We start from the raw sequence: 57,671 nt of genomic DNA, 5'->3' as shown, positions 1-57,671 counted from the left end.
CGACGATCTCGACCCCGCCCTCGACAGTGCGGTTGGACAGCACCACGGCATCCGGGCCCATGGCTTCGCGCACCTGGCGCATGGCTTCACGGCCGTTGGCCGCAACAAACTTGGCTACGCTCATCGTTGACTCCTCACGCGCCGATCATGGCGGTGATGCGGATATTGCGGTTGTCCGGCACCTCGGCGTGCGACAGCACCCGCAGCTGCGGCATGGTCCGGCGCAGGAAGCGCGCCATCAGCGGACGCAGCTGCGACGGCACCAGCAGCACCGGGTCCATGCCCAGCTGCTCCTGGCGCGTAACCGCGCCCTGGGTCTGCTGCAGCAGCGCGTCGGCCAGGCCCGGCTCGATGCCGCCGCCGTTGGTCAGCGCCTGCGAGAGCACGCGCTCCAGGCCGGCGTCGAGGCCGATCACCTGCAGGTCGGCATTGTTCGGGAACAGCTGCTGCGTGATGGCGCGGCCCAGGGCCACGCGGACCATCGCGGTCAGCTCGTTGGGGTCGCTGATCTTGGGCGCGTGCTCGGCCACCACATCCAGGATGGTGCGCATGTCGCGGATCGGCACGCCTTCGTCCAGCAGGTTCTGCAGGATCTTCTGCAGCGCGGTGAGCGAGATCGTCTTCGGCACCAGGTCTTCGGTCAGCTTGGGCGATTCCTTGGCGATGCGGTCCAGCAGCGCCTGCACTTCCTGGCGGCCCAGCAGCTCGGCCGCGTGCATGTGGATCAGGTGGTTCAGGTGCGTGGCCACCACGGTGCTGGCATCGACCACGGTATAGCCGTACGCCTGCGCCTGTTCCTTGATGCCGGCATCGATCCACACCGCCGGCAGGCCGAAGGCCGGGTCGCGCGTGGCCGCGCCCGGCAGCGTGCCGCTGACCTGGCCCGGGTTGATCGCCATCCACTGGCCCGGCATGGCCTCGCCGCGGCCGATTTCCACGCCCTTGAGCGTGATGCGGTAGGCGTTGGGCTTCAGTTCCAGGTTGTCGCGGATATGCACCACCGGGACCAGGAAGCCGATCTCCTGCGCCACCTTCTTGCGGATGCTCTTGATACGGCCCAGCAACTCGCCGTCCTGCGCGCGATCGACCAGCGTGATCAGGCGGTAGCCCACTTCCATGCCGAGCGGGTCCACCAGCGTGACATCGTCCCAGCTGGCTTCGGTCGATTCCTGTGCTACTGCCGGGGTGCGCTCTTCGCGCTGTTTGGTCTGCGCCTGCGTGGCCGCGCGTCGCGCGATATAGCGGCCCATCCACACCAACGCGCCCGCCAGCAGCAGGAAGGCAAAATGCGGCATGCCCGGGATGACCCCCATCAGGCCGATGATGCCCGCGGTCAGGTACAGCACGCGCGGGTTGGCAAAGAGCTGGCCGGTCAGCTGCTCGCCCACGTCCTGCTCGTTCGACACGCGCGACACGATCACGCCGGCCGCGGTGGAAATCACCAGTGCCGGAATCTGCGCCACCAGGCCATCGCCGATGGTCAGCAGCGTGTAGTTGTGCACGGCGGTGCCGAAGTCCAGGTCATGCTGGACCATGCCCACCACCATGCCCGCGGCCACGTTGATAAACATGATTAGCAGGCCCGCCACCGCATCGCCGCGCACGAACTTGCTGGCACCGTCCATGGCGCCGTAGAAATCGGATTCCTGCGCCACCTCGGCGCGGCGCTTCTTGGCGGCGGCTTCGTCGATCAGGCCGGCGTTCAGGTCGGCATCGATCGACATCTGCTTGCCCGGCATCGAATCCAGCATGAAGCGCGCGCCGACTTCCGCAATCCGCCCCGCGCCCTTGGTGATCACCATGAAGTTGATCACCACCAGGATGGCGAACACCACGATACCCACGGCAAAGTTGCCGCCCACCAGGAAGTGGCCGAAGGCCTCCACCACCTTGCCGGCCGCGTCCGGGCCGGTATGGCCTTCCAGCAGCACCACGCGCGTCGAGGCCACGTTCAGCGACAGCCGCAGCAGCGTGGTGAACAGCAGCACCGCCGGAAACGCCGCGAAATCCAGCGGCTTCTGCGTGTACATGCTGACCAGCAGCACCATGATCGCCAGCGCGATATTGAAGGTGAACAGCAGGTCCAGCACAAAGGCCGGCAGCGGCAGGATCATCATCCCCAGGATCATGATGATCAGCAGCGGCCCGGTCATGGCCTTGAACTGGCCCGCCGAGCGCAGGCCGGGCAGGTTGAAGAGATTGCTCAGAGCGTTCATTCGCGCATTTCCGGTACGGCGAGTTCATCGGGCACGTGCAGGTCCGCCGGCGCCTGCGGCTGCGGGCCCTGCGAGTAGTGCCAGTGCTTCAGTTGATAGACCCAGGCCAGCACTTCGGCCACGGCGGTATAGAGGCCGGCCGGGATTTCCTGGCCCAGCTCCACATGGCGGTGCAGCGCGCGCGCCAGCGGCGGCGCCGACATCAGCGGCACGCGGTGCTCCGCCGCCAGCGCGCGGATGCGCGCGGCGACCTCGCCGGTGCCCTTGGCCACTACGCGCGGCGCGCCCATGCGCCCTTCCTCATAGCGCAGCGCCACCGCAAAGTGGGTCGGGTTGGTCACCACCACATCGGCCTTGGGCACCTCCGTCATCATCCGGCGGCGTGCCATGGCACGCTGCTGCTGGCGGATGCGGTTCTTGATATGGGGGTCGCCCTCGCTCTCCTTGAATTCCTGCTTGACCTCTTCCTTGGTCATGCGCAGCTTCTTGAAGAACTCCCAGTACTGCCACGGCACGTCGATGGCCGCCACCACCAGCAGCGACAGCGACACCACCAGGCAGCAAAACATCACCAGGTCCACCATGTGCAGCAGTGCCTCCTGCACCGGCGCATTCATCAGCGCGATGGCCTCGGGCAGACGGCGCCACAGCACCCAGGCACCGACCGCGCCCACCAGCAGCGACTTGGCCACGGCCTTGAGCAGCTCCACCAGCGAATGCGCCGAGAACATCCGCCCCAGCCCCGCAATCGGCGACAGGCGCGAGAACTGCGGCGCGAACGACTTGCCCGAGAACACCCAGCCGCCCAGCAGCAGCGGCGCGGCCAGCGCGGCCACGCCGAACAGCAGCAGCAACGGCAGGAAGGCCAGCAGGCTGTCCCACACCATCAGCGCAAAGCGCGACAGCATGCGCGCCGGATCGAACGCCGTGGCCGGCTCAAAGCGCAACGCGCCCTGCATCACCTGGTTCAGACTGCGACCCAGGTGGCCGCCCAGCGTCCACAGGCCGGTCACGCCGGCAATCAGCATCACGAACGTCGCCAACTCGCGCGAACGCACCACCTGCCCCTCCTCGCGCGCCTTTTCCAGGCGCCGGGGTGAGGCGGGTTCGGTTTTCTCGAGATCGCTTTCTTCGGACATCCACGCTCCGTGCGAAGCGGCAGGCCGCTATTCGTCAGCGGGGATTATCGAAGCGGGGTGGGATTCCCATTCGCACGAAAAGGCGGGGGAATTGGGTGCTGTTTGGGAAATGAGGGACTGTTGGGGTTAACGGCGCAGGGGTCAGCAGTCTTTAGTGGAAAAGTGACGGAGGCGCTGTCCCGCAGTGCGCTGAAGCGGCCTTTGCCCGCTCACTGAAAGCGCGTTTCACATCGTGGAATTTTGATGTTGCGCTGCGCCGCGCTCGCTTTCGTTCTGCGAAAAAACGTTCCGTATCGTGAAAATTGACATCTATCCCTTTGAAAAATAAGGGGAAACAAAGTCTTATGTCTTATATAAGACATAACCGCAACGGACCCGGATCCCCCTACAATGAGTTCACGCTGTTTGCTTCGACCCACGGTCGGCACGCCAAACGATTTTTCTCAAACGCGCCTTATCTTAGGAAACTGACATGGCCCAGTATCAAGACGACATCAAGGCAGTGGCTGCTTTGAAAGAAACCCAGGGCAGCGCCTGGAATGCCATCAACCCCGAGTACGCTGCCCGCATGCGCGCGCAGAACAAGTTCAAGACGGGCCTGGACATCGCCAAGTACACCGCCAAGATCATGCGCGCCGACATGGCGGCCTATGACGCGGACCCGTCCAAGTACACCCAGTCGCTGGGCTGCTGGCATGGCTTTATCGCCCAGCAGAAGATGATTTCCATCAAGAAGCACTTCAACAGCACCGAACGCCGCTACCTGTACCTGTCCGGCTGGATGGTCGCCGCGCTGCGCTCCGAGTTCGGCCCGCTGCCCGACCAGTCGATGCACGAGAAGACCTCGGTCAGCGCGCTGATCCGCGAGCTGTACACCTTCCTGCGCCAGGCCGACGCCCGTGAACTGGGCGGCCTGTTCCGCCAGCTCGACGCCGCCACCGGCGCCGAAAAGGCTGCGATCCAGCAGAAGATCGACAACCACGTCACCCACGTGGTGCCCATCATCGCCGACATCGACGCCGGTTTCGGCAACGCCGAAGCGACCTACCTGCTGGCCAAGCAATTCATCGAAGCCGGCGCCTGCTGCATCCAGATCGAAAACCAGGTCTCCGACGAGAAGCAATGCGGCCACCAGGACGGCAAGGTCACCGTGCCGCACGAAGACTTCCTGGCCAAGATCCGCGCCATCCGCTACGCCTTCCTGGAACTGGGCGTGGACGACGGCATCATCGTCGCCCGCACCGACTCGCTGGGCGCCGGCCTGACCAAGCAGATCGCCGTGACCGCCAAGCCGGGCGACCTGGGCGACCAGTACAACTCGTTCTTGGATTGCGAAGAACTGTCGGCCGACCAGCTGGGCAATGGCGACGTCATCATCAAGCGCGACGGCAAGCTGCTGCGCCCGAAGCGCCTGCCCAGCAACCTGTTCCAGTTCCGCGCCGGCACGGGCGAAGCACGCTGCGTGCTGGACTGCGTGACCGCGCTGCAGAACGGCGCCGACCTGCTGTGGATCGAAACCGAAAAGCCGCACATCGCCCAGATCGCCGGCATGGTCAACGAAATCCGCAAGGTCATCCCGAACGCCAAGCTGGTGTACAACAACAGCCCGTCGTTCAACTGGACGCTGAATTTCCGCCAGCAGGCGTATGACGCGATGAAGGAAGCGGGCAAGGACGTGTCGGCATATGACCGCGCCCAGCTGATGAGCGTGGAATATGATGACAGTGAGCTGGCGAAGCTGGCGGACGAGAAGATCCGGACGTTCCAGGCTGATGCGTCGCGGGAGGCGGGGATCTTCCATCATCTGATTACGCTGCCGACGTATCACACTGCTGCGCTGTCGACGGACAATCTGGCTAAGGAATACTTCGGCGATCAAGGCATGCTGGGCTACGTCGCTGGCGTGCAGCGGAAGGAAATTCGGCAGGGCATCGCCTGCGTCAAGCACCAGAACATGTCGGGCTCGGATATCGGTGATGACCACAAGGAGTATTTCAGCGGCGAAGCGGCGCTGAAGGCGGCGGGGAAGGACAATACTATGAATCAGTTTTGATTCTGGTAGTAGCCCCCAAGCAAAACGCCAACCCATGGGTTGGCGTTTTTCTTTTCGCCTGGCCGCCCTGCTGACTATTCGACGGGCAGGCCGTGTAGTTTTAGGAAGGATAGTTTGTCCCAGTAGCCTCTTTGGAAGGCTATGCGGCTATCACGGACGGTGAAGAAGCCGCAGCCGCGCAGGCCTATGGGGTCACGCCACTCGAGTGCTGCGACTTCTCCTGCTTCATGGATTGCTTCGACGATGCAGGTCATCTTGGCAAGCGCGAATTCACGTTCGAACATGGCGTGGATCGCGTCGCGTCCCTTGATTGGGTCCTGAGTGACCTGGTGATTGACAGCGTCGGGGTGGTAGAGATCGGCTAAGCCTGCAGCGTCGGCGGTGTTGAAAAGGGCTACCCAGCGCTCTATGACTTCGCGTGGTGTCATCGCTTTTCTCCATATGGTGGATTTGCTTGGGAGGATAGCAGGATGGTATGTCGAGCGTCTGTTGTGAGTAGGTTGCAGGTTTCGCAGGTTATCTGTCCGAGGTCGGCCAGTAGCTGCCCTCCGAGCATGCCAGTAAGTAGACATTTGGACGACCGCTTCAACTTGATACCGGCCAGCCATCGCGCCTGCTCAATGTGTCCAGTCCATACCCTGATGGCGAGCACCCCTCAGACCAATTTTCCCCTCTTCAGGTCCCCTGGAGTGGCCTTCGGTAGCTTTGCCACGAGATCGCCAAGAAACAGCGTGCAAGCGAAGGCGATCTCTTGAAACTCGTCAGCGGTAAATGTAATACGCTCGCCTAAACGATAGGCGCGCGTTCGGGTTACGCGCTGCGAATAGATTTCGACATCCTTCCTCTCGTCGCCAGGATCGACGGTGCATCCCGGCTCCAACTCGATCTCCTCTGTCCCCCTCATGTAGGAGAGCTTAATACGGGGCATGCTGAGGATCAGCACTCCGTCGGCATCGGCATCTTGAGCGCCCACAGTTCCCCCACGGTGCTCAAGGCAGTTGCGTACTTTTTGCAACGAGTGGAACTCGGCTGCGAATACCAAGGCTTCCGTAAGCCCTTGGTTAACTTTCGCAATCAGGTCTGGAAACTTGGCGCGTTGCGCCTCCTTCCGGGACTCACGCATCAACGCATTAAAGGCGTCGGCTTTCATCGGCCCGTCATGAATCTTGGCAATCTTCAAGAAGAAATATGCCTCCTCTAACGATTCACGAATGCCTCGCGCCACCTCGGAGAACGCCTGGGACAGAATCCAGTTCGCGTATATAGTGCGGCGCTCATCAGCGTTGTTCGCGCTGGTTCCCATGTCATAGGCAATAGGATGGCCCGCAACAGGCGGCGCGATGCTAAGGTCGGAGTTATCGAACGAGTGCAACGCGAATCTAACGATCTCACTTGCATCCCGTGCGGCCTTCATTCCTGGGCTCGCAACGCCGTCGGAATTCAATGTCAAAACAAGCTGATTCATACAGTCAGATCCGATAAATATCTTGGCACCGTGCTGAGGCCGGGACAGATGATCCATGCACGACAAGCGAGCCCCAATTCTCTTCACTATACAAATCCTGGCTAGGGCTCGCTTCGAGTTATCGTTACTGCATCTTTTCGGCGTCGAAGCGTTTCGCGATAATCTGCCACTCTGATTCCAATGCTTCCAGCCCAAACCTTTCTCTTGTTTCGCGAATCACGCCAAACAGACACGAAATGGAGGCCAAGAGGACAAAATCGAGGCCTCGATCAGATGGCTCCATCTGCAACTCGGCAATGTCATCGTCGCCCCCTACGAGATGGTGCTCCAGAGTACCGGCCGTTATATGGGCACCCTCACCAGAAAGCTGGCGGTAGTACATCGTGTAAACGTCCAGCAGCCCAGCCTTCCCAGCGATCTGCTCTAGCTTTAGGTCGTCAAGCCGCTGATCGCGGAGAGACGAGACTCGTGCGTGCAAAGTGGAAATAATCTCGGGGTTAAACAATTCCAGAAGACTTTTCGATTCCAAGATTGCGTTGCCTATCTTCTTTTTGTGCAGTTCGTGTGCGCTTACGATGCGCTGGGGCAGTGTTGCGTCCGCCCGTAGTCCGCCAACGACAATCAGGGCCTCACAAAGATGCCGAGCGCTTCCGCTGGCCTCGGGGACCATCCCTCGCTCCAACAGAAGCATTGCAGCTTGGAACGCTTGCAAAGCGCGCCCCAAAAGCGCGAGGGAGATCCATTCAGCGGACTTTGTTTTGTCGGCAGCGGTCTGATACAAGATCTTCATGCCGAGCCGATTCAGTTCTCGGGCGAATCGAAAGCGACCTGCATACTCGCGGTTGTTGAGGGCGATTACGCCGGAAAGGTCCGATAAAAATCCATCAACTTCAAATGAGGACGTCATTGTCTCGTGAGGAAGCGTAGTCTGAAACTGCTATTGCATCTGTGAGCAAATCAAGGCCCTCCGCTCTGTTTCGCCCACAGCAACTCGGACCGAGCCTGCCAGCGCGCTCGCTGCTGTTGGCTGATCAGCGGCACAGCGGCAGTGTTCTGCTCCGGCGATGGAGGGATATCCGAGAAACTGGATGCGCTATTGACTCCAAGTGCGAATGTTTGTCTGATTCCTGCCGATCAACGGCCACCGAGGTCGGCGAAGTTGAAAGGCAGCGAAGGGTCGGTCTGAGACGGCCGCGGCTTCGCGGCGGGTAAGCTTGAGATACGCTGAGAAGGAACGGCGCCGATCGCTCGCGAAAATACGGAACAAAGCCGGGCTCGGCCGCCGCAAGCGCTTCCGCATAGTAGGAATCCAAGACCGCTTGGACTTCGTGCTTGAGCATGATTCGACCGGATACTATGCCGTGGCGGTGGCCTGGCTGATCGCGCTCAGCTCGAACCTCAACTGGTACTCAAAAAGAGTAATATTGGTCGTCATCACGATGGCCTCTCTCATTCGCTCACTAATATCGCGCGCGACGATTACCCCAGTGACCTGCTTATCCTTGGCCAAGTTGAGCTTCACCCACCCCATGTAGTTGAGAAGTTGCCCGATCGCGCTATCTGGGGCCTGGCCCCGCTTGAGCTCGAAGACAATGAAGTTGTCGTCCTCATCCCGGGCAAGGATGTCTATCCGGCGGTTGCTCGAGGTTGGATATTCCACCCCGTCGCTGGTCTCATCAACATGAAGTCGCAGCCGTTTCCCGTTGACGGGAATTGCACGTAGGTTAGAGACCATGAAGTCCTGAAGCTGTCGCTCCAGGGCGAAAGCCGTCTCTTCGCTCGATTCCCCTTCGTCCTCGAGAGGTTCGCTTTCAGCATCCAACACGGCAGCGGCTTGCACGGCCGCTTCCTTGCTTGGACTGATACGGACTTCAGTCGCCGTCAACTCTACAGACCATCCCGCATAGCCGAACGCCCTAGCAAGCTTCTGGGAATTACCCCGGTCGGGATCCGTATTTGGAGGTCGCCGATCCGGGTTCTGGCGACACCAACGCTTCATCTCCGTGACGCTCACCGCCCCGTCAGCGCCGGGTTCGACCACTAGGTATTTCCTAGGTGCTTGGCGTTCCATTGTTTTTCTCGGTTGTAGCAACGCCAAGACTTTACTCGATATCGACACAGAAGCCGTGCATCCGGGAGTCCGTCGATCATTTTCGCGTGTAGCCGTAGCGCTCTCCCAATGCACAACGAAAATTGCAGAACCAGAACGCCAGTTCGCGGCCAGTAGCGGTCATCGGACAGACTTAAGTTGTCTGGCCGCTTTGGGGCCGGCAATTACGAAACATGCGCCATCCTGGATGTCGACGACGATCCGAGGTCGTTAGCTGTGTCCAACAACGAAACCCGGAGAACGTAGAGCTGCGGCTAAAGCAGCCTCCCCTCATTCGGGGTATGCATCGCGGCACTTACGCCGTCGATAATGCTATTTCGCCCACTCCGCACTGGCCCCCAAGTCCGCTTGGTAAGGGCCGCAAGAAGCATGGAAGTCGCGCCCGCTAAGTCGGGAGGTTAGCTACTTCCTCGTTTGAAGTCAGCTCGTTGTTTGTCGGCCATAGCGGCTGACCGTGACAAGCCGGCAGGATCCAAAGCTTGCCCTCCTAGGAGTTTGACTGACTGACCCATTACTACCAGGGATGCACTGAGAAAGGCATCACCAAGGAACATATCCCACCGCCTGTCCGGACGGTGAAAAGGAGTAGCTCTTCACTGTCAAATCTGGCGCATCAGGAGCGAAGCCTGAGGTAGACTCGTCACATTGACTTGCAATATTCGCTCGACGGGCTGATTCTGCGCGTAGCGAGACAAAAGGAAGCATCGTGGACATCGAATTTTGGGACGGCGGCCTGGAAGAACAAGAGATTAGGGCCATCAACAAAATCAAGGCGACCTTCACCGATACCGCGCCTGATCGAAAGCTCGAGAATCGCGGGACTTCACTGCGAGATCAACTTCAAGACAAGGTCGCACGGAATGGCATGTTTCCGTGGAAGGGGTATGCGGGTTTCCGATTCGTCGATTCGAAGGGCAAGGAAGGTGAGTTTGACCTGGTCATCGTGACTCACTGCAATGTCATCATTGTTGAATTGAAGGACTGGAACCATTTTCCAGTAACTGCCAACGGAGAAACTTGGTTCAAGGGCGACAAGAACATGGGACGGTCGCCGGTTAGTGTCACGAGAAACAAGAAATTCTTGCTGGATAACAAGCTGAAGAAGCTTACGCCTCGCTTTACCAATAAAAAATACGCCCCGCGGGTTCATTTCTTTGTCGTCATGACGGGGAACTCTGATCTTAGTCAGATCCCGGAAGTTGAGCGTCAACACACACTGTCCCTGAAAGAGTTCCTCACTTTTTCCGAGAAAGTCAAATTTAATGAATACTTCCGCCCCCATCCGGACTCGCAAGTTCTGAATCGAGATTTTCCTGTTTTCGATGAACTGTTCTCGAACGGCAACACGGCGCCGAAAGCTCTGAGAATCGGTGGCTATACGGCCGTAGAGGAGATTTTCGAGCACCCCAAGCATGTCTATAAGGAGTACTTGGCGAGCTCGGAGATCTCGAAAAATACCGACGCACTACTGCGCGTATGGAACTTCAAGAAGATTGATGGGGAGAAATCCTTTACCCCGCAGGGCCGGGCGGAGATCGTCTCTCGCGAACGTGAGGTTCTTCAGTTCATCAATCATCATGATCGGGACCTGTATAACCACTGCCTCCGCTCCCTTACGAGCTTTGAAAAGGACGAAGTCACCTCGCAGTACAGCGAAGTCTATGAGTTGCCCCCTGGACATGTGAGATTCAATGAGTTCGTGGGCAAGTATGGCCAATCGCTGAATCAAACTGACAGGCTCAACCTCACCAAACTACTGATTGCGAAGTTTGGTGATCTGCATGACATCAAGATCGCCCATCGCGATATCGCCGATCACAGCCTTTGGTTGTCACCCTCAAAGGAAATTGCGCTTTCCAACTTCATCTCCGCATACCACCAGCCAATCGGAACGGTTGGGGATTACCGAGAGAGTCTTTCAGTAGGCGCCGCTGAGGTAAAGGAGATGCTCGACGGCTCGTCACTGACGCCGTTCCAGGAGGATATCCATGCTCTTGGAGTTGTGTCCTGGCATCTGCTGTCCGGCCAAAGAATGTCTCCAAAGAGCCTGGAGACCGTCCAGGACGACATGCTGTCAAGCGACGAATGGTATGCGGGCATTCTTCTCGATGCAGTTACCGCGAAATTCAACAACGCGTCAGCTTTCTTTGACTCGTTGATGCGGGCAGAGCCGAAGCGGGAAGATATCCCGACTTTCGATGAAAGCGAGTTGGACACATACCGGCACCCGATCAATCACTCTCGCCAGTACCGGGAGGATCACGATCTGATGGTCGAGACCTCCGACAAGGAGGTCTACCTTTCGGATGGAAGGCTCGTCAAAGCCTGGCTGAACGTCGGCGGCGAAGAATCCGATCCATCAAGTAACTTTCATGTCTTGTCGTTTCTGAAACGGCTCGACAAGCTCGCCGCGGTCAATCCGACTTATCTGCCGCGAATCCATGACTACGGGCTTGCGTCGAAATCCAATAGCATGTATCTGGTGACCGATCTCATCGATGGCATGACATGGACTGACGCAGTCATTGAAGACGCCCACAAGATCAAAATCATCGAGAAGCTGATTGCTGCTGTCGAGCATCTTCATGATCTTGGCGTGTCCCATGGTGACATCCACCCTGGCAACGTCATGCTTGGGAATAGGGACGGAAACGTCTTCCTGATCGACATCCCTGACTTCTCGCAGAACGTAGGAGAGGTTAAGAACCATCGATACAGCCCTGAGAACATCGATGGCAGCTCGCCGGTCCAACGAGACATCTTTGCAGTACTACGGATGTCTAGCGAGATGCTTGGCATTGGATGGGGTGAAGCATCCAGCGAGTACCCCGAAATCGCGCAGGCAATCAGCGCCGAGCTTGACGACATCGAGTTCGGCTTCAGGGAACTGGGACGATTCAAGAAGGCGCTGACATCTCGTCCTGACACGCGAGAACAGCAACTTGTCGAAGTTTTCCTGAACAATCTCCCAGAGCAGTTGAAGATTCTGCCGGATAACGGACATCTCTACGTCAAGGTTACCGCCTCAAAGAAGGGGGAAAACATTGTCATGGTGACGTTCTCTGGCATCGGGGGGACGTTCTCGGCCTTTTACAACAAGGAGCAGCGGTGCTTTACTGGCGGACTGCCTCCGCGTGTCCGCTCCCACATCCATTTCAGGGATGTTGAGGAAAGCCAGTTCGAGATCTCCTCGCCGATCCGAATCAGCCCGGGGCGCCCGCAGCAGTTCGCGGCGCTGTCGGATCTTCTTCGTGATGACGATGCTTTCAACCGTGCCGTTGAGGCGCTCGTAGACTCGCCGCCGGAGATCGATGAATCGGGATTGAGCCTGCAACTGCGCGAGGTCTTCGAAAGATCTGAGGATGGTGACAGTGGAGACCGAGCCGACACGCCGCTCGAGATCTCCACCGAAGCGCTGTGGAGGGCAATCCTTGACACGGAGACCGAATCAAGCCCCCATATCGAACTGAATGGGGCGGCAATGTCTGCGTCAGATGCAGATTCGGAGCTGATCCTTCCCTATGACGCCGACGTTGATCCGCTCGGGGCATTTGGCAGCACGGATGAGATCGAGGTTCTCCTGATGGACCCGGACGGCGCAGAACGAATCATCGGGGAAGTCTCGCTCAAGAAATCCGCCTTGAACGAGGTTCGATTGACAAGAATCCGCTCGGCTGCCTACGGCCTGAAGGATGGCGACACTGTTTTTTTCCGGACAAAGGCGGACCGGGCCTCCTACCGCAAGCGCAAGGCGGCGCTCGAACGACTGCTGGATCGGGAAGGCGTCCTGCCCGAACTCCTGGACTTGTTCGACCCGACATGCAAGCACACGGCAGTAAGGTACGACATATCGGTGACCGAGTCGGATTTCGCCCGATACGACCGTGAAGACCAGCAGGGAAATAAGATCAGTCTCAACGAGCAGCAGCGAGAGGCCTTCACGAAACTGCTCAATTTCGGACCGCTATCTCTCCTGCAGGGTCCACCCGGAACAGGCAAAACGGAGTTCATTGCAGCTTTCGTTCACTTCCTCATCGAGAAACTCGACATCAGGCGCATTCTTCTGGTCAGTCAATCTCATGAGGCAGTGAATACCGCAGCCGAACGAATCAGGAAGCACTGTGCGAGGCTCGGGACGCCACTAGAGGTAGTCCGGTTCAGCAACCGTGAAGGTGCCGTATCCCATGGGCTCAAGGACGTCTATTCGCACGCCATCACGGCCGAGAAGCGCGAACTCTTCAATGCCGAGTATCGCTATCGTGTAGCGCCCCTCTCGGATGCGCTCGGGCTTGACCCCGAGTTCATCGCCAAGGTCGTCGAAGCTGAGCTATCGCTTTTCCGTCAGATCGACCATCTCGAATCGTTGCTTGCCAGTTTTGCCGATATCGACGACAGGGACGACATGAGGCCCCTCAAATCCATCGCGGTTGAGCTGGACGCAACGATTCGCGCCAAGCTTGCCAAGGATTATGGAGTTACCTTGTCCCAAGAAGACAAGATCTCCGCTGCAAAATCCATCCTGTTGGCTCAGCTATGCACGGAATATGGCGTCAAACCGAACGAAGCCAGGCGTGCTCGGGCGTTGGCCAGTATCTGCAGGGACATGCGGCATGCGCTTTCGGCGGAGCGGGTGAACTGCGATGAGTTTTATGCCCGCTCCAGGCAGCTTGTAGCGGGCACTTGTGTGGGCATCGGGCAAGGGCACATCGGCATCCATGAGAACATTTATGACTTCGTGATCATCGATGAGGCAGCTCGCTCCATCTCGAGCGAGCTTGCGATCGCGATGCAGTCGGCGAAGCGAGTCCTGCTGGTTGGCGATCATCTGCAGTTGCCGCCCCTCTATTCAGATCCGCACAAGGCGGCTCTCGCCCGGCGACTGGGCATCAACAACAACCGGACCGACCTGGATGTTGTTCTGCGAAGCGACTTTGCTCGTGCGTTCAGTTCGGAGTATGGCATCCAGGCAAGCGCGACGCTGCTCACCCAGTATCGGATGGCACCTCCGATTGGGAGCCTGGTGTCAAGGATCTTCTACGATGGCAAGCTGACCAACGGGGCGAGGCCAGTTCCTGATATTTACAAAAGCGCACCTGCCCACCTCCAATTCCCGGTCACATGGCTCGACACGTCATCACTTGGCAATCGAGCCCACCATGATCAAGACAAAGACCGCGGCTCCCGTAGCATCTACAATCGCTGCGAAGCCGAACAGGTCATCCATATCCTCAAAGAGATCTCTTCAAGTGGCCAGTTTCTTGCGGAACTGGTCAAACTCAAGGATAGAGACAACGCGCTCATTGGCGTGATATGCATGTATGCAGAGCAGAAGCGGTTGATACGGCAAAAGTTCAATCAGGAGCTTTGGAGCGAAGGCTTCAAGGAACTGGTAAAGATCGACACCGTCGATAGCTATCAGGGCAAGGAAAACAGAATCATCATTCTCAGCCTTACCCGCTCTGATCCAAAATTCTGGTCGGCTGGATTCCTTCAAACACCAAACCGCATCAACGTCGCGATGTCCCGAGCAATGGATCGGTTGCTGATCATAGGAAACCGCGACATGTGGAGCAAACACAACAAGGACAAACCACTTGGCCATGTCGTTGCCTATATGGACGGTATGGGTGTGGATGCTGGCTATAAGTTCATGCCAGGAAAAGAGAACAGTTAAGGTGGCCCGAAGTGGAAGACACGACGACTTATCACGAGATTGATTTTCTGTTGCCGGCGCAACGCTTCAATATCAACTTCTGCTACGTCACTCAGAAGGGACTGCCTTTCGTTCGGGAATACGTTCTCCGACTCGTCCATCTGGCCCCCATGACAACATCCCAGATTGCCACCTTCTTCGGATTTAGTCGCAAGGAAGCAGAGGAGGCGATCCAGGATCTGGTTAATCGCGACGAACTGAATCTCACGGAGAGTGCGCGATTGACGCTCACGGAGAAGTCAGCCAGTTATTTCACCGAAGTTGGCGAGGTTCCCCGTCTATCCCTTCTGCGGGATAGTGGCGCACGCCTTACATTCGACCTGGCGACGTTCACGTGTCTGGGCAGGGATGTAGCTCAGGAAAAATGGAAGGCTGGCGTACGGCTTGACGTTGATGATGACAATGCGGCTAGGAGCGAGCTCCATGTCGAGAAACACTTCCAGCGTCAATTCAATCAGATACTCCATCAGGGCTTTCTCTCGAAGTCTCTGATTGACGATGAGAAGGATTTCCCCAGCGTCTACACCGTGAATTCCGTCAACAAGATCAGGGCGGTGCCGCTTCGGCTTACTGTGAAGTTCCAATTTGACACGGATGGCAGAAGTGTCGAACGAGAGGACTTCGAGATCCTAAACAGCTCAGATTACGTGCATGAACGCATTACTGTTGAGCTTGATCGCCTCGCTAGACCGGCCAACTCGATGGAAATTGCGAAGGCAATGTCGCAGATTGGTGACAGCGATACGCTGAAGTTGTTTGACTCGAAGAGCAATGCCATCAATCTGCAGTTCCTTGACGACCTTCTTCGACTGGAATCGAACAATCCCAAAGGAAGAAGCACGTTCCTCGGTCCGATTTATTCGCACGCCAATTGGGGCTTGCTGCAAAAGAAGCTGGCACCTGCCCTAAAGTCCAGAATTGAAAGCAAGACGGATGTTGGGCAAGGCTCATTTCTCTGGCTTGCACCAAGCGACCCGTACTGGTCCAAGAGCATCCGGTTGATCACCGCTCTGAGTGATTTCGTCAGGAAAGCCAGTACGAAGGAGAAGAGCCTTTACTTGCCGACCATCTACTTTCCTGTTTCAGGGCCGGACGACTTCAAGGCCGCCAAGTTATGGAAACAGGAGCTTGATCCTTATACGGACAGAGCTCATGCACTCATTGAAGGGTTTCTTGGCGGAAATGTCGAGATCATGCTCCTCGAGGGCGAGCTGGTTGCAGTTGTCTATCACATGTCTATCCCAGGGACCTACCCTGTCACGCTTCCGCTTGGATTCATCAGTGACGACCAGAAGGTTGTTGCGGCGGTCGGGCAGCTTGTGAACGCCTATATCAAAGGCAGCTCAGGCCTTGACCGCCCCAATGACTGCGGATTGCTTTCCAAGTTCGGCAACAGTGCGCGACCAAGACCAAAATGAAGCAGCGGTTTTCCCAATGGGTAACCGCTCTACTACGACGAGATTCTGACGGTCCGACGAAGATTCCCCGCCCTGACAAGCGGCGGGGCATCGCCCAAGATAGCGCCACAGACCCGACTACTTGGTGCCACGCTCAGGTCTCATCTGCAATGCGAAATCCCACCGATTTTCTCGCCGCAACGGCCCGAGCTTTCACCAAAGCGGACGCCGAACTCTGATTTTTAATTGTCCGCTCAGGGTCGTTCTGCGACCCTCAGTCCCAAAACCAATCGCGCATACTCCCATGGATGGGGCGTCAGCCGATTACACGGCTGCACACCCCGCCCCAACGTCACTCAACCTGCAACCCCTGCCCCTGCACCACAGCCAGCTCACTCAACACCTGCGTCTCATGCGCCAGCCAGGCCGCGAGGGAAAGCAAGCTCTCCCAGGTCGCCGGATCGAAATCCACCGGATCCAGACTCGAGGCCCCATGATCGCTAGCCATGAGCAGAAGCCCATGAAGCTGCGCCGCCCGTTGCACCGCAAGACTCAACGGATTCTCCCCCGGACTATGAGCGGTCACGAGCATATCGACACCATTGTGTTCCGCGGTAATACCGTGATGACTATGGCTATACATGGCGCACCTCCACATACGAGGTCCGCGCACGCTGCTGCATTGTGAAGGTACTGGAGATTGCCAATCGCCCGGAATGGGCAAGTAAGAACTGAAGCATGGGAATACCCCCTAACCATACAGGTTCAGTCCCGCTCCCCGGGTGCTGATTGGGGTGGGCGGGCGCAAGGCAGGGTTAGCAGACCGGGGATTAGGAGCCGGCGAGCCCGGAGGCTCCCCTGCCTGCGCCCGCCCATTGAAGGGGCGTGCTCAGGCACGGCGAACGTAAGGATACCGCCTGACGGCGGTCGTTCGGCACTAATCCATTCGGGCTGCTAAACCCGGTCGCCACGCCGCAGCGACGAACCCAGTATGAAGAGGCGCAGCAAGTGCGAGTATGGGCAAACTCTTAAAAAGCGTTCATCGCCGGATTGCCGAGATGAAGTGGGGTGCGCAGGTGTTGATGCGGTTGACTTCCTGGATGCGCCGGCCCTCTCCCCCGCCCCTCTCCCGCAAGCGGGAGAGGGGAGAAAACACGTGGCACCGCGAAATGCCGCGGGCTATTCAAACTTCAAAACCCCAAACTAGCCAACAAATCATCCACCTGCGCCTGGTCCGACACCACGTCCGGCTTCCCTTCCGGATTCACCTGCGGCCCATTCATCAGCGTGGACGGTGCCTGCACTTCCACGCGGCGCTCCGACGGCACGTTGTCGATCAGCACCTGCAGCAGTTCCTGCTCCAGTGCGCGGATCATGTCCATCATCTTCTTGATGACCTGGCCGGTCAGGTCCTGGAAGTCCTGCGCCATCATGATGTCGAGCAGGTGGCTGTTGGTGGCGCGGGCCTGGCCGGGCACCTCGGACAGGAAGGCGCGGGTGTCCAGTACCAGCGAGCGCGCATCGGCCAGTTCCACCGGCTTTTCAAACCAGGCGGCCCAGCGCTTGTCCAGCGTTTCGGCCTGCTGTTCGATGTCGGACTGGATCGGCTGTGCCAGTTCGACCGCGTTGAGCGTGCGTTCGGCGGCCTGCTCGGTCATCGCGGCGATGTAGTTCAGGCGGTCGCGCGCGTCGGGGATGGCTTGCGCGGCGCGCTCGATTTCCTTGTCCAGGCCGAGCTCGCGCATGTTGTCGCGCAGCATGCGCGTCAGGTTGCCGATGCGCAGGATCAGTTGTTCGGCGGAATCGTTGCTCAGGGTGGGGGTCATGACAAACGCGCCTCCGCCTCAGCCGCCGAGCTTCTCGAAGATCTTGGTGATCTTCTCGTCCAGCGTGGCGGCCGTGAAGGGCTTGACCACGTAGCCGTTGGCGCCGGCCTGGGCCGCGGCGATGATGTTTTCCTTCTTGGCCTCGGCGGTGACCATCAGCACCGGGATCTTGCCGATGTTGGCGTCGGCGCGGATGGCCTGCAGCATCGACAGGCCGTCCATGTTGGGCATGTTCCAGTCCGAGATCACGAACTGAAAGCTGCCGTCCTTGGCCTTTTCCAGGCCGGCGCCGCCGTCCTCGGCTTCCTCGACGTTGACGAAACCCAGCTCCTTGAGCAGGTTGCGGATGATCCGGCGCATGGTCGGGAAATCGTCCACGACCAGGATCTTGATGTTCTTGTCCACTTTAAGGGCTCCAGGTAAATGCAGTGATGACTTGTTGGTCCGGCTTTGTTGTTTGGGCTTGCCGGCTCGACTAGACGCGTTGCGCGCGCGTGCCGTACGTGGCCAGGCGCGCCATCACGCGCTGGGTCATCGCCGGCAAAGGCACGACTTCATGCACGCCGCCGGCGGCGATCGCCTCCTTCGGCATGCCAAACACGATGCAGCTTTGTTCGTCCTGCGCCAGGTTGTAGGCGCCGGCCTCGCGCATGCGCAGCATGCCGCGTGCGCCGTCCTTGCCCATGCCGGTCAGGATCACGCCGATCACGTTCTTGCCGCCGTGCTGCGCGGCGGAATCGAACAGCACGTCCACCGACGGGCGATGCCGGTTGACCGGCGCCTCCTGCGACAGGTGCGCGACGTAGTTGGCGCCGCTGCGCGCCAGCAGCAGGTGCGAGTCGCCGGGCGCGATATACGCATGGCCCGGCAGCACGCGCTCGCCGTGCTCGGCTTCCTTCACGGTGATACGGCACAGGCCATCCAGCCGCTGCGCGAATGATCGCGTGAAGCCGGCCGGCATATGCTGGACGATCATCACCGCGGGGCTGTCGGGCGGCAGCGGCATCAGGAATTCCTTGATGGCCTCGGTGCCGCCGGTGGAGGCGCCCAGGATGATCAGCTTCTCGGTCGACAGCAGCGGGCTGCGCAGCATCGGCACTGGCGCGGTGCCAGTGGCTGCGGGCGCGGCCGATGGCGTGGCCGCGCGCACGCGCGCGCGCGATGCCGCGCGCAGCTTGTCGGCAATGGTGTCGGTGTATTCGAGCAGCCCGTCGCGGATGCCCAGCTTGGGCTTGGTGACGAAGTCCACCGCACCCAGCTCAAGCGCGCGCATGGTGATTTCGGAGCCGCGCTCGGTCAGCGACGACACCATCAGCACCGGCATCGGCCGCAGCCGCATCAGCCGCTCCAGAAAGTCCAGGCCGTCCATGCGCGGCATTTCGACGTCGAGCGTCAGCACGTCGGGGTTCAGGCGCTTGATCAGGTCGCGCGCGACCAGCGGGTCGGGCGCGGTGCCGACCACTTCCATGTCGGGCTGGCTGTTGATGATCTCCGTCATCAGGCTGCGGATCAGCGCGGAGTCGTCCACGCAGAGCACCTTGATCTTGGCGGCAGTCATGATTGGTCGTGCTTGTAGGGTTTCAGGGAAGCGGGCGCGAGTACGTCTGCCGCGCAAACAGTTCCGGCGAGCGCGATGGTTCGCGCGCCGAGGTGGCAATGGCCCGCGCCAGCGCGCGTTCCTCGCGCGCCACCGAAACCTGATCGTCCTGCCGCGTCAGGCGGCGCACCAGCGCCAGCCCGCCGATCGGGAAATAGCTGACGCGGCGCGCATGCGGGCCGCGCAGGTCTTGCGCCGCCACGCGCACCTCTTCGGCTTTCAGGTAGCGCAGCACGAAGTCCGCGTTGCGGTCGCCGATGTTCAGCGTGGTCATGTTGGCCAGCACCGCGCCTCCGCCGAAGACCTTGGCCTCCAGCCGCTCGCGGCGCGCGCCCATCTTGAGCAGTTCGTTGATCAGCACTTCCAGCGCATAGCTGCCGTAGCGCATCGATGCCGACAGCATGCGGTCGGCGCTGCCGTCGTCGTCCGGCAGCATGAAGTGGTTCATGCCGCCGACGCCGGCCACCTCGTCGCGGATGCAGGCGGCCACGCAAGAGCCCAGCACGGTGGTCAGCACCACGTCGTCGCGCGTCACGTAGTACTCGTTGGGCAGCAGCTTGATGGCCTGCTTGCCGAACTCGCGGTCGAAGTAGGTGCGCGTGGCCAGCGCTTCGGGCAGGTGGGGCGTGCGCATTACGGCCTGCCCCGACCGGCCGCGGACAGCGCGCCCGGTGCCAGTTCATAGACGGTCTGCCCGCGCAGCTGGAACGCGCGCGTGACGTAGGAGAAGTTCTCCGAATGGCCGGCGAACAGCAGCCCGTGCGGCTTGAGCAGCGGCACGAAGCGCTCCAGGATGCGGCCCTGGGTCGGCTTGTCGAAGTAGATCATCACGTTGCGGCAGAAGATGGCGTCGAACTGTTCGCGGATGCCCCAGTCGGGGGCGAGCAGGTTCAGCGGCTCGAACGCGATGGTGGCGGCCAGTTCCGGCTTGACCTTGACCGAGCCGGTGCGCGGGCCGGTGCCCTTCAGGAAGAAACGCTTGAGCCGCTCCGGCGACAGCCGCGCCACCTGGTCGGCGGTGTAGACGCCGCTGCGGGCCTTGGCCAGTACCTGGGTGTCGATGTCGGTGGCCAGCACGGTGCCGGCGCGGTCGCCCAGCGCCTCGGCCAGGGTGATGGCGATCGAGTACGGTTCTTCGCCGGTGGAAGCGGCCGAGCACCAGACGCTGTAGGGGCGCCCAATCTGTTTGGCATGCTCGGCTAGCAGCGGGAAGTGGTGCGCCTCGCGGAAGAACGAGGTCAGGTTGGTCGTCAGCGCGTTGGTGAAGAACTCCCACTCCGGCGAGCGGTCATCCGCCTCCAGCAGCGCCAGGTATGAGGCGAAGTCGCTTAGCTGCAGCGTGCGCAGCCGGCGCGCGAGCCGGCTGTAGACCATCTCGCGCTTGTGGCTGCCCAGCGAGATGCCGGCGCGCCGGTGGATCAGCGTGCGGATCTGCTCGAAGTCCCGCTCGGTCAGCAGGAAGTCACGCGCGTCGTCGCGCCGCAGCAGGGCGGCCGGCGCGGCGACTGCTCCCTCCAGCCCCTGGAGGCTGGCGCGAGCGCTGGCGGCAGTGCGAAACGGCGTCATGGCTGGCTTCGGATGTGGTTCAGGCCTGCGCTGCTGTGTTGTTCCGGATTTGCGATAACGCAGAAATCGCCACCGTCATTCCCGCGCAGGCGGGAATCCAGCGTCTTTAAAGCCACTGGGTTCCCGCCTGCGCGGGAACGACAAGCGAAAAGAGATGCGGTGAAGTTCGGAACCATCAATAGATGCAAGGTCAGGCGTAATCGGCTTCGACCAGTGCCATCTCGGGGCTGGTCATCAGCTTCTCGATGTCGATCAGCACCAGCATGCGGCCGTCGATGGTGCCCAGGCCGGTCAGGTGCTCGGTCGAGATCGACACGCCGAATTCCGGCGCGGGCTTGATCGCCTCGCCGGTCAGCGTCAGCACGTCCGACACGCCGTCCACCACGATGCCGACCACGCGGCCGGCCACGTTGAGGATGATGACCACGGTCTGGTGGTCGTAGCGCACGTTGCCGAGGCGGAACTTCAGCCGCAGGTCGACGATGGGTACGATCACACCGCGCAGGTTGGTCACGCCCTTGATGAAGTCGGGCGCGCTGGAGATGCGCGTGACGGTCTCGTAGCTGCGGATCTCCTGCACCTTGAGGATGTCGATGCCGTATTCCTCCGACCCCAGCGTGAAGACCAGGAACTCCTGGCCCGAAGCGTCGCTTCCGGGGGTATCGATGTGTCCGATGCCGGCCATGATCTCTTGTTCTCCTGTGATCGATTACTGCTGCAGCGCCGGTTCCTGCCGGCGCACGCCGGTGCGCTGCAGCGCGCCGACATCGACGATCAGCGCCACGCTGCCGTCGCCAAGGATGGTGGCCGCGGAAATGCACGGCACCTTGCGGTAGTTGGTTTCCAGGTTTTTCAGCACCACCTGGTGCTGGCCGATCAGCTGGTCCACCAGCAGCGCGAAGCGCTTGCCTTCGGCCTGCAGGATCACGGCGATGCCTTGTGTGGGCTCCTGCAGCGCGTCCGCGACGTTGAACACGCGGTGCATCTCCAGCAGCGGCAGGTACTCGCCACGCACATGCATGACGCGGTCCGAGTTGGCGGCGGTATGCACGTCCTCGGCCTTGGGCTGCAGCGACTCCATCACGCAATTCAGCGGCAGGATGAAGGTCTCTTCGCCCACCTTGACCGACATGCCGTCCAGGATCGCCAGCGTCAGCGGCAGCACGATGCGGATGGTGGTGCCCAGGCCCGGGCGCGAGCTGATCTGCACGTGCCCGCCCATCTCCTGGATGTTGCGCTTGACCACGTCCATACCGACGCCGCGGCCAGACACGTCGGTGATGACTTCGGCCGTGGAGAAGCCCGGCGCGAAGATCAGCTGCCAGACTTCCTCGTCGGTGATGGTCTCGGACACCGGCAGGCCGTTCTGGATGGCCTTGGCCAGGATGCGCTCGCGGTTCAGGCCACCGCCGTCGTCGCTGACTTCGATGACGATATTGCCGCCATGGTGCTGCGCGGACAGGATCAGCTGGCCGGTCGGGTCCTTGCCGGCGGCGACGCGCTTGTCGGGGGTTTCGATGCCGTGGTCCAGGCTGTTGCGCACCAGGTGCGTCAGCGGGTCGATGATGCGTTCGATCAGGCTCTTGTCCAGCTCGGTGGCCTTGCCGAAGGTGACCAGGTCAATCTGCTTGCCGAGCTTGCTGGCCAGGTCGCGCACCAGCCGCGGGAAGCGCGAGAACACATAGTCCATCGGCATCATGCGGATCGACATCACCGCTTCCTGCAGGTCGCGCGCGTTGCGCTCGAGCTGGCCCATGCCGGAGAACAGGCGGTCGAACAGCACCGGGTCCAGCGACGAGGCGGTCTGCGCCAGCATCGACTGGGTGATCACCAGTTCGCCGACCAGGTTGATGATCTGGTCGACCTTCTCGGTGGGCACGCGGATGGAGCCTTCGCCGTGCGCGGGCGCTGGGGCCGGGGCGGCCTTGGCCTTCTCGCGCGCGGCGGGGGCCGGCGCGGGTGCAGCAGCCACTGGCGCGGGCGCGGGAACGGCAACTTCTGCCGGGGCCGGGGCCGGCGCCGCCGCCGGCGCACCGGCCGCGGCTTCGATCACGATCTGGTCGATGTCGATCACGAAGCAGCACACCGCGATGATGTCGTCGGCGCTGCATTGGGTGTTGAGCCAAACCACCAGTTCGCCATTGGTTTCCTGCTGGCCGGTGATATCGCCCAGGTTGGCCAGTTCTTCGCGCAGCAGCGCCTGGTCGGAGGCCGAGACCTTGATCAGGCGGATCTTCAGGCCGCCGCCAGCGGGTGCAGCTGCGGGCGCGGCGGCCGCGACCGGTGCGGGCGCCGGAGCAGGAGCCGGGGCCGCGTCATGGCCGGCCGCTTCCTGCGCCAGCTGCTGCAGCACGGCGCAGATGCGCGCCAGCGTTTCCGGATCGGGTTCGGTGCCGTTGCGGTAGGCGTTGAGCTGGTCTTGCAACACGTCCTTGGTTTCCAGAAAGGTGTCGATGATGGTCCTGGTCAACGCCAGTTCCTGCCGGCGCGTGCGGTCCAGCAGGTTCTCGAAGATGTGGGTGGTCTCGGTCAGCGCGGCGAAGCCGAAGGTGGCGGCACCACCCTTGATCGAATGCGCGGCGCGGAAGATCGCGTTCAGGTGCTCGGCATCGGGCGCCTCGATGTCCAGGCCGAGCAGCAGCTGCTCCATTTCGACGAGCAGCTCTTCGGCTTCCTCGAAGAAGGTCTGGTAAAACTGAGTGATATCGATATCGACAGACATGGCGTCCTGAGTCACTTGCGGTTATTCCTGATGACGGCGCAACAGCCACCGTCATTCCCGCGCAGGCGGGAATCCAGCGTCGTTTCCCCCGACGTGAAAGTCACTGGGTTCCCGCCTTCGCGGGAACGACAAGCATCGTTCTTCATGGTGACGTGCCTTTTGAAGGCGCCGCAGGCGCCGACGCCGCCGCCAGCCCTGCCTGCATCTCCTGCGCGGCCTTGCCGGCCTGCGCCGCCACCGTGACCTCGGCGGCGCTGGCGTTCTCGGCCTCAAAGCGCGCCTGCGCCTTCTGGTTCAGCACCACGATGCTGATGCGGCGGTTGACCGGCGCGAGCAGGTCTTGCTTGTCCAGCGGCATGGTCGCGGCCAGGCCCAGCACGCGCAGCACCTTGCCCTCCTGCATGCCGCCCGCGATCAGCTCGCGGCGCGAGGCGTTGGCGCGGTCGCCGGACAGCTCCCAGTTGCTGTAGGTGCGCTCGCCGTTGGAATAGTTGGCCGCGTCGGTATGGCCGGACAGGCTGACCTTGTTGGGCAACTCGTTCAGCACCGGGCCGATCTCGCGCAGGATGGTGCGCATATAGCTTTCGACGGTGGCGCTGCCGGTGCGGAACATGGGCCGGTTCTGCGTATCCAGGATCTGGATGCGCAGGCCTTCGCTGGTGATGTCCAGCAGCAGCTGCGGGCGGAACTGGCGCAGCACCGGGTTGTTCTCGATGATCTGTTCCAGGCGCTGCTTGAGCGCGCGCAGGCGCTGCGCTTCCTGCTGTTCGTTGCGGCGCTGTTCGTCGCTGGGGTCGTTGTCGTGCGCGCGCATGATCTCGCCGTCCTTGCGCATCACGTCCATGCCGCCGCCGGGAATCACGCTGGGCGACTGGCTGCTCTTCTCGCCGCCGACGATTGCGACCTTGAGCGGCATGCGGAAGTATTCGGCAATGCCTTCCAGCGTTTTCTTGTTGGCGCTGGACAGCAGCCACAGCACCAGGAACAGCGCCATCATCGCCGTCATGAAGTCGGCGTAGGCAATCTTCCAGCTGTGGTTGCCGTGCGGCCTGGCGTGCGACTTCGCCCGGCGGACGATGATCGGACGCATATCGTGTGCGCTGCTCATGTGGTGCCCCTTGCTGCGTGCGTTGCCGGCTGCTTAGTTCAGGCTCTTCACTTCGCGCACGTGGTCGTCGAGCTCGAGGAACGACGGACGCACCGTGGAGTACAGCACCTTGCGGCCGAATTCCACCGCCACCAGCGGCGCGTAGCCGTTCAGGGAAGCCAGCAGCACCACCTTGATGCACTCGTAGACCTTGACGTTCTCGGACACCTGCAGCTCGATGCGCGCGGCCAGCGGCGAGATAAAGCCGTAGGCCAGCAGGATGCCGAGGAAGGTGCCGACCATGGCGTGCGCGATCAGCGCGCCCAGTTCGGCCGGCGGCAGGTCGGCCGAACCCAGCGCATGGACCACGCCCATCACCGCGGCGACGATGCCGAATGCGGGCAGGCCATCGCCGACGCGCGACAGCGCATGGGCGGGGATCTCGGCTTCATGGCGGAAGGTCTCGATCTCGTGATCCATCAGCGCCTCGATCTCAAACGCATTCATGTTGCCGTTGACCATCATGCGCAGGTAGTCGGTGAGGAATTCCATCACCACCGGATCCGACAGGATGCGCGGGTACTGGCTGAACACGCTGCTGGCGGCGGGATCGGCGATTTCCTTTTCCAGGAACAGGATGCCCTCGCGCCGTGCCTTGGACAGCAGCACGTACAGCAGCGACATGACGTCCAGGTACAGCTCTTTCTTGTACTTGGAACTCTTGAACAGGCCCGGCAGCGCGCGCGCGGTGGCCTTGATGGCCTTGCCGGTATTGGTGGCGATGAAGGCGCCGATGGCGGCGCCGGCGATGATCACCACTTCGGCAGGTTGATACAGCGCGCCCATATGGCCGCCGGTCATGGCGTAACCGCCAAGCACCGCCGCTACCACGACGACATAGCCAAGAACTACTAGCACGATCGGATCCCCGTCTAAAAACGCGCGTCAGCCACGCTCATTGGCCCGATGCACGGGCGCACGGAGAGAATCCGTCCGCCAGCGCAGCAAGCTTGCCAGCCGGCGGACCTTGACCAGGATCAGGCGTTGGTCTGCACGGCGGCGGCGTCTTTCGAGAGCTTCTTCACTTTCCCTGCGCGCGACGGCGGACGGCACAGGCTGCACACGAAATTCGCATGCGGCTCATACGCGTGCGTGACAAACTGTCCGCCGCAACACGTGCACCGGGACAGCTGCAGCATGTTGCTCTCGAAGAACCGTACTAACGTCCAGGCCCGCGTGAAACTTAAGACAATTTCACCGCCGAGCAGCGAAACATGCTCGAGGTACAGGCGGTAGGCGGCCACCACCGCGCGGATGCCCACGGTCTCGCCTTCCTGCACCATGAACTGGTAGGCAGAGAAGAACAAAGACGAGTGGATATTCGGCAGCCAGGTAGTGAACCAGTCCGTCGAGAACGGGAGCATGCCCTTGGGGGGCGAGACGCCGCGCAGCTCCTTGTACAGGCGTATCAGCCGGTCACGCGACAGCGTGGTCTCGGCTTCAAGCACCTGCAGGCGCGCGCCCAGGCCGATCAGCTCGATGGCGAGCTGGGTCTGGTTGGCGTCCTGGAGCACGCTCTTGCGGCTGGGTACGGAGGTGGCCGTATAACTCCGGATTGGCTCGGCCTGCAGGAGCGCGGTCAATTGAGCGACTCCACAGGCTGACGTGCAAGCAGGATCGCGGCATGGATCTGCTGCATGTCATGGCTCTTGGCCGTGTGGGTGAGAGTAGACAGAAGCGCATGGTCGTCGAAGCGGAACCTGCACAGCACCATGTTGGATGCCGCGAGCTTGACGAGTTGCGCGGAGGTCAGCTTGGCAAGGATATCCGCGATTTCCTTGCTGACTCCGAGCCGGAACATGGCTTCGACCTGGTTTTCGCGCACCAGGCGTTGCGCGAGCAGCAGATAGGCGAGGTTAACCTCCCTGATCTCCTGGAGAACTTCACTGCTTTCCAATTTATCCCCGCTACCAAAAACCCACCGTAGCCGCTTGTCCGGCGCTTACCGTTGCCCTCGCGGGGCCCGGCGACCAGATCGTTTGAATGCGGCTGGGCGGGTACAACGTACGACTGATGAACTACGCCCGTGTCAAACTGTAATCAACTCCGTTACAAGTGTTACAGAGTGTAAGTAAGACTGTTACGTTTATATCGGCATTCGCCCCGCAATGCCAATCCCTACTTACGCGGGGGGGAATCAAATGTCGCATGAAACATACATTGGACAGGCACATTTTGTAACAAGTCACACGCCTGACGTTTGATTTGGCTCAAGGCAGCCACCAAAACGTCATCTTCATCAACGCACCGGCACGGCTATTGGTAGCCTGCTGGATTCCTCTATTGACGAAGGCCGCGCGGAGTGTATCGCTGCGCTTGCTGTTCGTAATACTGTCCAAAATATCCAACCCGCATCGACCGATGCGGCAGTGCCCGTTTCAATGCGCGAACATCCGGCGCAGCCATGCCGCGAGGCGCGCGAACACATCGTCGGGCGCCTCGCGGAACAATGCCGGGCGTACGCGCTCGACTTGCTCCAGCACGCGCGAGGCTTCGTCCGGCTGCATCGAGCCGTACTCCAGCGCCAGCCCCAGCATGCCGCGCAACTCGCCCACGCGCGCGCGGCCGGCCGCTTCGTTGTCTTCGGTCTGCAGCGCGTACATCAGGTCGTAGGCGCGCTGCCGCAGGCTTTCGGCCAGGCGCCATGCCGGCGTGCGCATGCGTTCTTCCAGCGCGCGCAGGTCTTCCGCCGACGCCGCCACCTGGGTGGCCAGGGCCTCGGTATAGGCGGTATCGGCGCCGCACTCGGCCAGCACCTGCGCGGCCCATTCGCGCGCATGCGCCAGGCGTTGCTCGCCGCTCCAGCCGGGCTGCACCGCCAGGCCGAAGCCGAAGCGCTGGGCGTCGCGCATCAGCGCCGCGAGCGCATTGGGCAACTGCTTGTCGAACACGCGCCGCGCCCAGCCGTACTCACCCCCGGACAGCAGCCGCGAGACCGCGCGCTCGGTCAGCGGGCCATCATGCTGCAGCAGCCGCGCGCGCAGGAAATCATTGAACTCTGGCGGCAGGAATTCGCGGTCCAGCCCGGTGGAGACCCCGATGAACTGTTCGAATTCCTTGCGCAGCCTGGCCGCGTCCTCCTGCGGCAAGGCCAGGGTGAGATCGGTCGTCATGGCAACACTCAGAACGCGCTCCAGTCGCCGTTGTCGGCAGCGGCGAGCGCGGGCCGCGGCGTCATCGCCGCTGCGCGCGGTGCGGGCTTGGCTGCCGCCGGCTCCGCCGCATCGCGCGGGGCTTCATCGGCGCCGGCGGCTTCCGCCTTGGCCATGGGAAGCTTGGGCGCACGCTTGCTTGCGGCGACGGCGCGCTGGGTCTTGGCGGGCACCGCGGCAGCGGCCGGCAATACCTCGAAGCGATCCGCGCGCTCGTCGTCCGCGGCCAGGCGGAAGGTCGCCACCGCGGACTGCAGGCGGCTAGCCTGCTCTTCGAGCGCGCCGGCTGCGGCGGCCGCTTCTTCGACCAGTGCCGCGTTCTGCTGCGTCACCTCGTCCATCTGCGCGACTGCCTGGTTCACCTGCTCGATGCCCGAGCTCTGCTCGGCCGACGCCGCGCTGATCTCGCCCATGATGTCGGTCACGCGCTTGACCGCCTGCACGATCTCGTCCATGGTCTTGCCGGCCTGGCCGACCAGCGCCGAGCCGTTGTCCACGCGCGCCACCGTATCGCCGATCAGGCCCTTGATCTCCTTGGCCGCGTTGGCGCTGCGCTGCGCCAGGCTGCGTACTTCGCCCGCCACCACCGCGAAGCCGCGGCCCTGCTCACCGGCGCGCGCCGCTTCCACCGCGGCGTTCAGCGCCAGGATGTTGGTCTGGAACGCAATGCCTTCGATCACGCCGATGATGTCGACGATCTTCTTCGACGCATCGTTGATCTCATCCATGGTCTGCACCACCCGGCCCACCACTTCGCCGCCGCGCAATGCCGTGTCCGATGCGTTGGCCGCCAGGCCGCTGGCCTGGCGCGCGTTGTCCGCGTTCTGGCGCACCGTGCTGGTCAGCTCTTCCATGCTCGACGCGGTCTGCTCCAGCGACGCCGCCTGCTGCTCCGTGCGCTGCGACAGGTCGTTGTTGCCCGCGGCAATCTCGCGCGACGCGCTGCCGATCGATTCGGCCGAGGCCTTGAAATCCCGCACCATGCGCGACAGCTGCTGCTGCATCTGCTGCATCGCAAACACCAGGCTGCTCTTGTCGCCGGCACGCGTGGCCACCGGCTGCGAGAAATCGCCCTCGGCAATGCGCGCGGCGATGGCCGCGGCATACCCCGGCTCGCCGCCCAGCTGGCGCGACAGCGCGCGTGCCAGCAGCACGCCCAGCAGCACCGACAGCGCCAGGCCGCCCAGCACCAGGCCCAGCATCCACAGGCGGGTACTGTCGTAGACGCTGCGCGCCTCTTCCATGTTGTTGCGGGCGCGGTCGTCGCGGCGTTTAACCATCTGCAGCATCACCGCTTCCAGCGCGTGGCTGTCCTTGAGCAGGTCGGCGCTTTCGGAGAACACCTGGCTCTCGAACTGCGACGTATCCAGCGGCTGCTTGCTCACCAGCTCGACATACTTTTCCATGCGCGCGCGGAACGCCGGCGACAGGTCCTGGTACTGCTTGACCAGCGCCTTGCCCTCGGGCTTCTCGAAGGCGCCGGCCACCTGGCGGATGCGTTCATCCATCGCGGCCAGCGACTTGGCGATCTGCTCCTTCTCGACCGTACGCTCGCCCATGGTCGATGCCGACAGCAGCGCGATCTGCGAGCGGCTGGCGTAGACCAGGTTGATGTTGGCGTCCTGCACGGCCTTCAGCGCGCGCAGGTCGTCGTTGTAGATCTTGCCGGTCCAGTCGGCCATGCGGCCCATATTGACGACGCCCAGCAGCCCCATCACGGCGCCGATCACGGCAACGACCAGGAATCCGGCAACCAGCCTGGTCGTGACGCGCAATTGATTGAACCAATGCATAGCAACTCCCCCTTGTAACTGAAGCCTCGGGCACGGCCTGCCGCACCCGGTGTACGCTGGCGGCGCGGAAAGCCGCGCCTGCCTTCACTTCGATCCCTGCCGTGCGGGTGCCGCGGCCTACGCCCGCGCCAGCACCGCATCGCCACGCGCAGAGGCGGGCTGGCGTTGCGGCCGCACTTCCGCCTGCATGCTGACGCGGAAGGTCGACACGGCATCGCGCAGCCGCAGCGCCTGTTCTTCCAGCGCGCCGGCCGCGGCGGCCGCTTCCTCGACCAGCGCCGCGTTCTGCTGCGTGCCCTCGTCCATCTGCGCCACCGCCTGGTTCACCTGCTCGATGCCCGAGCTCTGCTCGGCCGACGCCGCGCTGATTTCGGCCATGATGTCGGTGACCGACTTCACCGCCTGCACGATCTCTTCCATGGTCTGGCCGGCCTGGCCGACCAGTGCCGAGCCGTTGTCCACGCGCGCCACCGTATCGCCGATCAGGCCCTTGATCTCCTTGGCCGCGTTGGCGCTGCGCTGCGCCAGGCTGCGCACCTCCCCCGCCACCACCGCGAAACCGCGGCCCTGCTCACCGGCGCGCGCTGCTTCCACCGCCGCGTTCAGCGCCAGGATGTTGGTCTGGAACGCGATGCCTTCGATCACGCCGATGATGTCGACGATCTTCTTCGACGCATCGTTGATCTCATCCATGGTCTGCACCACCCGGCCCACCACTTCGCCACCGCGCAGCGCCGTGTCCGAAGCATTGGCCGCCAGGCCGCTGGCCTGGCGCGCGTTGTCCGCGTTCTGGCGCACGGTGCTGGTCAGCTCTTCCATGCTCGACGCGGTCTGCTCCAGCGACGCCGCCTGCTGCTCCGTGCGCTGCGACAGGTCGTTGTTGCCCGCCGCCACCTGGCGCGTGGCCGTCGAGATGCTGGCCATGCCTTCCTGGATCTCGTGCACCACCGACAGCAGGCTGCGCTGCATGGTCTGCATCGCCTGCGCCAGCGCGCCGATCTCGTCGGCGCTGCGGTGCTCGAAGCGCGTGGTCAGGTCGCCCGCGCCCATCCGCAGCGCGAAGTCCAGCATGTCGCGCACCGGCCGCTCCACGCGCGCCAGCAGCATGGTGCCGGCGGCGAAGGACGAGGCCAGCGCCAGTGCAAAGCCGCCCCACAGCCACGGGCGCAAGGCAGCGGCGCCGGTGCCGCCCAGTACTTCCACCGCGACCAGCGCGGCCAGGAACCACGCCAGGCCGCCGGCCTGCGCCCACAGGATGCGGCGCTTCAGGTTCAGCCGCAGCAGGCGCTGCACCAGGCCGCGCAGGCCGGTGCGCACCACCGCGCCGTGGCGGATCGCCAGCCCGTCGGCACGTCCCGCGCGAAAGCGTGCATAAGCGGCGCCGGCGGCCTGCACCTGCTCGCGCGTGGCCATCGAGCGCACCGAGGTGTAGCCCACCACGCGGCCGTCGACGCGCGTCGGCGTCACGGTCGCATTGACCCAGTAGAAATCGCCGTTCTTGCGGCGGTTCTTGACCACGCCCATCCACGTGCGGCCGGCCTGCAGGTCTTGCCACAGGTCGGCGAAGGCCTCGGGCGGCATGTCGGGGTGGCGCACCAGGTTATGCGGCGCGCCCAGCAATTCCTCCGCCGCAAATCCGCTGGCCTCGATAAAGGTGCGGTTGGCAAAGGTGATACGGCCCTTGAGGTCGGTGCGCGAGATCAGGTAGTCGGACGGAGACAGCGGGTACTCGCGCTGCGTGACGGGTTGGTTGTTTCGCATCTAAGTCTGTACTGCGTGCCTGTGGCGCGCCGCATGGGTCCATGCGGCCGCGCCGCGGGCGGGTTCGGTCTGGCGCGCGGATGGCGCGTGCCAAACGGCGGGGGGCGCTGCGGCAGGATCAGGACACCGCTTCCAGCGCGGCCAGTTCTTCGGTATTGAGCAGCTTCTCGATGTCGACCAGGATCAGCATGCGCTGCTCGACCGAGCCCAGGCCGCGGATATAGTCGGTCGCCAGTTCGCCGGAGAAGTGCGGCGTGGGCTTGATCTGCGCGGCGCTCAGCGTCAGCACGTCGGAGACGCCGTCCACCACGATGCCGGTGGTGCGGTCGTTGAGGTCGACGATGATCACGACCGTGTACTGGTCGTAGCTGACGTTGGGCTGGCGGAACTTGATGCGCAGGTCGATGATCGGCACGATGATGCCGCGCAGGTTGATCACGCCCTTGATGTAATCGGGCGCATTCGCGATCTGGGTGACCGACTCGTAGCCGCGGATCTCCTGCACCTTCAGGATATCGACGCCGTATTCCTCGCGGCCCAGGGTAAAGGCCAGGAACTCCTCGCCCGCGCCGTCCGCCTTGTCGATGTGCTGCATCGTCTAGCCCCCCAAATTTGGCTCATGCTGGTGTCTGGCGCCGCAGCGGACAGGGCCGCTGGCTGCGCCGGGGCGTGACTTCGCCCACCAGTGTTTACGGCAGGATCCGGGGTGACTGAAGGGCGACGCCGCCGCTTTCCTCACCCTTCCGACGTAGGGGATGCCGCTTCCAGCAGCGCGGCCACGGCCTGCATCAGCCCGTCCGGGTCGAACGGCTTGGGCAGGAAGCCGGATGCGCCGGCGGCGCGGGCCTGTTCGCGGATGCTGCCGTCCTGCTCGGTGGTCAGCATCAGGATGGGCATGCGCGCGTAGCGCGGCGTGGCGCGCAGGCTGCGGATCAGCGTGAGGCCGTCCATGCCGGGCATGACCTGGTCGGTAACCAGCATGCCGAAGCTGCCAGCGACGGCCAGCGCGTGCGCCTGGTCGCCGTCCGCGGCCTCGGTCACGTCGAATCCTCCGGCGCGCAGGCAGGCGCCGATCATGCGGCGTAGCGAGGGCGAATCGTCGACGACGAGGATGCTGGGCAATGACATGGGCGCCTCCGGAGGTGCAGGAACGGGTTGGGTCCGCCAGGAAGATCGATGGCATGGGCCACGCGGCCGGCGACGGACGGGCCGGCACAGGGCCGGGCCCCACGCGGGCCAGCCTGCCAGACCGGTTATCGGCGGCGCGGCGGCCCGGCTTTAGGCGTCAGGCCGCGGACTGCGCGCGCAGGGCCTCGCCGAAGCCGGCGGCGTCCAGCGGCAGCGACAGCAGGTAGCCCTGCACCTCGTCGCAACCCATCTCGTTGAGGATGTCCAGCTGCGAGGCCGACTCCACCCCTTCGGCCACCACCTTCATGCGCAGCTCGTGCGCCAGCGCCACCATCGAGCCGACGATGGCGCGGCCCTGCGCATCGGTATCGAGGCCCCCGATCAGCGTGCGGTCGATCTTGAGCGTGCCCACGCGCAGCCGCTTGAGATAGCCCAGGCTGGAATAGCCGCTGCCGAAGTCGTCCAGCGCCACCTGGATGCCCAGCGACTGCAGCTCGGCCAGCGTTTCCAGCGACTTGCCGATGTCCTTCATCGCCGCGGTCTCGGTGATTTCCAGCGTGATCGCCGACGGCGGGATGTCGTGCTGGTGGATCTGCTCCAGCAGGTATTGCGGGAAATTGCGGCTGGCAAAGCGCAGCCCCGAGACATTGATCGCCACCGGCACCGTCGGCACGCCGGCGTCGCGCCACTGGCGCACCTGGCGGCAGACGCTGGTCAGGACCCAGTCGTCGAGCTTGTCGATCTGGCCCGACTGCTCGGCCACGGCGATGAACTCCGCCGGGCTGACCTGGCCCAGCGCGGGATGGCGCCAGCGGCAGAGGGCCTCGGCGCCGACCACGGTGCGGCGGCGCGCGTCGTACTTAGGCTGGAACTGCAGCGACAGCGTATCGTCCTGGATCGCCACCCACAGGTCGCGCCGGATCACGCGGGTGCGGCGCGCGCGCTCGCCGGCGGCGCTGTTGAACAGGCGCACCTGGTTCGAGCCGCTCTGGCGCGCTTCGGCCAGGCTGACGCGGGCCGCCTGCATCAGCTGCTCGGAGGTCTGCGCGTCGCGCGGATAGATGGCGATGCCGATGTTCACGCCGATCTGCATCTGCAGCCCGCGCGCGGCGATGAACTCCGCCAGCGAGCCGAGCATGCGCGAACCCAGCTCCTGCGCGCGGCCATGGTGGACCAGTTCGGGCACGCCCACGGCAAATTCGTCGCGCGCCAGCCGAGCCAGGAAGTCGTGCGGCTCCAGCACGGCCTGCGCCAGCGCGCCGGCGTCCTGCGCCAGGATGTCGTCGGCGCGGACTTCGAAGACCTCGTCGACTTCGCGGTAATCGGCAATATGGATCAGCAGCACGGCGCAGCCGGTCTCGGCCAGCCGGGCCTGGCTGATGGCCTGGTCCAGCCAGCGGCCGAAGGCCACGCGGTCCGGCATCACCGTCGCCACGCTGTATTCGCCCACCGTGTCGTGGCCGCGCGCGGCTGCACGCACGGTCAGCCGGCCCGGGCGCCCGGGGATGCGGGCGCCGCGCCGAGCCAGCCGCGGCTCGGCGCCGCGATGCAGCACCGGCAAGTCATCGGCAAGTTCGTCGGCCAGGGCGGCGTCGGCGCGTGCCGGCGCCGGCAGCCAGCCGCGCGACTGCGCCCGGTGGACGGCGAACAGCAGCGCGCACAGCGCCGTCAGCCCGCCCGCCAGCCAGGCCGGGTGCGGCAGTCCGGCGGCGTCGAGGCAATCGCGCGCGGTCACGGTGCCGGCGCCGCACGAGCGGCCCAGGTGCGTGCCGGCGGCTGCGACCAGACCGGCCCCGGCCACCACCGCCATCAGCGCCGCGCCGCGCCACAGGCGCGCGCCCTGGCGCAGCCACTGCACCAGCAACTTGACCGCCGTGGTGGCCGCCGCCGCGGCGGCAAAGCTGGCCGCCAGCTGCGCGGTGTCGTTGACGGCCGGCACGCTGCCTGACAAGCCCACCACCAGCACCGGCATGCCGATGCTCAATTGCGACAGCAGCGCCGCCGACCACGTCAGTACGCGCAGCGACCGGCTGCCGGCCCGCTGGTCCGCGCGCCCGGCGCGAATGCCGAGGGCGGCGGCAACGCCCAGCAGGGCGGCCAGCAGCAACAGGACGGAACTCAGGGCAATCATTGGGCTGCGCGATGATGAAGAAAATGCGCGAAGACGGTCAGGACGCGGGGCAAACCCCGCATCATGTCATCTTGCAGTCGCCATGGGAACAAGGCAATGACACGAACGCAGGGTCAGAACGCGCTCCAGTCATCGTCGCTGCCGGTCGCGGCGAGGGCCGGCCGTGCCGCGGGCCGGGTTGCCGACGTGCTTGCCGGCCTGGCTTCGGGCGCGCCGGCAGCCCGGTGGGAGGCGGCGCCTGGCACGTTACGCACCGCCGTGGTGCGCGCGGTGCGGCTGGACGCGGCGACGGCCAGCGTAGCCGGCGCCGGGGATGCCACCGATTTCGCCGCAGGCTTTGCCGCGGCATTTGCTGCCATCGCCGGCGCCGCGTCCGTGCCGACCGTGAATACCGACACCACGCTCTTCAGCTTCTGCGCCTGCTCTTCCAGCGCACCGGCAGCCGCGGCGGCCTCTTCGACCAGCGCGGCGTTCTGCTGCGTGACCTGGTCCATCTGGGCCACGGCCTGGCTGACCTGCTCGATGCCGCTGGTCTGCTCCTGCGACGCGGCGCCGATCTCGTTCATGATGTCCGTGACCCGGCGCACCGCCTGCACGATCTCGCCCATGGTCTGGCCGGCTTCGGCGACCAGCCGGGTGCCGCTTTCCACGCGCTGGCCCGACTCGCTGATCAGCGCCTCGATTTCCTTGGCGGCCGAGGCCGAGCGCTGCGCCAGGCTGCGCACCTCGCCCGCCACCACGGCGAAACCGCGCCCCTGCTCGCCGGCGCGTGCGGCTTCCACCGCGGCATTGAGCGCCAGGATGTTGGTCTGGAAGGCGATGCCCTCGATCACGCTGATGATTTCCACCACCTTGCGCGAGGCGCCGTTGATCTCGTTCATGGTATCGACCACGCGGCCCACCACCTCGCCGCCCTTGAGCGCGATCTGCGAGGCCTCGCTCGCCAGCACGCCGGCCTGGCGCGCATTGTCGGCGTTCTGGCGCACCACCGTGGTCAGCTCCTCCATGCTCGCGGCGGTTTCTTCCAGCGACGAGGCCTGTTCCTCGGTGCGCTGCGACAGGTCCAGGTTGCCGGTGGAAATCTGCTGCGTGGCCGACGCCATCGAATCGGCCCCGCCGCGCACTTCAGCGACGATGCCCGACAGGCTCGACTGCATCGCGGCCAGGGCCTGCATCATGCGCCCGATCTCGTTCTTCGAGATGCTGGTGATGCGCGCGGTCAGGTCGCCGCGGGCGATGCGCTCGAACACCGCCAGCGCCTCCTGCACCGGCGCGACGATGGCGCGGTTCAGCGTGACCGTGCACAGCGCGGCCACCGCCAGGCCCAGCACGATCATGACCACCGACAGCATGCGGATGCGCGCAAAGCCGGCCTGCGCCGCGGCGAAATTGGCTTCGCCGGCCGCCATCTGGAATTTCTGCAGCTTTTCGTGCGCGCTCGACATGCTGCGCTGCAGGTCAGGCAGCACCTTCTTCGCCAGGCGCACCGCCTCTTCCTGGTTGCCCGCCAGCGAGGCCGCCTGCAGCGGCAGCACACCCTGCTCCATGAAGGCCTGGCGCTGCTTGCCCAGTTCCGCCGCCAGCGCCTTTTCCTCGGCATTCTGCGGCAGGCTCATATACCGTTTCCATGCCGCGTCCGACGCCTCAACGAACACGCGGGAACGATCCACGTTGACCTTGGGGTCGTCCTGCTCGCCCTGCATCACGTTGCGGTCCAGCGCCAGGCGCATGCGCGTGGTGGCCAGCATCGCATCGCTGAGCGCGACGGTGGAGCCAAGCTGGTTGGCATAGGTTTCCTTGAGCGCGTCGTTGCTCTGCGAGATGCCGTACAGGCCGCCCCCGCCGACCAGCAACAGCAGCAGCGACAGGATTCCCATGGCGCCCCGTAGCAGGGTCTTGATCTGAATATTGTTGTGGAAGGACATGATGAATGAAGACACTGGCAATCCGCGGGACACACCCCTTGCCCCGGTCCGGCAGGATCGTTACCGCATTGATCCGCCCTGCCCGGATAACGGCGCGCCCCCCTCATCCTTGAGTCGCTGCCCGGCCAGCCCGGTTTTATAGATTGGCGATAAACGTCATGTCGGATATGCGCCACGTGCGTCCTGGCGACGGCAGCCAGCAGGGAAACCCCGCCGCGGTGCTGTCCGTAAATGCGGGCGGATTAATGGCGGAGCTGGTATCCGCACCACCGCCGACAGAGCGGTCGGATGGCTGGCGAATACCGTTGCCATTTCCTCCCGCTTTCCACCACTGCCATGCCCCGTCCCCGCCAAAATCCGCGGAGACTGCACCTGACACCGAAAGTTCACACAATTATCGGCGCCAAGAATTTTCGCAAAAACCCCCGGTGATAACGCGGCCGGGATTTGCAGCATGCAGCCGGCCCGTTATAATTGTTTTCAGCATTTTCCCGCCCCCAGGCGCACCCAGCGCAATTCAATCACCGGAAACCGAGGACGCAATGGCGACGTATCAGGAAATCGTTCAGAAAATCAGCGAACTGCAGAAGCAGGCCGAGGAAATCAAGGCACGCGAACAATCCGCGGTGATCGCGGATATTCGCGAGAAAATCGAGCAATATGGCCTGACCGCGGAAGACCTGGGTTTTGGCGCGAAGGCCCCGGCCGGCAAGAAGGCGGCCAACCGCAAGGTGCCGGTCCGTTATCGCGACAGCGCCGGCAATACCTGGACCGGCCGCGGCAAGCGTCCGGGCTGGCTGACCCAGGCCCTGGCCCAGGGCAAATCGGTCGAGGACTTCCTGATCCGCTGAAGCGCGCGATCCGGCAGACGGCAAAACGCCACGGAAGCATCCGTGGCGTTTTTGTTTTGGCCGGCCCGGAAGCCGGGCCGGGTCGTCAGGCGTCGAACCCGTGCGGGTTCATCGACTGCCAGCGCCACGAGTCCTGGCACATGCGGTCGAGGTCATGCTGCGCGCGCCAGCCCAGCAGCTGATGGGCCAGCGCCGGGTCGGCGTAGCAGGCGGCGATATCGCCGGGGCGCCGGTCCACGATCTGGTACGGCACCGGCCTGCCGCTGGCGCGCTGGTAGGCCTGTACCACCTCCAGCACGCTGTAGCCGCGCCCCGTGCCCAGGTTCACGGTCATGCCGCGGCCCTGCTGGCGCAGATAATTGAGCGCCGCCAGGTGGCCATCGGCCAGGTCGCAGACGTGGATATAGTCACGCACGCCGGTACCGTCCACGGTCGGGTAATCGCCACCGAATACCATCAGCTGGTCGCGGCGTCCGGCCGCTACCTGCGCCACATAGGGCATCAGGTTGTTGGGAATCCCGCGCGGATCTTCGCCGATCAGGCCGCTTTCATGCGCGCCCACCGGATTGAAATAACGCAGGTAGGCAATGCGCCATGCCGGATCCGATTTTTCGAGGTCGCGCAGGATTTGCTCCCCCATCAGCTTGGTCTGGCCATAGGGGTTGGTGGCCGACAGCGGGAAATCCTCCAGGATCGGCACGGCGTGGGGATTGCCATAAACCGTTGCCGAGGAACTGAACACCAGTTGTTTCACCCCGGCCGCGCCCATTGCGGCACAGACTGTCAGCAGGCCGTCGAGGTTGTTGCTGTAATAGGCCAGCGGCTGGCTGACCGATTCGCCCACGGCCTTGAGCGCGGCAAAATGAATCACCGCACTGATGCGGTGTTCGGCAAAGAGCCGGTCCAGCAGCGCGCGGTCGCGCACGTCGCCCTGTACGAAATGCGGGGACTGGCCGGTAATGGTGGCAAGCCGCTCGATCACGGCCGGGCTGCTGTTGCACAGATTATCCAGGCCGATCACGTGGTAGCCGGCATTGAGCAGCGCAACCCAGGTATGCGAGGCGATATAGCCGGTAGCACCGGTCAGCAGCAGGGTTTCAGGCATGAGGGATGGGATGGATTCGGTTAAGCGTTTGCGGCGGGCGCCGGCACGTGTGCGCGACAAATAACACGGACGCGGCTCCCGACGCGGCAAGCTGCCTATTATCCACCAAGTGCCATGGCGGCCTGGCCGCGCGCCGAGCGCCGCATCAGCCAGGCGCCGCGGCGGCCGGCGCCAGCAGGCCGGCCCGCGCCTGCCACGCCTCGTACGCCGCCCGCAGCCGCCACCCGGATTCCAGGTCGCGCATGCCCAGGCATTGCGCCACCTCGGCGGGGGCCGTGCCGGCCTCGAAATGCATGGCCGCGCAGGTGTTGCGCAAGGTCTGCGGCGACGCGCGTTCGCTGCGCCCGGCAAGCACCCCGGCTTCATCCAGCAGGATTTCCACGCGTCGGTAGATCGACGCCGCGTGCATCGGCCGCCCCGTCGGCATGGCGGGGAACACCAGGGTGCCCAGCGTGCCGGATGCCTCGCGCAGTGCCAGCCAGGCCCGCAGCGGCGCATGCGCCAGCGGAAACAGCGGCACCGTGTAGGCCCGGCCGTTGTCGGCGCGCACCATGCGCAGCGCCATCCGCCCGGGCGCGCCGTCGGCGATCACGTCGAGGCGCAGCGTCCGGGCCTCGCCCACCTTCAGGCCGCCGCCGAGCAGCACGGCCAGCAGGGCCGCGTCGCGCGCGCGCTTCCATTGCGTGGGCGATGCCGCGGCGCCGGCATCGCCGGCCGGCGCGCCGGCCGGGCCGAGGATGCGCGCCACCAGCAGGTCACGCTCGCCGGGCAGCAGGAATGCCGTGGGGTCGTTCTCGCCCTCGGCCAGATGGGCGCGCACCGCCTGGCTGCCCGGGTTGTGCATGCCCTCGCGCAAGCGGGACAGGTGGTGGAAGACCCGTTCGATCAGCCGCGCATAGCGATAGCGGTGCGACTTGTGCAGCTGCTGCGCGTCCAGGAACTCGCCGAGCTGCTCGGCGGACCAGCTCAGCGGCGGCAGGCCGCGTTCGGCCGACCAGCGCAGCAGCTTGCCCCACATGGCGCGGTACACCACGCTGGTGCCATGGCGAAAGCCATGCTGCGCCAGCCAGCCGTCGAACGCACGCTCGGGGTGGTCGCGCCAGGCGGCCAGGTCGGCATCGAACAAGGCCGCCTGCTCTAGCTGGGCGGCGCTGGGCTTGGTGGTCACGGACTCTCCTGCTCTTCCCGCATCAGGCCGGCGGCCGGCGGACGAACCCGACTATTGTAGACAACGCGTCACTGCGCGCCGCCAGACGGCGTGCCGAACTTGCAGCGGGCCACGCGGCATGCTACCTTTCAATCCACTATGCAACTGGTTGCATAAAACCGGAACGAGATCGCAGTACCCTACAGCGCCCGCCAGGAGACCCCGTGACCACTGCCCTGCTCCCCGCCGCCCAGGCTTCGCTCGATGCCTGGCACCAGATGATTGCCACCCAGTCCATGGCCGGACTCGATGCCATCGTCGCCGATGACGTGGTGTTCCGCTCCCCGGTCGCGCACACGCCGTATCCCGGCCGCGCCGCCATCGCGCTGGTGCTGACCACGGTGAACCAGGTGTTCCAGGACTTCCGCTATCACCGCAGCTTTGTCAGCGAAGACGGCCACAGCGTCGTGCTGGAATTCAGCGCTGCCGTGGACGGCAAGGCGCTCAAGGGCATCGACATGATCCGTTTCGACGACGCCGGCCGCATTGCCGAGTTCGAGGTCATGGTGCGCCCGCGCTCCGGCCTGGAGGCGCTGGCCGCCGCCATGGCCGCGCGCCTGGCCAGCCAGAAACACGTGCTGACCGGCGCCGCCTGACGCGCGCGCCGGCAGCGCATCGTCGTTTGCCGTTTCGCTTCCCCGAATTACCCGGAATTACCCAGGAGACTTCCCATGGCCCTTCCCGTCCAGCTCCAGAACCGGCTTTCGCTGCCGGTGGTCTGCTCGCCGCTGTTCATCATCTCCAACCCCGATCTGGTCATCGCCCAGTGCAAGGCCGGCGTGGTCGGCTCGTTCCCCGCGCTGAACGCGCGCCCGGCGCCCAAGCTGGAGGAATGGCTGGACCGCATCACCACCGAGCTGGCCGAACACGACGCGAAGCACCCCGAGCGCCCGTCGGCGCCCTTCGCGGTCAACCAGATCGTGCACAAGTCCAACGACCGGCTCGAGCATGACCTGGAACTGTGCGTGCGCTACAAGGTGCCCATCGTGATCACGTCGCTGGGGGCGCGCACGGAAGTGAACGACGCGGTCCACTCGTACGGCGGCATCGTGCTGCATGACGTGATCAACAATACGTTCGCACGCAAGGCGATCGAAAAAGGCGCGGATGGCCTGGTGGCGGTGGCGGCCGGTGCGGGCGGCCATGCCGGCACGCTGTCGCCGTTCGCGCTGCTGCACGAGATCCGCGAGTGGTTCGACGGCCCGCTGCTGCTGTCGGGCGCGATCTCCAGCGGCGACGCCATCCTGGCCGCGCAGGCCGCGGGCGCCGACCTGGCCTATATCGGCTCGGCCTTCATCGCCACGCAGGAAGCCAACGCACAGGAAGGCTACAAGCAGATGATCGTCGACAGCAATGCCAACGACATCGTCTATTCCAACCTGTTCACGGGCGTGCACGGCAACTACCTGCGCGGCAGCATCGAGCGCGCCGGGCTGGACCCGAACGCGCTGCCGGAATCGGACCCGTCGAAGATGAATTTCGGCTCGACCAGCGTGAAGGCGTGGAAGGACATCTGGGGCGCCGGCCAGGGCGTCGGCGCGATCAAGCGCGTGGTGCCGGCGGCTGAACTGGTGCGCCGCTTTGCCGAAGAGTACGCGCTCGCGCGGCGCCGCCTGGGATTGGGCGAAGCCAGCCCGGCCGGCGCCCGGGCCGTCGATCTGGCCTGACCGGACCGCCTGCTGCCGCTACAGCAGCGGCAGCAGGGCTTCGCCCCAGGCCACCCAGTCGGTCTCGAAGCGGATGCCGCGCTGCAGCAGCGCATAGCGCAGTTGCTGTGCGCGGTCCATGTCCGGCGCCGAGAAATCGCGCCGCTCGATGGCCAGGTAGGTCTCGAGGCGGGCGCGGTGCAGCGCGATCAGCCGACGCATCTCGTCGCCCAGCCCAAGCGGGCCGATCACCGCATCGGCGCGCAGCTTGACCAGGATCTCCTCGCGCTGGTCCAGGCCCGCTCCCGGCGCCAGCACCCAGCGCGCCAGCTCGTCCCGACCCGCCGGCAATACCCGGTAAACCTTCTTGCGGTTGCGCCGGTCGGCCCCCGCCTCGCCTTCCGCCGCGTCGTCATCGGCGGCAATCCAGCCGCTGTCCGCCATGCGGCCCAGTTCGCGATAGATCTGCTGGTGCGTGGCATGCCAGAAATAACCGATGGAGCGGTCAAAGCGCCGCGCCAGGTCGTAGCCGGACGAGGGCTTTTCGATCAGGGAGATCAACAAGGCGTGCTGGGTCGACATGCGTCTGCGGGGCGCGGGGTTATCGGAGTGAATTCACAGCACAGCGTGCCGGCAGGCGCGCCGGTCACCGCACTTTCAAAAACTGGCGCTATGGTATCCCATGCCGGGCCGGTACCCGACGGCGGCGCGCGGAGATGACGGAGAACGACATATTCGTCGATTTTGTCAGTTGAGAAATTTCCCGCCAGACAGAATTAAAAAACGCTGAATGGCATTTCTCGCCTGCATGCCATACATTCCATACATTGAAACTGTGCGAGCAAAAACGATCCGCCCCCCGGCCGCACCATGCAGCAACTTTGGAGTGTGTCCATGAACGGAAAAATCCTGCTTGCCGAAGACCGCGACGTGGCCTGGGAGGCCGACGCGCGCCCGCTCGGCCTGCTGGCGCCAGTGCACGACAAGGCGCCAGTCTATTACCGGCTGCCCGATACGCCTGACGGGCACCATATCAAGGAATATCCCAGCGGCATGCGCCAGCTGGTGCGTTTTGTCGGCGTCGAGGAACAGGTCGTCAAATACAACCTGGGCTGATCCTGCGCCACCGTTTTCCCTGTGGTTGTCTCCTCCGAGCCCGATCCTGCGGGCAGGGACTTGAACCCGCGAGTTTCGCGGGTTTTTTCTTGCCATCACAGCAACCGGCGCGCCCGCCTCAGAGCTGCGGCGCGCGGCAGGCCGCGCCGCCGGCATTGGCCGCCTCCGGCATGCCAAACACGGCCTGCGCCCCGCATTGCGACCCGAACATGCGCGCCTGGTCGTGCCCCACGCCCACCACTTCATACGCCTGGTGGCGCGTGACAAGACCCGGGCCGGCGAGGTAGCGCTCGTAGCGCAGGTAGCCGCGCGCACGCTGCAGCCGCGTGGGGCCCTCGGCCTCGGCGCCGCACGATTTGTCGAGCACGCGGTGGTTGGGATCGTTGTCCTCGGTGCCGGCCAGATAGGTGACCTGGCGCCCGGCATAGCGCCGGTACAGCGCCATGCCGTCGGCGCCTTTCGCATACGGCACCATGTCCTGCATGCCGTAGCGGTATTTGTCGTAGTCCGGACAGCGGGCGATGTCATACGGCGCGAACGACTTGCCCTCGGCGCCAGCCGGCCGCACCGGCGTGAAATACAGGTACGACGACGGATTGGCCACGACATAGCGCAGGTCGATGCCGCCCGCGCGGATGCGCTCGTCGGCATGGTTGAGCGCCGCGTAGCGGTGCACGATCTGCGCGCCGCCGGAGTGGCCGGCAATGGTTACCTTGCGCACCTGCGGCAGCCGCGCCTTGTTTGTGACGAAGGCAAGCAGGTCGTCCAGTACTTGCAGCGAACTGACGCGGGCCGGGCCGTCGACCGCGTCCTCGCCGCTGAGCCAGCCTTGCACCGACCAATGCGGCATGCCCGTAAAGCCCTTCTTCTGGTCGGGCGTGCCGGGGAAATTCGGCGCGAGCAGCAGCACCTCGTCCGGCTTGCGGCCGCTGGCCTTCAGCAGTTCGGCGCCGGCGGCATAGTAATCATCGCCGTTGCGCTGCAGGCCATGCTGGACGAACACCACTTCGCGAATGCGCGACAGGTCGCCGTCGAGCCGATGGTTGGCATAGACCGGGAAGTCATAGCCCGGGCCTGCGCCAAGATGTAGGCGCTGCCAGTGCGGACTGGCTGGCGCGGCATCGGCAGCCTTGTCCGCGGCGGGCGGCATGGGGTGCGTGCCGGCGCAGCCGGCCAGCGCCGCGATGGCGGCGGCGGCCAGCGTCATCGCCAGGCGCGAACGGGCGGGCTGAGGCAGGCGGGCGGTCTGTCGGCTCATGGGGGTCGTCTCCGGTTGGCATGGCGGCGATGGTAGGCCAGTGGCGCGCGGCATGGCAACGCCTGCCGCGCCGCTGTGCTGGCTTACGCCAGCCGACTGGCCAGCGCGGCCACGTCGGGCCAGGTCACGCGCCGCACCATCACGCGCAGCGCGGGGCCGTGGAAATCGTCCTCGAACGGCGCCGACGCCGCGCCGCCCAGCCGCTGGTAGAACTCGCACGCCTGCGCATTGGCCTCCAGCACATAGAGAAACAGCGGCTGCCCGGGCCAGCCCTGCGCCACGCGCTGCGCGCAATGCGCCAGCAGCCGCTTGCCCAGTCCCTGGCCATGGAAGGCGGGCAGGACATGCAGGTTGTCCAGGTAGATGCCGAAGCGCGGGTCGGCCTCCGGCAACAGGCAGGCAAAGCCGGCCGCCACACCGTCCACCAGCGCCAGCGTGACCTCGGCCGGCCCGTCCGCGCCGTCATGCATGCGCGCGCGCCAGGCGGCCAGGCGTTCGGGGTAGGCCTGCTCGCGCAGGTAATCGTCCGGCAGCATGCCGGGATAGGTGTGCTGCCAGCTGGCGGCGTGCATGGCGGCAAGCCGGTCGGCATCGGCGGCGGTGCCGGGTATCAGCGCAATATCGGGCATGAGACGAGACGGGAACGGCACAGCGGTGCCGGGGCGCACGGAAAGCGCTCATTGTGCGCCCGCGATGCCAAAGCTTGCAAAAGGCGGAGGAAGCGATTGCAATCGTGGTCCCCGGCACCCGCGGCCTTCCCTTGCGCGCAGCCACGGCAGCGGGAACGAAGGTTGCAGCACACCGGGCAGCCCCCGCTCAAGCAAAGGAAGCCTTATGTACATGGTCTACTGGTCCGAGGCCCTTGGGACCGGACTTACGCCACACGCGCAGTCGTTTCCGAGCGACGCGATGCGCGAGGCGCTGCGCTTTACCGAAGCGCTGCGCCAGCGCCAGCACGCGGGCGAGGCGGTGAGCTTTGTCACCCTGTGCTCGGAAAACCCCGACTCGGTCGGCCGCGCCGGCGCGGCGGATCCGCCGCCCGACTATGAGTGGAGGAAACGGCGGCCCTGATCCCGCGCGTTGTGCCCCGCCTCAGGCGCGCCCTGGCGCCGGCCGCAGCGCCGCGCGCACGACAAAGGCCATCAGCACCGCAAACAGCAGCATCGCCGCCAGGAAATACAGCCCGGCCGCCAGGCTGCCCGTGGCATCCTTGATCACGCCGATCCCATACGGCCCGAAATAACCGCCAAGGTTGGCCAGCGAATTGATGGTGGCGATGCCCACCGCCGCGGTGGCGCCGGTCAGGAACTCGCCGGGCAGCGCCCACACCACAGCCTGGATCGAATAGATCGAGAACGCGGTCAGGCAGATAAACAGGAATTGCAGCACCGGCGACTGCACCCACGCGCTCAGCGCCATGGTGACGGCTGCCATGCCCGACACCACCACGATATGGCCGTAGCGCTCGCCCTTGCGGTCCGAATGGCGCGGCACCAGCCAGAGCCCGACCACGGCGAACAGGTAGGGCACGGCCGACAGCAGGCCGGTCATCGCATCGGTGACGCCGAACTGCTTGATGATGGTCGGCAGCCACAGCGACAGCCCGTAGATGCTGAGCGGAAACGGCAGGAACAGCAGCGACAGCAGCAACACGCGCTTGTCCCTCAGCGCCCGCAGCGGATTGCCGTGCGCTTTGAGCGCATAGGCGGCCTGGTCGGCGGCCAGTTCGCGCTCTATCCAGGCGCGGTCCGCCGGCGCCAGCCACGCGGCGCTGGCCGGCGACTCGGGCAGCAGCTTCAGCGTGGGCAGGCACAGCAGCACCGCTGGCAGGCCGCTCAGCACGAACAGCGTCTGCCAGTTGCTCATGCCGAACAGGCCATGCGTGGACAGCACCAGCCCCGCGAGCGGTCCGGTGATGATGAGCGCGATCGGCTGCGCCAGCACCAGCAGGCCGATGATCCGGGCGCGGTGTCGCATCGGGAACCACTTGGTGAGGAAGTAGAGGATGCCCGGATACAGCCCCGCCTCGGCCGCGCCCAGCAGGAAGCGCAGCACGTAGAAGCTGTGCGCGCCCTGCGTGAACGCCATCGCCATGGTAATCACGCCCCAGGTGAGCAGGATGCGCGCAAACCAGCGGCGCGCGCCAAAGCGTTCCAGCGCCAGGTTGCTTGGCACTTCGCACAGGAAGTAGCCGACGAAGAACAGGCCCGCGCCCAGGCCATAGGCGGCATCGCTGATGCCGATGGCCGCGTTCATGTGCAGCTTGGCGAAGCCGACCACCGAGCGGTCGATATACGCGACCACGTAGATCAGCGCCAGGAATGGAATCAGCCGCCGCACCAGCATGCCGACGATGCGGTGCTCCTCGGCGGCTAGTGCAGTTTCGCCCCGGGTGGGGGCGGCGCGCTCCATCGGCGCGGTCTGGGTGCCTTGCATGGCGAGTCTCCTTGTCTTGTCTTGGCCGGCCGCGTCATGGCGGTCGGCGAATTAGTGCACTGGCTCAGTGCGAGTGGCGCGGCACCTCGCGGCCGCGGCAGCCCACCAAAAAGTCGAGGTCGCAGCCCTGGTCGGCCTGCAGCACGTGATCGACGTACAGCTTGCGATAGCCGCCGTCGGCAGGCGCCTGCAGCGGCTGCACGTCGGCCATGCGGCGCGCGAATTCGGCTTCGTCGATGTCCAGGTGCAGGCGCCCGGCCTCGCAGTCGAGCTCGATCCAGTCGCCGTCGCGCACGATCGCCAGCGGCCCGCCGGCAGCGGCTTCCGGCGCCACGTGCAGCACCACCGTGCCATAGGCGGTGCCGCTCATGCGCGCGTCGGAAATCCGCACCATGTCCTTGACGCCCTGGCGCAGCAGCTTGGGCGGCAGGCCCATGTTGCCGACCTCGGCCATGCCCGGGTAGCCGCGCGGCCCGCAGCGCTTGAGCACCAGCACCGAGTTCTCGTCGACCTCGAGCGACTCGTCGACGATGCGTTCCTTGTAGTGCTCCAGGTTCTCGAACACCACCGCGCGGCCGCGGTGGCGCAGCAGCTTGGGCGTCGCCGCCGACGGCTTGAGCACAGCGCCGCGCGGCGACAGGTTGCCGCGCAGGATGCGGATGCTGCCGTCGCGGATCAGCGGCTGGTGCAGCGGGCGGATGACTTCATCGTTGGTGATTGGCGCGTCCTTGACGTTGTCCCAGATCGCCTTGCCGTTGACGGTGACCGCGCCGGGATGCGGCAGCAGCCCGGCCTCGCCCAGGCGGCGCAGCACCGCGGGCAGGCCGCCGGCGTAGTAGAACTCTTCCATCAGGAAGCGGCCCGATGGCATCAGGTCGACGATCGTCGGCGTGTCGCGCCCCACCGTGCTCCAGTCTTCCAGTTCCAGCGGCACGCCAATGCGGCCGGCGATCGCCTTCAGGTGGATCACGGCGTTGGTGGAACCGCCGATTGCCGCGTTGACCCGGATCGCGTTTTCGAACGCCTGGCGCGTCAGGATCTTCGACAGCGTCAGGTCCTCGCGCGCCATCTCGACGATGCGGATGCCGGACATGTGCGCCAGCACGTAGCGGCGCGCGTCCACCGCGGGGATCGCGGCATTGTGCGGCAGCGAGGTGCCGAGCGCCTCGGCCATGCAGGCCATGGTGGAGGCCGTGCCCATGGTGTTGCAGGTGCCGGCCGAGCGCGACATGCCGGCCTCGGCCGACAGGAACTGGTGCAGGTTGATCTCGCCCGCCTTCAGCGATTCATGCAGCTGCCACACCGCGGTGCCCGAGCCGATGTCCTTGCCGTCGAGCTTGCCGTTGAGCATCGGCCCGCCGGTGACGACGATGGCCGGCACGTCGCAGCTGGCCGCGCCCATCAGCAGCGCGGGCGTGGTCTTGTCACAGCCGGTCAGCAACACCACGGCATCGATCGGGTTGCCGCGGATGGCTTCCTCGACATCCATCGCGGCCAGGTTGCGCGTCAGCATCGCGGTCGGGCGCAGGTTGGATTCGCCGTTGGAAAACACCGGGAATTCGACTGGGAAGCCGCCCGCTTCATACACGCCGCGCTTGACGTGCTCGGCCAGCTTGCGGAAGTGGGCGTTGCAGGGCGTGAGCTCGGACCAGGTATTGCAAATGCCGATCACCGGGCGCCCGTCGAAGGCGTGATCGGGAATGCCCTGGTTCTTCATCCAGCTGCGATACATGAAGCCGTTTTTGTCGGCGGTGCCGAACCACGCGGTCGAGCGCAGCGGCTTGCGTTGCTTGTCGTGGAAATCCGACATGTTGTTCCTGGTGCAGGGCCGCCATGGCTGGCGGCGCGAATGGCAGGGACGACGGATCCAGCGGACGGGTCACCGCGGGGCGCGGCACCATGCTGTCTCCGGTCGTTGTGTGTGTGGGACGCAGTGTATGCAGCTTGCCGATATGCTACTAATGAAGAGTTCGGCCATTGCCATATCGATTCCGGCATCCGTATTAACCCTGACCCATGCCAGCTGCCCCCGCTTCCTCCGCCATTTCCCCGGCCACCGGGGCCGTGCCGACGTGGCACAACCACACCCGCCTCAAGACCCGCCAGCTATTGCTGCTGCTTGCAGTCGCCGACGAAGGCAGCATCCACCGCGCGGCCGAGCGGCTGTCAATGACGCAGCCGGCCGCGTCCAAGCTGCTGCGCGAGTTGGAGGAACTGCTGTCGGTGCCCTTGTTCGAGCGCCTGCCGCGCGGCATGGCCCCGACCGACTACGGCCGCGCGATGATCCGGCACGCGCGAGCGGTGGTAGGCAGCCTGAACCAGGCGCGGGAAGAGGTCCTGGCGCTAAAGGCCGGGCGCCTCGGCCATGTGGCGATCGGCGCGATCACCTCGCCCGGGGTGCGGCTGCTGCCCGCGGCGATCGCGCGAATCAAGGCCGCCTATCCGGGGCTGCGGGTGTCAGTCGAGATCGACAACAGCAACGTGCTGCTCGACCGCCTGGGTCAGGAAAAGCTGGACATGGTGGTGGCGCGCCTGTTTCCCGAGCACGACAAGGGACGGCTGCGCTACGAGCCGATGGCGCAAGAGCCGGTCTGCGCGGTGGTGCGCCCGGGCCATCCGATGCTGGCGGCGCCCGATCTGTCGCTGGCTGCCGCCGCCGATGCCGCCTGGCTGATTCCGCCGGCCGGCACCGTGTTGCGCCATCGCTTCGAGCTGATGTTCCAGCGCGCCAGCCTGGCGCCGCCGGTCAATGTGATCGAGACCGCCGCGCTGCTGTTCCTGACGCGCATGGTGACGCAGTCGGACATGATCGCGGTGCTGACCGCCGACGTGGCGCAGTATTACGCCGCGTTCGGCATGATGGAGATCCTGCCGATGGCGATGCCCTGCCACATGGACGACTTCGGCCTGATCACGCCGACCGACCGCTTGATGTCGCCCGGGGCGCTGCTGGTTGCCGAGGCGCTGCGCGAGGCCGCGCACGCGATCTATGGCGGGCAGGCGACGGGGTGAGCCGTCATGCCGTTCAGTTAGCGACCGTCGTTCCCGCGAAGGCGGGAACCCAGTGACTTTATTCCGAAGGGGACGAGAAAGACGCTGGATTGCTCGCTACCGCTCACCCTGCGGGCCGTCCTCCGGACGTCCAATGCGCATCCGCGCATTGTCCCGCCTGCGCGGGAATGACAGTAGTGATTGATCTCTTAACTGAACCGGCATTTTGGCGTCAGCCGATGATGTCGAACTGGTCGAAATACGCCTCGTTCAGTTCCAGCCCCAGCCCCGGCAGGTTGTCGTCAAGCTGCAGGGTGCCGTTGTCCGGCGCCGGGTCGCCCTTGAAGATGTAGTAGAACAGCTCGTTGCCGACCTCGACGTCGTGCACGGGGAAATACTCGGCCATCGGCGACGCGGTCGACGCCATGGTCAGGTGGTAGTTGTGCATCTGGCCGGCGTGCGGGATCACCGGCACCGACCAGGCCTCGGCCATGGCGTTGATCTTCTGCGCCGCGGTGATGCCGCCGACGCGGTTGGTGTCGTACTGGATCACGTCGACCGCGCGGCGCTCGAGCAGGTCCTTGAAGCCGTACGATGTGAATTCGTGCTCGCCGCCGGAGATCGGGAACGGGCTGGCCTTCTTCAGCTCGATATAACCTTCGATATCGTCGGCGATCACCGGCTCTTCCAGCCAGCGCGGGTTGAACTCGGCCAGGCGCGGCAGCATGCGGCGCGCGTATTCGAGCGTCCAGCCCATGTAGCACTCCAGCATGATGTCGACGCCGTCGCCGACCAGCTCGCGCAGCAGGCGCACCTGCTCGAGGTTCTTCTGCATGCCGGCGGGACCGTCCTTGGGGCCATAGCCGAAGCGCATCTTCATCGCGGTAAAGCCCTGGTCGAGGTAGCGCTGCGCCTCGGCCAGGAAGGCATCGCGGTCGTCGTTGTTGTAGAGCTTGGAGGCATAGCACCAGATCTTTTCCTTGGTGCGACCGCCCAGCAGCTTGAACACCGGCTTGCCGACGGCCTTGCCCATCAGGTCCCACAGCGCGATATCCACCGCCGAGATCGCCGCCATGCCAATGCCTTTGCGGCCCCAGGCATGGGTGCGCCGATACATCTTCTGCCACAGGTATTCGTTGTCGAACGGATCCTGGCCCACCACCACCGGCGCCAGGTACTGGTCGACGATCTGCTTGGCCACGCGCGGCGCCAGCGCGCAGTTGCCGATGCCGACCAGCCCGGTATCGGTCTCGATCTCGACCACCATCCAGCCGTGGAAGCGGAACGAGCCCATGGCGTCGCCGCGCTCGAACAGGATGTCGGTGGCGTTGGTGCAGAAATGCGCCTGCGGCGGAACGGTCTTGCCCTTCCATTCAAAGACGCGGGCGCGGACGTTGGTGATCTTCATGTTCAGCTCCTGATGGCAATGCGTTGGCGCGAACGCCCCCCGGCCGCGCCGGGGGCGGTCATGCTGGTTCCGGTAGTGGATGGACGGGTGACTAGGCTTGCGCGGCGGCGCGCCGTTGCGCCCCCATGCGGCAGGCAATCTGGAACGCCTGCAGCGTGGCGCCGGGATCGGCGCGGCCCTGCTGCGTGATATCGAACGCGGTGCCGTGCGCGGGCGTGGTGATCGGCACCGGCAGGCCGCCCTGCACCGTGACGCCGCGCGAGAAACCCATCAGCTTGATGCCGATCTGCCCCTGGTCGTGGTACATGGTGACGATGGCGTCGAACTGCCGCTGCGACGGCCCGCCCTGCACCTTCAGGAAGATGGTGTCGGCCGGGAACGGGCCCTGCGCATTGACGCCGCGCTCGCGCGCCGCAACCACGGCGGGAGCAATCACGTCGATCTCTTCGCGGCCGAAGGCGCCGTTGTCGCCGTTGTGCGGGTTCAGGCCGCATACCGCGATGCGCGGGCTGGCCATGCCGGCGCGCCGCAGCGCCTGGTCGATCAGGTCGATCGCGCCGCCCACGCGCTCCGGCGTGATCAGCGCCGGCACGTCCTTGAGCGCGACGTGCGAAGTCACGCGCGAGGTCCACAGCCCGTCCAGCACGTTGAACTCGCAGAAATCGCCGCGGTAGCCGAGTTGTTCGGCGAACCAGTGCAGCTCGTCGCTGTGGGCCATGCCGGCGGCGTGCAGCGAACTCTTGTTCAGCGGCCCGAACAGGATGGCATCGGCCTGTCCGGCCTGCGCCAGCTCCAGCGCCAGCTTCAGCGTGCCCAGGCTGTAGCGCCCGCCTTCGGCGCTGGCCACGCCGCGCGCATAGGCCGCGCTGTCGGGCAACTGCCAGTGGTACAGGCGGGGCTGGCCATCGGCGGCGAAGGCGGGCACATCGGTCTCGGCCAGGGCCAGCTCGACCCCGGCGACCTGCATGCCGTGGCGCCATTCGGCACGGTCGGCGATCAGCAGGATATCTGCCTGTGCGCTGCTGGCCGGGTCGGCCAGCAGGCGTGCGATCAGTTCGGGACCGATGCCGGCGGGGTCGCCCAGCACCATGGCGATTCTTGGACGGGAATGCATGAGGCTTCCGAAAATATTATTGGTCGAGCTTGACGCCCAGTTCCGCGATCAGCTTGCCGTACCGCGCATATTCGGCACGCGAGAACGCATCGAACTGCGCCGCGTTCAGCGCGCCGGGCACCGCGCCCACGTCGGCCAGCCGGCGCACGGTGTCGGGATCCTTGATGACCGTTGCCAGCGCCGCGCCGAGCTTCTGCAGCGTCGCGGGCGGCGTGCCGGCCGGGGCATAGACCCCGTACCACGCACTCATCTGGATGCCCGGCACGCCGGCTTCGGCCAGGGTGGGTACGTTGGGCAGCAGTGCCGAGCGCTGGTCGGCGGTCACCGCCAGCGCGCGCAACTTGCCGGCCTTGATATGGCTGATGACCGAGGGCATGGTCTCGAAGCTCATGTCCACCTGCCCGCCCATCAGATCCACCAGCGCACTGCTGCTGCTCTTGTACGGCACATGCAGCAGCTTGCCCTTGATCTGGCGCGCAAAGGCCGCGCCGGCCAGGTGCTGGGTGCTGCCGACCCCCGACGAGCTGTAGCGGAACTTGTCCGGATTCGCCTGGATCTGCGCCACCAGCGCCTTGACGTCACGCGCCGTCACCTGATTGTTGACCACCAGCACATTGGGCACGGTCGACACCAGCGCCACCGGCGCCAGGTCCTTGAGCGGATCGAACTGCAGCTTGAGCAGGTGCGGCGCGATGGCTTGCGAGGTGACCACGCCCATCAGCAGCGTATTGCCGTCCGCCGGCGCCTTGGCGGTGATGTCCGCGGCAATGGTATTGGACGCGCCCGGGCGGTTGTCCACCACCACCGGCTGCTTCAGCTGCGCGGCGAGCTTGTCGGAGACGATACGCGCCATCACGTCGGTACCGCCGCCTGGCGCGGCACCCACCATCAGCCGCACCGGCCGTGTGTCCTGGGCCCATGCCGCGCCTGTTGTCGCGGCCACCGCGGCCACCGTGGCGAGGCCGGCGAGTGCGCCGGCGATCCATGTCTTCATTGCCTGTCTCCGTCGTTTGCTGTCCGGCTCTGCGGCGCGGATGGCCAGACTATAGGAGCATCAGCGATTCGCTACTACTGACGTTTTTTGAACTGGCGATCACCTGACGTTATACCTTGCCCTGCGCCGCACCGGGTCCGCGCAGGCCTGCTTTCAGGATAGCCACCAGCTGCCGCGCCGCTGCCGACAAGCCGCCTCCGCGCCGCGTGACGATGCCGAAGGTCTGCTGGCGCGACTGCAGCCGCACGGGCAGGATGCGCAGCATCTTCTGGCGCACGAACATGTCGGCCACGCCCGCCGGCAGCAGCGATACCAGGCCGGGATCGCCCTGCAGCATCGCCACCGTGACGAACGCCGACGAGGTCGACACCGCATTGGCCGGAAAGCTCATGCCGGCCAGGTCCAGTTCGCGCTGCAGCAGCGCATGCATCGGCATATGGCCGGCATACGTGATCCAGCGATATCCCTTGAGGTCGGCAAAGCCCAGTGCAGCCGTGCGCGGCGCGGGGTGCGAGCGCCCCACCACCACCGCCACCTGCTCGTCGCCGAGCGGGTGATAGTGATACCGCCCCGGCTCGTCGCTGACCAGCGAGCGGCCGATCACCAGGTCCAGGTGGCCGTCGTCGAGCAGTTCCAGCAGGCGGCGGCTGGTGTCCTCGATCACTTCCAGCGCCAGTTCCGGGTGCGCCTGGCGCAACTGCGCCAGCGCCGGCACCAGCACGTCGGGGACCGCGCCCATGATGGTGCCGACGGCGACGCGGCCGCCGCTGCCGGCGCGGATGCCGGCCACCTCGTCGCACATCGCGCCCAGGTCGGCCACCAGCTGGCGCGCGTGCCGGATCACGCAATGGCCGAAGGCGTTGGGCCGCATGCCGCGCCGGGAGCGCTCGAACAACGGGGCCTCCAGCATGCTTTCCAGCTCCTGCAGCGACTTGCTCGCCGCGGACTGGGTCATCGCCATGGCCGCTGCCGCCTGGTGCAGCGAGGCGTGTTCGTCCAGCGCGATCAGCAGTTGCAACTGCTTCACGCGCAGGCGGCCCATGACGGTTTCCAGGGTAGATTTCATGACAGGGCGAGTGAGTCGCAAAAGCGATCACCAGATGGAAAGGTTTCAATATACAGCCGGCCGGGCGGCTCGTATATTGGCCCGACCCATTGACCGAAAGCCCCGAGACAGACCATGACCCGCAGCCCAACTCCCACCGTCTACCGCGGCGTATTCCCGGTGGCGCCCACCATCTTCGACGCGCAAGGCGGGCTCGACCTGGACGGCCAGCGCCGCTGCATCGACTTCATGATCGATGCCGGCTCGCACGGCCTCTGCATCCTGGCCAATTTCTCCGAGCAGTTCGTGCTCAGCGACGACGAGCGCAACGTGCTGATGAAGACCGTGCTGGAACACGTCGACGGCCGCGTGCCGGTGATCGTCACCACCACGCATTTCAGCTCGCGCCTGTGCGCCGAGCGCAGCCGCGCGGCGCAGGATGCCGGCGCGGCCATGGTGATGGTGATGCCGCCCTACCACGGCGCCACCATCCGCATGCCCGAGCGCAGCATCCATGAATTCTTCGCCACGGTCTCGGACGCTATCGACATCCCCATCATGATCCAGGACGCGCCGGTCAGCGGCACCACGCTGAGCGCGCCGTTCCTCGCGCGCATGGCGCGCGAGATCGGCAATGTGTCGTACTTCAAGATCGAGGTGCCACAGGCCGCGGCCAAGCTGCGCGAGCTGATCGAGCTTGGCGGCGACGCCATCGTCGGCCCCTGGGACGGCGAAGAGGCCATCACGCTGATGGCCGACCTGGAAGCGGGCGCCACCGGCGCCATGACCGGCGCGGGCTTTCCCGACGGCATCCGCCAGATCCTCGATGCCTGGCAGGCCGGCGACGCGGAACTGGCCGCGCAGCGCTACCAGCAATGGCTGCCGCTGATCAACTATGAAAACCGCCAGGGCTGGCTGGCGACCAGCAAGGTGCTGATGCAGGAAGGCGGCGTGATCGCATCGGACGCGGTACGCCACCCGCTGCAGCCAATGCACCCGGCCACGCGCGAAGGACTGCTGCGAATCGCGCGGCGGCTGGATCCGCTGGTGTTGCGGTGGGGGCGGTGAGGCACTGTCCTTGATGTGCCGGCGCCTCGTATCGAGAGGCGCCGGCCCCCTTCCCGTTCTGAACGCACACCTGCCAACGCCTATCCGAACCCCACCATGACCCTCACCGGCAACCTCCTGATCGGCCGCCAATCACTACGCGGCACCCACGGCACCCTCCACGCCATCGACGCCGCCACCGGCACCGAACTGGAACCCGCCTTCGGCGGCGCCACGCCGCAGCAGCTCGACCACGCCTGCGCCCTCGCCTGGCAAGCATTCGACCCCTACCGCGAAACCGCACCCGGGCGCCGCGCCGATTTCCTCGAAGCCATCGCCGCCAACATCCTGGCGCTAGGCGATGCGCTGGTCGACCGCTGCGTCGCCGAATCCGGCCTGCCGCGCGCCCGCATCGAGGGCGAGCGCGGCCGCACCGTGGGCCAGCTGCGGCTGTTCGCGAACATGCTGCGCCAGGGCGATTTCCTGGAACTGCGCGTGGATCCGGCCCAGCCCGAACGCAAGCCGCTGCCGCGCCCGGACCTGCGCCTGCGCCAGATCCCGCTGGGGCCGGTGGCGGTGTTCGGCGCCAGCAACTTCCCGCTGGCCTTCTCGGTGGCGGGCGGCGATACGGCATCGGCGCTGGCCGCCGGCTGCCCCGTCATCGTCAAGGCGCATCCCGCGCACCCGGGCACGTCGGAGCTGGTCGGCCGCGCGATCCGCAAGGCCGTCGATGACCTGGACCTGCCCGAGGGGACCTTCTCGCTGCTGTTCGACGCGGGGCTGGAGATCGGACAAGGGCTGGTGGCGGATCGCCGCATCAAGGCCGTCGGCTTCACCGGCTCGCGCGCCGGCGGCATGGCGCTGATGGCGATCGCGGCCGCGCGCGCCGAACCGATCCCGGTCTATGCCGAGATGAGCAGCGTCAACCCGGTGTTGCTGTTCCCGCATGCGCTGGCCAGCCGCGCCGAAGCCATCGGCACCGCCTTCGCCGATTCGCTGACGCTGGGCGCCGGGCAGTTCTGCACCAATCCCGGCCTGGTGCTGGCCGTTGCAGGGGACAACCTGGACCGCTTCCTGCAGGCCGCTTCGGCGCGGCTGGCCACGCTGCCGGCGGCGACCATGCTGACTCCCGGCATCCATCGCGCCTATTGCGCCGGTGTGGCGTCGCTCGCCGGGCACGCCCAGGTACAGACTGTCGCGCGCGGTCCGGCGGGATCGGCCACCCAGGGACAGGCGGCACTGTTCGCCACCGACGCCGCCGCCTTCCTCGCCGACCCCGCGCTGCGCCACGAAGTCTTCGGCGCCGCCGCGCTGGTGGTGCGCTGCCGCGATCTCGCCGAGATGCGCGGCGTCATCGACGCACTGGAAGGCCAGCTGACCGCCGCGCTGCATCTGGATGACGCCGACCACGACGCGGCCCGCGCGTTCCTTCCCGCGCTGGAACGGCTGGCGGGGCGCCTCCTGGTCAACGGCTTCGGCACCGGCGTGGAAGTCGGCCATGCGATGGTGCATGGCGGCCCGTGGCCGGCCACTTCCGACGGCCGCAGCACCTCGGTCGGCAGCCTGGCCATCGCACGTTTCCTGCGCCCGGTCTGCTACCAGGACATGCCGGCAGGCCTGTTGCCCGCGTCGTTGTGCCCCGACAGCCCGCAACGCCACAGCTGGCGCGTGGACGGCAAGCTGCCTGGCTGCGCCGGCTGAAGTCCTGGCGCCCTAGCGCGACAGCGCCCGCAACGCATCGATCAGCAGGCTCATCGATGCGGTCGGCGGGCGGCCCCGCCGCGTGACGATGCCATAGGGCCCCAGCTTGCGCGGCAGCGGCAGCGGCAACACCGCCAGCGCGCCGAGCCTGCCATAGTAGGCCGCCACCGACTCCGGCAACACCGCGATCAGCTCGCTGTCCGCCAGCAACGAGGTGGTCATCAGCACCGCCGCGGTTTCGATGGTCGACGGCGGCGCCGGCACGCCGGCGTCCTCGAACGAGCGGTCGATCAGCGCGCGCATCGGGCTGGGGCGCGGCTGCATGATCCACGGGTAGCGCGTCAGCTCTGCGAACGTCAGCTTGCGCCGCCGTGCCAGCGGATGCTGCGGCCCGACCACGATCGCCAGCCCCTCGTCGCCCAGTTGCTCGAACGCCAGCCCGCTGCTGTCCCAGCCATCCGGCACCCGGCCCAGCACAAGATCGAGCTGGTCGCGCTCGAGCTGCGGCATCAGCACGTCGCTGGTCTCGACATGCACCGCCACCTCCAGCCGCGGATGATCGCGGTTGAGTTGCCGGATCACGTCGGCAAGCAGCCCCGGCGTCGGCGCCATCACCGCGCCCACGCGCACGCGGCCGATCTTGCCCGACTCCAGCGCCACCAGCTCGTCGCGCAAGCCCCCCATATCCGCAAACACCAGCCGCGCGTAGCGCGTCGCCGCCAGCCCGAACCGCGTCGGCCGCAGCCCGCGCGCATGGCGCTCGAACAATGGCACGCCGAGCAGGTCTTCCATGTCCTGCAGCATCTTGCTGACCGCGGGCTGCGTCAGCGTCAGTGCTTCCGCGGCCTGGCGCAGCGAGCCGCGCTCTTCCACGGCGAGCAGCAGGCGCAGGTGCTGCATCTTGAGGCGGC

General features: G+C 65.0%; 49 protein-coding genes (2 of these 49 cut by a window edge). 11 read left to right on the top strand and 38 right to left on the bottom strand.

All coding sequences use genetic code 11. The features are described from left to right. The 3 genes in view from flhF to flhB are tightly spaced (at most 10 nt apart) and all read right to left on the bottom strand, a layout consistent with a single transcriptional unit that may run on beyond the window. Positions 1 to 124: the 5' end (the start) of a flagellar biosynthesis protein FlhF gene (gene flhF / locus RALTA_RS17075; protein WP_012355122.1), read on the bottom strand. It extends 2,216 nt beyond the left edge of the window; only the first 124 of its 2,340 coding nucleotides appear in the window; it begins with the start codon at positions 122 to 124; the stop codon falls past the left edge of the window. A gap of 10 nt (positions 125 to 134) precedes the next feature. Next, positions 135 to 2,216 carry a flagellar biosynthesis protein FlhA gene (gene flhA, locus RALTA_RS17070; RefSeq protein ID WP_012355121.1) on the bottom strand — a complete coding sequence of 694 codons (2,082 nt, stop codon included), beginning with the start codon at positions 2,214 to 2,216 and terminating at the stop codon, positions 135 to 137. After that, entirely contained in the window at positions 2,213 to 3,355 is a 1,143-nt protein-coding gene (gene flhB, locus RALTA_RS17065; protein ID WP_012355120.1) for a flagellar biosynthesis protein FlhB, read from the bottom strand. The genes flhA and flhB overlap by 4 nt, the downstream gene beginning before the upstream one ends. A gap of 472 nt (positions 3,356 to 3,827) precedes the next feature. On the opposite strand from flhB, the gene RALTA_RS17060 reads away from it, so the two are divergent. Continuing rightward, positions 3,828 to 5,408 (top strand): isocitrate lyase, encoded by a 1,581-nt coding sequence (locus RALTA_RS17060; protein ID WP_012355119.1) that lies wholly within the window; start codon positions 3,828 to 3,830, stop codon positions 5,406 to 5,408. 74 nt (positions 5,409 to 5,482) lie between these two features. Here RALTA_RS17060 and RALTA_RS17055 read toward each other — a convergent pair whose 3' ends face one another. The 4 genes from RALTA_RS17055 to RALTA_RS17040 all read right to left on the bottom strand — a co-directional run bounded on the left by RALTA_RS17055 (position 5,483) and on the right by RALTA_RS17040 (position 8,944). Then, the gene (locus RALTA_RS17055; protein ID WP_012355118.1) at positions 5,483 to 5,836 is read right to left on the bottom strand and encodes a nuclear transport factor 2 family protein; all 354 of its coding nucleotides are present in this window, start codon (positions 5,834 to 5,836) and stop codon (positions 5,483 to 5,485) included. 227 nt (positions 5,837 to 6,063) lie between these two features. Continuing rightward, positions 6,064 to 6,873 carry a hypothetical protein gene (locus RALTA_RS17050; protein ID WP_157877182.1) on the bottom strand — a complete coding sequence of 270 codons (810 nt, stop codon included), beginning with the start codon at positions 6,871 to 6,873 and terminating at the stop codon, positions 6,064 to 6,066. A 124-nt stretch (positions 6,874 to 6,997) separates the two neighbouring features. Continuing rightward, a complete protein-coding gene (locus RALTA_RS17045) occupies positions 6,998 to 7,780 on the bottom strand; it encodes a DUF5677 domain-containing protein (RefSeq protein ID WP_012355115.1) in 783 nt (260 codons plus the stop codon). Positions 7,781 to 8,227: 447 nt separating this feature from the next. Further along, entirely contained in the window at positions 8,228 to 8,944 is a 717-nt protein-coding gene (locus tag RALTA_RS17040) for an endonuclease NucS domain-containing protein (protein WP_012355114.1), read from the bottom strand. 745 nt (positions 8,945 to 9,689) lie between these two features. Between RALTA_RS17040 and RALTA_RS17035 the strand changes: the two genes are divergently transcribed. Next, positions 9,690 to 14,657 (top strand): AAA domain-containing protein, encoded by a 4,968-nt coding sequence (locus tag RALTA_RS17035; protein ID WP_012355112.1) that lies wholly within the window; start codon positions 9,690 to 9,692, stop codon positions 14,655 to 14,657. Between the two features lie 11 nt (positions 14,658 to 14,668). Then, on the top strand, positions 14,669 to 16,114 hold the full coding sequence (locus RALTA_RS17030; RefSeq protein WP_012355111.1) for a hypothetical protein: 1,446 nt from the start codon (positions 14,669 to 14,671) through the stop codon (positions 16,112 to 16,114). Positions 16,115 to 16,445: 331 nt separating this feature from the next. Here the strand turns inward: RALTA_RS17030 and RALTA_RS17025 are convergent, their stop codons facing one another. The 19 genes from RALTA_RS17025 to RALTA_RS16935 form a co-directional block, all read right to left on the bottom strand. Continuing rightward, positions 16,446 to 16,736, bottom strand: coding sequence for a hypothetical protein (locus RALTA_RS17025; protein ID WP_041232430.1), 291 nt, complete (start codon positions 16,734 to 16,736; stop codon positions 16,446 to 16,448). 547 nt (positions 16,737 to 17,283) lie between these two features. Further along, positions 17,284 to 17,919 (bottom strand): protein phosphatase CheZ, encoded by a 636-nt coding sequence (cheZ, locus tag RALTA_RS17020; RefSeq protein ID WP_012355109.1) that lies wholly within the window; start codon positions 17,917 to 17,919, stop codon positions 17,284 to 17,286. Positions 17,920 to 17,937: 18 nt separating this feature from the next. Beyond that, the gene (gene cheY, locus RALTA_RS17015; RefSeq protein WP_012355108.1) at positions 17,938 to 18,324 is read right to left on the bottom strand and encodes a chemotaxis response regulator CheY; all 387 of its coding nucleotides are present in this window, start codon (positions 18,322 to 18,324) and stop codon (positions 17,938 to 17,940) included. Positions 18,325 to 18,394: 70 nt separating this feature from the next. Then, positions 18,395 to 19,477: a protein-glutamate methylesterase/protein-glutamine glutaminase gene (locus RALTA_RS17010; protein WP_012355107.1), complete on the bottom strand. Its 1,083-nt coding sequence runs from the start codon at positions 19,475 to 19,477 to the stop codon at positions 18,395 to 18,397. Between the two features lie 22 nt (positions 19,478 to 19,499). Further along, entirely contained in the window at positions 19,500 to 20,150 is a 651-nt protein-coding gene (cheD, locus tag RALTA_RS17005) for a chemoreceptor glutamine deamidase CheD (protein ID WP_012355106.1), read from the bottom strand. After that, a complete protein-coding gene (locus RALTA_RS17000) occupies positions 20,150 to 21,082 on the bottom strand; it encodes a CheR family methyltransferase (protein ID WP_012355105.1) in 933 nt (310 codons plus the stop codon). Before RALTA_RS17000 ends, cheD begins: the two co-directional genes overlap by 1 nt. Positions 21,083 to 21,272: 190 nt before the next feature. Beyond that, positions 21,273 to 21,767, bottom strand: a complete 495-nt coding sequence (locus tag RALTA_RS16995) for a chemotaxis protein CheW (protein WP_012355104.1) — start codon at positions 21,765 to 21,767, stop codon at positions 21,273 to 21,275. Positions 21,768 to 21,791: 24 nt separating this feature from the next. Beyond that, a complete protein-coding gene (gene cheA, locus RALTA_RS16990) occupies positions 21,792 to 23,804 on the bottom strand; it encodes a chemotaxis protein CheA (RefSeq protein ID WP_041232429.1) in 2,013 nt (670 codons plus the stop codon). A gap of 142 nt (positions 23,805 to 23,946) precedes the next feature. Continuing rightward, positions 23,947 to 24,912, bottom strand: a complete 966-nt coding sequence (gene motB, locus RALTA_RS16985) for a flagellar motor protein MotB (protein WP_012355102.1) — start codon at positions 24,910 to 24,912, stop codon at positions 23,947 to 23,949. A 33-nt stretch (positions 24,913 to 24,945) separates the two neighbouring features. After that, on the bottom strand, positions 24,946 to 25,809 hold the full coding sequence (gene motA, locus RALTA_RS16980) for a flagellar motor stator protein MotA (protein ID WP_012355101.1): 864 nt from the start codon (positions 25,807 to 25,809) through the stop codon (positions 24,946 to 24,948). A 119-nt stretch (positions 25,810 to 25,928) separates the two neighbouring features. Beyond that, positions 25,929 to 26,534: a flagellar transcriptional regulator FlhC gene (flhC, locus tag RALTA_RS16975; RefSeq protein WP_012355100.1), complete on the bottom strand. Its 606-nt coding sequence runs from the start codon at positions 26,532 to 26,534 to the stop codon at positions 25,929 to 25,931. Next, positions 26,531 to 26,848, bottom strand: coding sequence for a flagellar transcriptional regulator FlhD (gene flhD / locus RALTA_RS16970; RefSeq protein ID WP_010812713.1), 318 nt, complete (start codon positions 26,846 to 26,848; stop codon positions 26,531 to 26,533). Before flhD ends, flhC begins: the two co-directional genes overlap by 4 nt. 481 nt (positions 26,849 to 27,329) lie before the next feature. Further along, positions 27,330 to 28,064, bottom strand: a complete 735-nt coding sequence (locus RALTA_RS16965; protein WP_012355099.1) for a DUF4088 family protein — start codon at positions 28,062 to 28,064, stop codon at positions 27,330 to 27,332. Positions 28,065 to 28,072: 8 nt separating this feature from the next. Beyond that, entirely contained in the window at positions 28,073 to 29,896 is a 1,824-nt protein-coding gene (locus RALTA_RS16960; protein ID WP_012355098.1) for a methyl-accepting chemotaxis protein, read from the bottom strand. Between the two features lie 117 nt (positions 29,897 to 30,013). Then, positions 30,014 to 31,657, bottom strand: coding sequence for a methyl-accepting chemotaxis protein (locus tag RALTA_RS16955; RefSeq protein ID WP_012355097.1), 1,644 nt, complete (start codon positions 31,655 to 31,657; stop codon positions 30,014 to 30,016). Between the two features lie 118 nt (positions 31,658 to 31,775). Beyond that, a complete protein-coding gene (locus RALTA_RS16950; RefSeq protein ID WP_012355096.1) occupies positions 31,776 to 32,252 on the bottom strand; it encodes a chemotaxis protein CheW in 477 nt (158 codons plus the stop codon). A gap of 140 nt (positions 32,253 to 32,392) precedes the next feature. Continuing rightward, positions 32,393 to 32,785 (bottom strand): response regulator, encoded by a 393-nt coding sequence (locus RALTA_RS16945; protein ID WP_012355095.1) that lies wholly within the window; start codon positions 32,783 to 32,785, stop codon positions 32,393 to 32,395. 157 nt (positions 32,786 to 32,942) lie between these two features. After that, a complete protein-coding gene (locus RALTA_RS16940; RefSeq protein WP_012355094.1) occupies positions 32,943 to 34,916 on the bottom strand; it encodes a putative bifunctional diguanylate cyclase/phosphodiesterase in 1,974 nt (657 codons plus the stop codon). A gap of 113 nt (positions 34,917 to 35,029) precedes the next feature. Then, the gene (locus RALTA_RS16935; RefSeq protein ID WP_012355093.1) at positions 35,030 to 36,841 is read right to left on the bottom strand and encodes a methyl-accepting chemotaxis protein; all 1,812 of its coding nucleotides are present in this window, start codon (positions 36,839 to 36,841) and stop codon (positions 35,030 to 35,032) included. A 542-nt stretch (positions 36,842 to 37,383) separates the two neighbouring features. Between RALTA_RS16935 and RALTA_RS16930 the strand changes: the two genes are divergently transcribed. Further along, on the top strand, positions 37,384 to 37,692 hold the full coding sequence (locus RALTA_RS16930) for an H-NS histone family protein (RefSeq protein WP_012355092.1): 309 nt from the start codon (positions 37,384 to 37,386) through the stop codon (positions 37,690 to 37,692). Between the two features lie 85 nt (positions 37,693 to 37,777). On the opposite strand, the gene galE is transcribed toward RALTA_RS16930, so the two are convergent. Continuing rightward, positions 37,778 to 38,797 (bottom strand): UDP-glucose 4-epimerase GalE, encoded by a 1,020-nt coding sequence (galE, locus tag RALTA_RS16925; protein WP_012355091.1) that lies wholly within the window; start codon positions 38,795 to 38,797, stop codon positions 37,778 to 37,780. A gap of 145 nt (positions 38,798 to 38,942) precedes the next feature. Further along, entirely contained in the window at positions 38,943 to 39,965 is a 1,023-nt protein-coding gene (locus RALTA_RS16920) for a tyrosine-type recombinase/integrase (RefSeq protein WP_012355090.1), read from the bottom strand. 203 nt (positions 39,966 to 40,168) lie between these two features. Between RALTA_RS16920 and RALTA_RS16915 the strand changes: the two genes are divergently transcribed. Beyond that, a complete protein-coding gene (locus RALTA_RS16915; RefSeq protein WP_012355089.1) occupies positions 40,169 to 40,600 on the top strand; it encodes a nuclear transport factor 2 family protein in 432 nt (143 codons plus the stop codon). 75 nt (positions 40,601 to 40,675) lie between these two features. Then, positions 40,676 to 41,671 (top strand): NAD(P)H-dependent flavin oxidoreductase, encoded by a 996-nt coding sequence (locus RALTA_RS16910; protein ID WP_012355088.1) that lies wholly within the window; start codon positions 40,676 to 40,678, stop codon positions 41,669 to 41,671. Positions 41,672 to 41,689: 18 nt separating this feature from the next. Here RALTA_RS16910 and RALTA_RS16905 read toward each other — a convergent pair whose 3' ends face one another. Next, entirely contained in the window at positions 41,690 to 42,232 is a 543-nt protein-coding gene (locus tag RALTA_RS16905) for a PadR family transcriptional regulator (RefSeq protein WP_012355087.1), read from the bottom strand. A gap of 312 nt (positions 42,233 to 42,544) precedes the next feature. Between RALTA_RS16905 and RALTA_RS16900 the strand changes: the two genes are divergently transcribed. Then, positions 42,545 to 42,766, top strand: a complete 222-nt coding sequence (locus RALTA_RS16900; RefSeq protein ID WP_012355086.1) for a hypothetical protein — start codon at positions 42,545 to 42,547, stop codon at positions 42,764 to 42,766. A gap of 118 nt (positions 42,767 to 42,884) precedes the next feature. Here RALTA_RS16900 and RALTA_RS16895 read toward each other — a convergent pair whose 3' ends face one another. Together RALTA_RS16895 and RALTA_RS16890 are read right to left on the bottom strand one after the other, a co-directional pair. Beyond that, complete coding sequence (locus tag RALTA_RS16895) at positions 42,885 to 43,973, bottom strand: hypothetical protein (RefSeq protein WP_407637538.1); 1,089 nt, start codon at positions 43,971 to 43,973, stop codon at positions 42,885 to 42,887. Between the two features lie 134 nt (positions 43,974 to 44,107). Further along, positions 44,108 to 44,653, bottom strand: a complete 546-nt coding sequence (locus tag RALTA_RS16890; protein ID WP_012355084.1) for a GNAT family N-acetyltransferase — start codon at positions 44,651 to 44,653, stop codon at positions 44,108 to 44,110. Between the two features lie 205 nt (positions 44,654 to 44,858). Here RALTA_RS16890 and RALTA_RS16885 point away from each other — a divergent pair, with 205 nt between their 5' ends. Then, entirely contained in the window at positions 44,859 to 45,095 is a 237-nt protein-coding gene (locus RALTA_RS16885; protein ID WP_025582956.1) for a hypothetical protein, read from the top strand. 21 nt (positions 45,096 to 45,116) lie between these two features. Here RALTA_RS16885 and RALTA_RS16880 read toward each other — a convergent pair whose 3' ends face one another. Then, complete coding sequence (locus RALTA_RS16880) at positions 45,117 to 46,460, bottom strand: MFS transporter (RefSeq protein WP_012355082.1); 1,344 nt, start codon at positions 46,458 to 46,460, stop codon at positions 45,117 to 45,119. A gap of 64 nt (positions 46,461 to 46,524) precedes the next feature. Next, positions 46,525 to 48,270 (bottom strand): IlvD/Edd family dehydratase, encoded by a 1,746-nt coding sequence (locus tag RALTA_RS16875; RefSeq protein ID WP_012355081.1) that lies wholly within the window; start codon positions 48,268 to 48,270, stop codon positions 46,525 to 46,527. A gap of 206 nt (positions 48,271 to 48,476) precedes the next feature. Here RALTA_RS16875 and RALTA_RS16870 point away from each other — a divergent pair, with 206 nt between their 5' ends. After that, a complete protein-coding gene (locus tag RALTA_RS16870; RefSeq protein WP_012355080.1) occupies positions 48,477 to 49,472 on the top strand; it encodes a LysR substrate-binding domain-containing protein in 996 nt (331 codons plus the stop codon). A 211-nt stretch (positions 49,473 to 49,683) separates the two neighbouring features. Here the strand turns inward: RALTA_RS16870 and RALTA_RS16865 are convergent, their stop codons facing one another. From RALTA_RS16865 to RALTA_RS16850, 4 genes are all read right to left on the bottom strand, one after another. Then, on the bottom strand, positions 49,684 to 50,859 hold the full coding sequence (locus RALTA_RS16865; protein ID WP_012355079.1) for an L-rhamnonate dehydratase: 1,176 nt from the start codon (positions 50,857 to 50,859) through the stop codon (positions 49,684 to 49,686). Positions 50,860 to 50,950: 91 nt separating this feature from the next. Next, positions 50,951 to 51,973, bottom strand: coding sequence for a 4-hydroxythreonine-4-phosphate dehydrogenase PdxA (locus tag RALTA_RS16860; RefSeq protein WP_012355078.1), 1,023 nt, complete (start codon positions 51,971 to 51,973; stop codon positions 50,951 to 50,953). Between the two features lie 16 nt (positions 51,974 to 51,989). Next, positions 51,990 to 52,967 carry a Bug family tripartite tricarboxylate transporter substrate binding protein gene (locus RALTA_RS16855; protein WP_012355077.1) on the bottom strand — a complete coding sequence of 326 codons (978 nt, stop codon included), beginning with the start codon at positions 52,965 to 52,967 and terminating at the stop codon, positions 51,990 to 51,992. A 109-nt stretch (positions 52,968 to 53,076) separates the two neighbouring features. After that, a complete protein-coding gene (locus RALTA_RS16850) occupies positions 53,077 to 54,033 on the bottom strand; it encodes a LysR family transcriptional regulator (protein ID WP_012355076.1) in 957 nt (318 codons plus the stop codon). Between the two features lie 114 nt (positions 54,034 to 54,147). Between RALTA_RS16850 and RALTA_RS16845 the strand changes: the two genes are divergently transcribed. Continuing rightward, positions 54,148 to 55,080: a dihydrodipicolinate synthase family protein gene (locus RALTA_RS16845; RefSeq protein ID WP_012355075.1), complete on the top strand. Its 933-nt coding sequence runs from the start codon at positions 54,148 to 54,150 to the stop codon at positions 55,078 to 55,080. Between the two features lie 96 nt (positions 55,081 to 55,176). Continuing rightward, positions 55,177 to 56,760, top strand: coding sequence for an aldehyde dehydrogenase (NADP(+)) (locus RALTA_RS16840; protein ID WP_012355074.1), 1,584 nt, complete (start codon positions 55,177 to 55,179; stop codon positions 56,758 to 56,760). 12 nt (positions 56,761 to 56,772) lie between these two features. On the opposite strand, the gene RALTA_RS16835 is transcribed toward RALTA_RS16840, so the two are convergent. Beyond that, positions 56,773 to 57,671: the 3' portion of a LysR family transcriptional regulator gene (locus tag RALTA_RS16835; RefSeq protein WP_012355073.1), read on the bottom strand. 28 nt of this gene lie beyond the right edge of the window; the window shows 899 of its 927 coding nt (coding positions 29-927); its start codon lies beyond the right edge, outside the window; the stop codon is at positions 56,773 to 56,775.

The sequence above is a fragment of the Cupriavidus taiwanensis LMG 19424 genome (genome assembly GCF_000069785.1).
Lineage (GTDB): Bacteria > Pseudomonadota > Gammaproteobacteria > Burkholderiales > Burkholderiaceae > Cupriavidus > Cupriavidus taiwanensis.
Note: the sequence above shows the minus strand (reverse complement) of the source record. Positions and strands in the feature narration are given on the sequence as shown.

Coding starts and splice junctions, on each gene's coding strand:
- RALTA_RS16895 (WP_407637538.1), bottom strand. CDS start 43,973: ATGACGCTGGCCGCCGCCGCCATCGCGGCGCTGGCCGGCTGCGCCGGC.
- cheZ (WP_012355109.1), bottom strand. CDS start 17,919: ATGACCCCCACCCTGAGCAACGATTCCGCCGAACAACTGATCCTGCGC.
- RALTA_RS17060 (WP_012355119.1), top strand. CDS start 3,828: ATGGCCCAGTATCAAGACGACATCAAGGCAGTGGCTGCTTTGAAAGAA.
- RALTA_RS16905 (WP_012355087.1), bottom strand. CDS start 42,232: ATGTCGACCCAGCACGCCTTGTTGATCTCCCTGATCGAAAAGCCCTCG.
- RALTA_RS16960 (WP_012355098.1), bottom strand. CDS start 29,896: ATGCATTGGTTCAATCAATTGCGCGTCACGACCAGGCTGGTTGCCGGA.
- flhB (WP_012355120.1), bottom strand. CDS start 3,355: ATGTCCGAAGAAAGCGATCTCGAGAAAACCGAACCCGCCTCACCCCGG.
- RALTA_RS17045 (WP_012355115.1), bottom strand. CDS start 7,780: ATGACGTCCTCATTTGAAGTTGATGGATTTTTATCGGACCTTTCCGGC.
- motB (WP_012355102.1), bottom strand. CDS start 24,912: ATGAGCAGCGCACACGATATGCGTCCGATCATCGTCCGCCGGGCGAAG.
- RALTA_RS16875 (WP_012355081.1), bottom strand. CDS start 48,270: ATGTCGGATTTCCACGACAAGCAACGCAAGCCGCTGCGCTCGACCGCG.
- RALTA_RS16930 (WP_012355092.1), top strand. CDS start 37,384: ATGGCGACGTATCAGGAAATCGTTCAGAAAATCAGCGAACTGCAGAAG.
- RALTA_RS17025 (WP_041232430.1), bottom strand. CDS start 16,736: ATGTATAGCCATAGTCATCACGGTATTACCGCGGAACACAATGGTGTC.
- RALTA_RS16910 (WP_012355088.1), top strand. CDS start 40,676: ATGGCCCTTCCCGTCCAGCTCCAGAACCGGCTTTCGCTGCCGGTGGTC.
- RALTA_RS17000 (WP_012355105.1), bottom strand. CDS start 21,082: ATGACGCCGTTTCGCACTGCCGCCAGCGCTCGCGCCAGCCTCCAGGGG.
- RALTA_RS16845 (WP_012355075.1), top strand. CDS start 54,148: ATGACCCGCAGCCCAACTCCCACCGTCTACCGCGGCGTATTCCCGGTG.
- RALTA_RS16890 (WP_012355084.1), bottom strand. CDS start 44,653: ATGCCCGATATTGCGCTGATACCCGGCACCGCCGCCGATGCCGACCGG.
- RALTA_RS16950 (WP_012355096.1), bottom strand. CDS start 32,252: ATGCAGCACATCGACAAGGCGGACGGCGCGGGCGAGGAGTTCCTGGCC.
- RALTA_RS16940 (WP_012355094.1), bottom strand. CDS start 34,916: ATGATTGCCCTGAGTTCCGTCCTGTTGCTGCTGGCCGCCCTGCTGGGC.
- RALTA_RS17010 (WP_012355107.1), bottom strand. CDS start 19,477: ATGACTGCCGCCAAGATCAAGGTGCTCTGCGTGGACGACTCCGCGCTG.
- RALTA_RS16870 (WP_012355080.1), top strand. CDS start 48,477: ATGCCAGCTGCCCCCGCTTCCTCCGCCATTTCCCCGGCCACCGGGGCC.
- RALTA_RS16865 (WP_012355079.1), bottom strand. CDS start 50,859: ATGAAGATCACCAACGTCCGCGCCCGCGTCTTTGAATGGAAGGGCAAG.
- RALTA_RS16840 (WP_012355074.1), top strand. CDS start 55,177: ATGACCCTCACCGGCAACCTCCTGATCGGCCGCCAATCACTACGCGGC.
- flhA (WP_012355121.1), bottom strand. CDS start 2,216: ATGAACGCTCTGAGCAATCTCTTCAACCTGCCCGGCCTGCGCTCGGCG.
- RALTA_RS16945 (WP_012355095.1), bottom strand. CDS start 32,785: ATGTCATTGCCCAGCATCCTCGTCGTCGACGATTCGCCCTCGCTACGC.
- RALTA_RS17050 (WP_157877182.1), bottom strand. CDS start 6,873: ATGAATCAGCTTGTTTTGACATTGAATTCCGACGGCGTTGCGAGCCCA.
- RALTA_RS16965 (WP_012355099.1), bottom strand. CDS start 28,064: ATGACGACCGATCTCACCCTGGCCTTGCCGCAGGAGGACGCGGCCAGG.
- RALTA_RS16855 (WP_012355077.1), bottom strand. CDS start 52,967: ATGAAGACATGGATCGCCGGCGCACTCGCCGGCCTCGCCACGGTGGCC.
- RALTA_RS16860 (WP_012355078.1), bottom strand. CDS start 51,973: ATGCATTCCCGTCCAAGAATCGCCATGGTGCTGGGCGACCCCGCCGGC.
- RALTA_RS16850 (WP_012355076.1), bottom strand. CDS start 54,033: ATGAAATCTACCCTGGAAACCGTCATGGGCCGCCTGCGCGTGAAGCAG.
- RALTA_RS16885 (WP_025582956.1), top strand. CDS start 44,859: ATGTACATGGTCTACTGGTCCGAGGCCCTTGGGACCGGACTTACGCCA.
- RALTA_RS16955 (WP_012355097.1), bottom strand. CDS start 31,657: ATGCGAAACAACCAACCCGTCACGCAGCGCGAGTACCCGCTGTCTCCG.
- RALTA_RS16995 (WP_012355104.1), bottom strand. CDS start 21,767: ATGGCCGGCATCGGACACATCGATACCCCCGGAAGCGACGCTTCGGGC.
- RALTA_RS17055 (WP_012355118.1), bottom strand. CDS start 5,836: ATGACACCACGCGAAGTCATAGAGCGCTGGGTAGCCCTTTTCAACACC.
- RALTA_RS16880 (WP_012355082.1), bottom strand. CDS start 46,460: ATGCAAGGCACCCAGACCGCGCCGATGGAGCGCGCCGCCCCCACCCGG.
- cheA (WP_041232429.1), bottom strand. CDS start 23,804: ATGTCTGTCGATATCGATATCACTCAGTTTTACCAGACCTTCTTCGAG.
- RALTA_RS17040 (WP_012355114.1), bottom strand. CDS start 8,944: ATGGAACGCCAAGCACCTAGGAAATACCTAGTGGTCGAACCCGGCGCT.
- RALTA_RS16935 (WP_012355093.1), bottom strand. CDS start 36,841: ATGTCCTTCCACAACAATATTCAGATCAAGACCCTGCTACGGGGCGCC.
- cheD (WP_012355106.1), bottom strand. CDS start 20,150: ATGCGCACGCCCCACCTGCCCGAAGCGCTGGCCACGCGCACCTACTTC.
- galE (WP_012355091.1), bottom strand. CDS start 38,797: ATGCCTGAAACCCTGCTGCTGACCGGTGCTACCGGCTATATCGCCTCG.
- RALTA_RS16900 (WP_012355086.1), top strand. CDS start 42,545: ATGAACGGAAAAATCCTGCTTGCCGAAGACCGCGACGTGGCCTGGGAG.